Genomic DNA, 57,671 nt, shown 5'->3' with positions numbered 1-57,671 from the left:
AGGTGAGAAAGCTTACAATAAAACTGGAGAATGGCTTCCTGAGCAAACACTTGAAGACATTCGTGAATACTTAATCGCAATCAAAGGACCACTGACAACACCAATCGGCGGAGGAATCCGTTCATTAAACGTGGCACTTAGACAAGAGCTTGATCTATTCACATGCTTACGTCCAGTTCGCTGGTTCAAAGGTGTACCGTCTCCTGTGAAACGTCCAGAAGACACAGATATGGTCATCTTCCGTGAGAATACAGAAGATATCTATGCTGGTATCGAGTATGCACAAGGATCAGACGAAGTGAAGAAGTTAATTGACTTCTTGAAAAACGAATTAGGTGTAAACAAAATCCGTTTCCCAGAAACATCAGGTATCGGAATCAAGCCAGTTTCTGAAGAAGGAACTTCTCGCCTTGTCAGAGCGGCTATCCAATATGCAATCGACCAAGGCCGTAAGTCTGTGACACTTGTTCACAAAGGAAACATCATGAAATTCACAGAAGGTGCCTTCAAAAACTGGGGCTACGAAGTGGCTGAAAAAGAGTTTGGCGACAAGGTCTTTACATGGGCACAATATGATCGTATTGTAGAACAAGATGGAAAAGATGCGGCAAATAAAGCGCAAAGTGAAGCAGAAGCTGCTGGCAAAATTATTGTCAAAGACAGCATTGCAGATATTTTCCTTCAACAAATCCTAACTCGTCCAGCTGAGTTCGATGTTGTGGCAACAATGAACTTAAACGGAGATTACATCTCTGATGCTCTTGCAGCACAAGTAGGTGGAATTGGTATCGCACCAGGTGCGAACATCAACTACGAAACAGGACACGCTATTTTTGAAGCGACTCACGGAACAGCACCAAAATATGCTGGTCTTGATAAAGTGAACCCATCTTCTGTTCTTCTATCAGGCGTGCTTTTACTTGAGCACCTTGGCTGGCAGGAAGCAGCTGATCTAGTGATTCAATCTGTTGAAAATACAATTGCATCAAAAGTCGTCACTTACGATTTTGCTAGATTAATGGATGGCGCAACAGAAGTGAAATGTTCTGAGTTTGCTGACGAGCTCATCAAAAACTTGTCTTGATTCTTAAACTTTAAAGTTAAAGGGGAAAAAGGAAATGGCAAACAAGCGTAAAAAAGTATCTGTTATCGGAGCAGGCTTTACTGGAGCAACTACAGCATTTCTAACGGCTCAAAAAGAATTAGCGGACGTCGTATTAGTCGATATCCCGCAGCTTGAGAACCCAACAAAAGGGAAAGCACTTGATATGCTGGAAGCAAGTCCTGTTCAAGGCTTCGATGCAAACATTACAGGAACTTCTAACTACGAAGATACAGCCGGTTCTGATGTCGTGGTCATTACGGCGGGAATTGCAAGAAAGCCGGGAATGAGCCGTGATGATCTCGTGTCAACAAATGAAAAAATTATGCGCAGTGTGACACGCGAAATCGTTAAATATTCTCCAGAAACAATCATTGTTGTATTAACAAACCCTGTTGATGCAATGACGTATGCAGTTTATAAAGAATCAGGATTACCAAAAGAAAAAGTCATTGGACAATCGGGCATTCTTGATACAGCACGTTTCCGTACGTTCGTTGCTCAAGAATTAAACCTATCTGTTAAAGACGTGACGGGCTTTGTGCTTGGTGGACATGGCGATGACATGGTTCCTCTTGTTCGTTACTCTTATGCAGGCGGTATCCCGCTTGAAACATTGATTCCTAAAGAGCGAATTGATGCAATTGTTGAAAGAACAAGAAAAGGCGGCGGCGAAATCGTGAACCTATTAGGTAACGGTAGTGCATATTATGCTCCTGCTGCTTCACTAGTTGAAATGGTTGAGGCGATCCTTAAAGATCAGCGCCGCGTCATGCCGACGATTGCTTACCTTGAAGGTGAATATGGCTACGAAGGCATTTACCTAGGTGTACCAACAATCGTAGGTGGAAACGGCCTTGAGCAGATCATCGAGCTTGAGCTGACAGAAGAAGAAAGAAGTCAGCTTGACCGTTCTGTTGAATCTGTTAAGAATGTCATGAAAGTATTGTCTTAATATGAATAAAAAAGAAGGCTTCTCTGATGAGGAGTCTTCTTTTTGTTTACAAAACAAATCTTGTCGAAATTTTAAATTGTTCTCTTGTTAAGCTTTCGTTAAAATGAAAGAGAAAGCATGACTTCTCGCTTTTCACATAAGATACAAAAAAACGGATGCAGGGGAAATCACTAATTGGAGGCACAACATGAATAAAAAAATATTAGTTGTGGATGATGAAGAATCGATTGTAACACTTCTAAGCTATAACCTCGAAAGAGCGGGCTATGATGTCGTCACAGCAAGAGACGGGGAAGAAGCACTTGAAAAAGCAGCAAGTGAACAGCCTGATCTCATTGTATTAGATTTAATGCTTCCGAAGATGGACGGCATTGAAGTGTGCAAACAACTGAGAATTCAAAAAATGATGTTCCCTATTTTAATGCTGACAGCAAAGGACGATGAATTTGATAAGGTGCTAGGTCTTGAGCTCGGGGCCGATGATTACATGACAAAGCCATTCAGTCCTAGAGAAGTGGGTGCTCGGGTAAAAGCCATCTTGAGAAGAGCACAGCAATCTCAGCCTACCCCCACGCAAGAGGAGAAGGATGAGATCATTGCAGATCAAATCAAAATTGGTGAACTGCGTATTTTACCAGAACACTACGAAGTCTATTTCCAGGAAGAACGTCTAGAGCTGACGCCAAAAGAATTTGAACTGCTGCTTTATTTGGCGAAGCATAAAGGACGTGTCCTCACGCGTGATTTATTGCTAAGTGCCGTTTGGAATTATGACTTTGCAGGTGACACTCGTATTGTGGATGTCCATATTAGTCACTTGCGGGACAAAATTGAAAAGAACACAAAAAAACCAACATACATTAAAACGATTCGCGGCTTAGGCTACAAATTGGAGGAGCCAAAGTCAAATGAGTAAAATTAGAACCCGTCTGTTTTCGGGACTCATTTTTCTCCTTTTTATTGTGTTTGTGGCACTTGGTCTTTTCCTGGATCACATGTTCCATGTTTTCTATGAAACAAAATTAACGGAACGAATGGAAAAGGAATCGAGCTTTCTCCTGTCTTCTATGAATGGTGATGATTTAAAGGCGAAGCAAAACAAAGAGGTCCTCAATCAGGCAAAGCAGCATTTTGATATGAATGCGTCGATTGTGGATTTAAAGGGGAAGATCATACATACAACGGGTCAAGCAGAACAAAAGGCCGTCATTCAAAACACACTAAACAATGAACGTCTCCAAACAAAAGGGGTCGTTATTGACGATGAGAAGGATGCGCTTTTCCATTATGCTGTCCCGATCTTAAAACAAAACGAACCGGCGGGTTATTTATTTCTCCATGCGTCATACGAGCCTTTAAATGAAATTGACGGCCAGCTTTGGCTTGCCCTAGCCTTTTGTCTTGGCTCGGCGATTATCATTATCGTTTTCTTTGGGTACCGCATGTCGATGAAATATGTGAAACCAATTGATTATGCGACAAAGGTAGCTAAACAGCTAGAACGCGGGAACTATGATACGAATAATTATGAAGAGCTGATGATTGAAACAAGTGAACTGAATACTTCCATGAAGCGTTTGGCAGAAAGTCTTCAAGAAATGACAAGTGCTGGTGAAATGCAGAGAGACCGGCTGCAAACGGTCATTGAAAATATTGGAGCGGGGATTATATTGATTGATAAGATGGGGTATATCCACCTCGTCAATCGAACCTTCCGCAAGCAGTTTAAGGTGCAAAAGCACATTTACATGCACAAGCTTTATCATGAAGCGTTTACCCATGAAGAGATTATCGAATTAATTGACGAAATTTTCATGACAGAAACGAAGGTGCGGAAGTTTTTACGTCTAGCCGTTGACATTGAACGACGCTACTTCCAAGTGGATGGTGTACCCATTTTAAGTACAGACGATGAATGGAAAGGAATTGTCCTCGTGTTTCATGACGTGACAGAAACGAAGCAGCTGGAGCAGATGCGAAAAGACTTTGTTGCCAATGTGTCTCATGAGTTAAAAACACCGATTACGTCGATTAAAGGATTTTCTGAAACCCTTCTTGATGGCGCGATTGATGACAAAGAAGCACTGACAGAATTCCTTTCTATCATTTTAAAAGAGAGTGTCCGTCTAGAAACATTGATTCAAGACTTACTTGATCTTTCTAAAATTGAGCAGCAGCAATTCAAGCTGAATATTCAAGAAGCCAATGCGACAGAAATCATCCAAGAGATTCAAGTGCTGTTAAAACAAAAGGCTACAGAAAAAGGCATTCAATTACACGTGCGTGTCCCGAAAGAACCGGTCTATGTCATGGCAGACCCGCTAAGGTTAAAGCAAATCTTCCTCAATCTCGTTAATAATGCCCTGACCTATACACCAGAGGGAGGAAGTGTCACCATCTCAGCAAGACCGAGAAAAGGTGCCTATGAATTTGATGTAGCAGATACAGGGATCGGTATGAAGAAAAGTGAGATTCCAAGAATATTTGAGAGATTTTATCGAATTGATAAAGATAGAAGCAGGAATTCAGGCGGTACAGGTCTTGGCCTTGCCATTGTCAAACACCTTGTGGAAGCGCATGAAGGAACAATTTCTGTCCGCAGCAAACAAGGTAAAGGAACGACTTTTACAGTGAGCCTGAAATCGACATAGAGAAAAAAGGAAAGTCACGTTAAAATTTACATGATCTTTACAATGAATTCATGTTTTGTTAAACATTCATTGATAGGATGAATAGGAACCCCTTCATCCAAGGAGCCAATTTTGGAAGGACGAAAACACTTGTTGTTTTCGTCCCTTTTTTATGCAGGCTCGACTATTTTCTTTTCAAAATAAACTTTGATAAAATGAAGATACAATGTGTGAAAGAGACGGCTGAGATGGCTCAGCCGATGGAGGATTAAAACATGACAGACAAAAAGAAATTAGTGTTAGTGGATGGAAACAGCCTCGCATATCGAGCCTTTTTTGCTTTGCCGCTATTATCAAATGATAAAGGCGTACATACAAATGCTATTTATGGCTTTGCGATGATTTTAATGAAAATGCTGGAGGACGAGAAGCCAACCCATATGCTCGTCGCATTTGATGCGGGAAAAACAACCTTCCGCCACGAGACATTTAAAGAATATAAAGGCGGAAGACAAAAAACCCCGCCAGAGCTATCAGAACAAATGCCATTCATCCGTGAACTATTAGATGCCTATCAGGTGAAAAGGTACGAGCTTCCTCAATATGAGGCAGATGATATTATCGGTACGTTGGCTGTCGAGGCAGAAAAAAACGGCTTTGAAGTCAAAATCTTCTCAGGAGATAAAGACTTAACACAGCTCTCAACAGATCATACGACAGTCGCTATTACGAAAAAAGGCATCACAGAAGTAGAATACTACACACCTGCTCATATTGAAGAGAAATATGGCCTGCGACCAGATCAAATCATTGATATGAAAGGGCTGATGGGAGATTCCTCAGATAATATCCCAGGCGTCCCAGGTGTAGGTGAAAAAACAGCCATTAAATTGTTAAAGCAGTTTGAAACAGTTGAGAACCTGCTTGAACATATTGATGAAGTGAGCGGGAAAAAGCTCAAAGAAAAGCTTGAAGAATATAAAGAACAAGCAGTCATGAGTAAAGAGCTGGCGACCATTCTCGTAGAAGCACCTATTGATGTGTCGAGCAAAGATCTTGCCTACGAAGGTCCACACATGGATCAAGTGATCTCTCTTTATAAAGAACTAGGCTTTCAAACCCTGCTAGAGCGTCTAGGAGAAGCACCAGAAACAGATGAACAGGTTGAAGTAGACGCATTAGAAGTGAAAAAAATGACAGCTGCAGGAGGCGACATGCTGACAGATCATGCAGCCCTTGTGGTAGAACAGCTTGGAGATAATTATCACGAAGCAGATTTGATCGGTTTTGCGATCCATAATGAAAATGGTGCGTTCTTTATGACGAAAGAAGATGCGCTTCAATCAGATGCATTTAAAGAATGGGTACAGGATGAAACGAAGAAAAAATGGGTCTTTGATTCAAAAAGAGCAGTTGTCGCTCTCAGATGGCATGATGTGGACCTAAAAGGTGTCGACAATGATGTTCTGCTCGCTTCCTACGTCGTCAACCCGCAGAAATCATACGAAGACGTCGCAAGTGTAGCGAAGGAATATGGTCTGAATATCGCTCTTTCTGATGAAAAAGTATACGGAAAAGGAGCAAAACAGGCGATTCCACCTGAAGATGAACTGAAAGGACATCTCGGACGAAAAGCAGCGGCGATCTCAGCCTTGCATGATTTAACACTAGAAGCATTAGAAAAAAATGATCAGCATGAACTATATGAAGATTTAGAGCTGCCGCTAGCACTCATCTTAGGCGAAATGGAATCTCTTGGAGTAAAGGTAGATATAAAGCGCCTAGAGAAAATGGGTGAAGAATTAACGAAAAAGCTCAAAGAATATGAAGAAACCATTCACCGCTTAGCAGGAGAAACGTTTAACATCAATTCTCCTAAACAGCTTGGTGTCATCCTTTTTGAAAAATTGGGTCTCCCGATTATCAAGAAGACAAAAACAGGCTATTCAACGTCTGCAGATGTGCTCGAAAAGCTTGAAGATAAGCATGAAATCATTCGATCCATTCTGCACTACAGACAAATTGGAAAGCTGCAATCGACCTATGTAGAAGGGTTAATGAAAGTAACGCGCAAGGATACCCATAAAGTGCATACAAGATTTAATCAAGCACTCACCCAAACAGGAAGATTAAGCTCAACAGATCCAAACCTTCAAAACATCCCGATTCGTTTAGAAGAAGGACGGAAGATTCGTCAAGCATTCGTTCCTTCAAAAGAAGGCTGGCTCATGTTTGCAGCTGACTATTCACAAATCGAGCTGCGTGTACTCGCTCATATTTCACAAGATGAGAATTTGATCGAAGCATTTACGAGGGACATGGACATTCACACGAAAACAGCGATGGATGTGTTCCATGTCTCAGAAGAAGAAGTGACTTCCGCTATGAGAAGACAAGCCAAGGCGGTAAATTTCGGTATTGTATACGGAATCAGCGACTATGGACTTTCTCAAAACCTTGGGATCACAAGAAAAGAAGCCGCCGCATTTATCGAGCGCTATTTAACAAGCTTTAAAGGCGTGAAAACCTATATGGAAGAAATCGTTCAGGAAGCGAAACAAAAAGGCTACGTCACGACGCTTCTTAAACGCAGACGGTATATCCCAGATATCACAAGCCGAAATTTTAATATCAAAAGCTTTGCAGAACGAACAGCCATGAACACACCGATCCAAGGCAGCGCAGCCGATATTATTAAAAAAGCGATGATTGATATGGCGCGAAGGCTCAAAGAAGAAAACCTGCAGACAAATCTTTTATTACAGGTGCACGATGAATTGATCTTTGAAGCGCCGAAAGAAGAAATCGCCATTCTTGAAAAGATTGTTCCTGAAGTCATGGAAAATGCACTTCAGCTTGATGTGCCGCTAAAAGTTGATTTTGCTTCAGGTCCATCTTGGTACGATGCGAAATAAATAATAGAGAGAAAAAGGAGCGAGGAGCATGCCGGAATTACCAGAAGTTGAAACCGTCCGGCGCACTCTCAAGCGGTTAGTCGAAGGAAAGACGATTGAAACGGTCGATATCAAATGGCCAAACATCATCAAACGTCCTGGGGAGCCGGAAGAGTTCGCAAGAAGATTGGTAGGAGAAACCATACAAACCATTGAAAGAAGAGGAAAGTTCCTCCTCTTTCATTTAGACCATTATGTGATGGTCTCCCATTTAAGGATGGAAGGGAAATATCGTGTACATGAAGCGCATGAGCCTTATGATAAACACGTACACGTCGTCTTTACGTTTACAGATGGGACGGAGCTTCGGTACCATGATGTGCGTAAATTTGGCACGATGCATTTATTTCAGCCGGGTGAAGAGGAAAGGGAACTCCCGCTATCACAGCTGGGATATGAACCATTCGATGAACAGTTTACTCCTGAGTATTTATGGGAGCAATTGAAAAAAACAACCCGCGTGGTCAAAACAGCACTGCTTGATCAAAAGATTGTCGTAGGACTTGGTAACATTTACGTAGATGAGGTCCTGTTTAAATCAGGGATTCATCCAGAAACGAAAGCGAATCAGCTCAGCCTGGAATCCTGCAAAGTGCTTCACAAACAGATCATCGATACGCTTCAGGTGGCGGTAGATGCGGGAGGAAGTACAATTCGTTCTTATATCAACTCACAAGGAGATATTGGCACATTTCAATTGCAGCTTCTTGTATATGACCGGCGGGGAGAGCCTTGCCAAACATGCGGAAGCATCATTGAGAAAACAGTAGTCGGAGGGCGCGGTACACACTTTTGTGTGACCTGCCAAAAACGTCCTCAATAAAGCTTAGCCATGAGCATGCTTCCTTTTTGCGATGCATACGATAAAAAACATTCATTTTTCAGCAAGGTGTAGACTGACACACAGCCCACCTGCTCTTCATATAGTGAAGAAGAGTCTAAGAACGCCTAGAGACTCTTGATCATCGTTGCATGAACAGAAAGGAAGAGTTCAGGTATGATTTCGATTTCGCTCCTGTTTTTAGCTATTGCAGTCAGCATCGACAGCTTTTCTGTAGGCTTTACGTATGGTCTCCGCAAAATGAGGATCCCATTTAAAGCCATCGTCATTATTGCATGCTGCTCAGGGATTGTGCTGCTCATTTCTATGCTGATTGGCAGCTTGCTGACGACATTTCTCCCTATCTCAGTGACCGATAAACTGGGGGGAGGCATCTTAATTGCCATTGGTCTTTGGGTCCTGTATCAATTTTACAAACCAGCGAAAGAGCGTGATTTGCTTCTTCATGAAAAGACATTGCTTAATGTGGAAGTCCAATCGCTTGGGCTTGTCATTCACATTTTAAGAAAGCCAACAAGTGCAGATATTGACCGATCTGGGACGATTAATGGAATAGAAGCGGTACTTCTTGGAATTGCTTTATCCATTGATGCATTTGGCGCAGGGATTGGCGCAGCGATACTAGGCTTTTCTCCAATTGTCATGAGTATCACGGTCGCAGTGATGAGCTCACTTTTTGTATGTATCGGTCTGCGTGCCGGTCATTACTTGGCAAATTGGCGCTGGATCGATAAACTCGCATGCTTACCAGGGCTTCTGCTCATATTAATTGGGGTTTGGAAGCTGTAAAAGGAGGAAATCAATTGACGCTTGTCATTGGATTAACCGGCGGGATTGCTAGCGGAAAAAGCACAGTCTCGCAGATGATAAAAGAGCAGGGCATCCGGGTTGTGGACGCAGATGTGATTGCAAAAGAAGCGGTCGCCAAAGGAACACCCGCCCTTCATCATATCGTTCAAACCTTTGGTGAGGGTGTCCTCCTGCCAAATGGAGAGCTAGACCGGCAGCAGCTGGGAGCCATTATTTTTTCTAATGAAGAGAAAAGAAAGCAGCTAAATGCGATCGTTCACCCAGAAGTGCGAAAGGAAATGCTCAGGCAGCGAGATGAAGGAATCGACAGCCGAGAAACATTCGTTGTCCTGGATATCCCGCTTTTATTTGAGAGTCAGCTGGAAAGTCTCGTCGACCGCATTATTGTGGTGTATACAACACCAGAATTACAGCTATCACGACTCATGAATCGAAACGACCTTAGCGCGGAAGAAGCGCTGAATCGGATTCACTCTCAGCAGCCTCTTGAGGAAAAATGTAAGAAAGCAGACCGGGTGATAGAAAATACACAAGATCTTGCTTTTATTAGAAAGCAATTGCAGAACATATTAAATGAATGGGAACATACTGATAAGTAAGAGTACATACACGTACTCTTCTTTTTTTATGCTTTTTATATTTCTCATGAAAAGAACAGCCCTTTTTAGAAAATATACGTTTATATACTGGCAATTACAATCTAATGTGATATACTAATTTCATAAATAAATTTATTGAGTATAACACATAATAGAGGAGTGACCTGTTCATGAAGGTAAAAGCAGCGATCAATGGGTTTGGCAGAATTGGACGCATGGTCTTCAGAAAAGCAATGCTTGATGATCAAATTCAAATTGTAGCGGTGAACGCAAGCTATCCTGCCGAAACGCTAGCACATTTAATTAAATATGATACAAATCATGGACGTTACGAATGCGATGTGACAGCAGAAGATGACGCACTGATTGTAAATGGGAAAAGAGTGCTTTTGCTCAATAACAGAGACCCAAAGCAGCTTCCGTGGGGAGAGCTTGGGATTGATATCGTCATAGAAGCAACCGGAAAATTTAATTCAAAAGATCAAGCGATGGGCCATATAGATGCCGGAGCGAAAAAGGTCGTACTTACAGCTCCAGGTAAAAATGAAGACATTACAATTGTGATGGGTGTCAATGAGGATGATCTTGATCCTGAAAAGCACGTCGTTATTTCAAACGCATCTTGTACAACAAACTGTTTAGCACCAGTTGTCAAATTGTTAGATGATGAATTCGGTATCGACAACGGTTTAATGACAACGGTTCATGCGTATACAAATGATCAAAAAAATATCGATAACCCGCATAAGGATTTGCGCCGGGCAAGAGCATGTGCCCAGTCCATTATTCCAACGACGACGGGTGCCGCTAAAGCGCTTTCTTTAGTGCTGCCGCACATGAAAGGGAAATTGCATGGACTTGCACTTCGCGTGCCAGTTTCCAATGTATCGATGGTTGATCTTGTTGTCGACTTGAAAAAAGATGTCACAGCAGAAGAAGTCAATGCAGCCTTCTCAAATGCATCAAAAACTTCTCTTTCCGGTATTTTAGATTACACGGATGAGCCGCTTGTTTCTACAGACTTTAATACGAACCCTTATTCAGCTGTCGTAGATGGACTGACAACGATGGTGATGGGGGATAGAAAAGTAAAAGTTCTTGCATGGTATGACAATGAATGGGGTTATTCATGCAGAGTGGTGGATCTTGTGAAGTTTGTCGGATCGCAGATGAAAGAGCTTTCTGCTGTTTGAAATGAAGAAGACGAACGTCCCTTTTCAAGGAATGAGAGAAAATCCCAATGAAAACACAGCTTGCAAAATGGGTCTAAACAAAGTATACTATTTTTCGTGAACTTCTTGTTCGCAGACTCATTCGGGTATACTTAAAGGGTTAGGACCTCTTTGGACTAACTTTCCCCCGTGGTATATGTCCGGTCCGGCTGCTTAGAACTTCACTCTTTCATTCTTGTTTAAGGGGGGTCCATGATGGAAACAATCGGACGTCACGTTATCTCCGAGCTATGGGGATGCGACTGTGATAAACTGAACGACATGGATTTTATTGAAAAAACGTTTGTAAATGCAGCTTTGAAATCAGGAGCTGAAGTAAGAGAGGTTGCTTTTCACAAATTTGCACCTCAAGGAGTAAGTGGAGTTGTCATTATTTCTGAATCTCATCTGACAATTCACAGCTTTCCTGAACATGGTTATGCGAGCATAGATGTTTATACTTGCGGCGACCTAGATCCGAATATCGCAGCAGATCATATCGGAGATGAATTAGGTGCTGAAACAAGAGAAAACATTGAAATTCCTCGAGGCATGGGACCTGTACAAGTGAAACAGGCGCAAGCCAAAGCACTGTAAACATAAAAAAAGATCGCAATGGGAGCTGGCCAAAAGCATTGAAATGCCTTTGTGTTATGCTCCTTTTTATATTTGTTTGATAGAGAAAATCCAACATTCCCCAACTTGCCTATACTTTTGTTCTAGGAAAACAAAGGTTTTTTTTATAAAATAAAGAAGAGGCATTATGGCAAAGGGGATACGTAGATGATTTTAGGACAAAAGTTCAAACGGTTCATGTCAAACCATACAGAAACATCTGACGAGCATCCAGTGTCAGAACTGAAAAGCCATTACTACAAATCGACGAATGCGCAAGTTTTTCAAGCGGTGGAAGCCATGCTTTCTGGGCACGCTTCCTATCAAGTGACATCTGTTTCAGCAGAACGAGGTGAAATCAGCGCAAACATCAGTATGCCGAAAAAAGCCTTTCTCGTAGCGACTGTCATTTCAATTCGTCCTTTTGAAACAGCTGTCGATTTTAATGTGACAACAGAAACAGCCTTGCCAACAGATTTTGGCTATAGTGAGAAAACGGTTTTTTCCCTTTATGATGAACTAGACAAACAACTTCCAAGAATAGATCGGAGCTGATGAAATGAAATGTCCCACATGTCAGCACCTTGGCACAAGGGTGCTTGATTCAAGACCAGTAGATGAAGGGAAATCCATCCGTCGTAGAAGAGAGTGCGAAAGCTGCCAATATCGCTTTACGACGTTTGAGAAATTAGAAGAATTACCACTGATTGTGGTGAAAAAAGAAGGAATTCGAGAAGAATTCAGCCGCGAAAAGATGCTGAGAGGACTCATAAAAGCATGTGAAAAGCGACCTGTTGCTTTAAAGCAGCTGGAGGATGTCTGCTTTAATATTGAAAAAGAACTGCGTAATCAAGGTATGTCAGAAGTGAAAAGTGAGCTTGTAGGTGAAATGGTGATGGACGAGCTGGCAAAAATTGATGAAGTGTCTTACGTCAGGTTTGCCTCCGTTTACCGGCAGTTTAAAGATATCAACGTCTTTATTGATGAATTAAAAGATTTATTAAAGAAAGAACGCTAAAAAAGAGCTGAAGATACTTCATGCTCTTTTTCCTGCGTAAAGCGTAAAACGCAAAAAGGGTGTACAATAGAAACAATTGCAATTCATGGGGAGGATCAGCATATGACAGAGCATTGGAAGGAAGTGCTAGCCGTCGATCCGTATGTCGTCAAAAGCGCTTCATTGCTCGGTGACATCGATAGACAGCTCATCACTCTTTTATATCAGCCGCTTATAGGCATGTCCGCTTTCAGCTTATATATGACGCTGTGGGGAGAGCTGGAACAAAATCGTATGTGGGGGAAACCCGCACCTCATCGGCAGCTCATGGTCATGCTGCAAACGAATTTGAATGATATTTTTAAGGAACGTTTAAAGCTTGAAGCGATTGGTTTACTCCGCACATATGAACAGGAAACGGAAGAAGGCAGACTGTTTACATATGAGCTTGTGCCGCCGTTAAGACCAGATGAGTTTTTCCAAGATGGTATGCTGAATGTTCTGCTGTACCATCGTGTAGAGAAAGCGAAATATATGCAGCTTCGTGATTATTTCTCATATCCCGGTGTTCCGGCAGAGGCAAAGAACATCTCGCGGTCGTTTGAAGAAGTTTTTCACGTATTGCAGCCAGGTGAACGCAGGATGACAGAAGAAATCAATCAGGCGTCATCACTTGATCAGGGCTATGAATATGTGACCGTTGGATCGAGTCAGCCGGCTCCTCTCTCAGACGAATCCTTTGATTTCGATTTATTGTTAGCAGGCATGTCTGATATGATGATTCCAAGAAAGGCTTTGACAAAGCAGGTGAAAGAAACCATTAAGAAGTTAGCCGTTGTATACGGCATCACCCCGCTTCAAATGCAAAATATTGTAGCAGGCGCCTGTGGTTCGGATCAAATGATCTCAACAGAAGAGCTGAGAAAAGCGGCAAGAGACTGGTACCAAATTGAATACAGAGGCGAGCAGCCAAAACTCATTGATCAAAAACAGCCGAGACACTTGCGTCAAGATGCTTCAAAAGCGCCAGTGGCAGATACGCCGGATGCCAAATTGATTGAAAAGCTTGATCATATTTCGCCTAGGGAGCTGCTAAAAGATATGGCTGACGGCATTGAGCCAACATATGCCGACTTAAGAATTGTCGAAGATATTATGCTTGAGCAGCAGCTAGAGCCAGGTGTCATGAACGTTTTGATCTACTATACATTACTGAAAACAGATATGAAGCTGTCGAAAACATATATGCAAAAAATCGCCGCTCATTGGGTGAGAAAGAAAATTAAAACCGTAGCGGCGGCCATGAAAATGGCCAAAGAAGAGAACAGGCAAATGACAGAGTGGGCGCAGCAGAAAAAGCAGCGTAGCACATACGGATCAGGGAAAGTTGTCCGTGAAGAGAAGCTTCCTGACTGGATGAAAGAAACCGAAACGAAAGAACAGCCTGCAAAAGAACAAACAGACAGCCTGTCGACAGAAGACCTCGAACGAGAAAAAGAAAAACTGTTAGATCAGTTTAAAAATATGAAAAAGTACAATGCACATTAAGATGAGGTGAGATGAGGATGAAACCGATCGGTCGTTCATTTGAACAGCTAAAAGGGCGCGTAGATTTTCGTGTGAGATATAATCAGATTAAAGAGAGTGTGTTATCTGATGAAGATGTAAAAGCCTTTTTACAGGAGCACCAAGAAGACATACACGAAGACATGATCAATCGCAGCTTGAACCGGCTTTTTGAATATGTGCAGCAGTCGAAGGGCTGTTCATATTGCTTAGATGAAGAGAACGTCAATGCGATTTTAGACGGTCATCACCCGAAGCTTGTGATCAAAGGTCAGAGTATTGATATTGAATATTCCCCTTGTCCAGTCAAGCTGCGGCTCGATAGACAGAAAAAACAGCAAGAGCTCATGAAAAGCATGTACATTCCGCAAAATGTTCTTCAAGCGACGTTCGCTGATTTGAACGTTGTGGGAAGACAGGAAGTCATTCAAAAAGTAGGGCAATTCCTGCAAAGCTATGATGAGACGGGCAAAGGGAAGGGCTTATATTTACACGGAAAGTTTGGAGTAGGAAAAACGTATATTCTGGCAGCCATTGCGCAGCAGTTAGCGGAGAAGGAATACCCATCTCTCCTTGTGTACGTGCCTGAATTTGTGAGAGAGCTAAAAAATTCGTTAGCCGATCATACACTAGAATCAAAACTGAACATGGTCAAATCCACCCCTATTTTAATGCTTGATGATATTGGGGCAGAGTCGATGACAAGCTGGGTTCGAGATGAACTACTCGGAACGATTTTACAATACCGTATGGCAGAGCAGCTGCCGACTTTCTTCTCTTCTAATTTCTCACCAAGTGAACTGAAGCATCACTTTACGTACTCACAGCGCGGGGAAAAAGAAGAGGTCAAAGCCGCTCGTTTAATGGAACGGATTCTCTATTTAGCAGAGGCAGTCTTGCTCGAAGGAGAAAACCGCCGTCATTTATAAAAGCGTTTATCACTTGAAGGAGGAGCAAATGAAATGAACAAAAGAAAATGGCTGCTTTTTCTCGTGATTGCAGGTCTCGCTGTTTTACTGTGGTGGCTGAACAAACAGCATCTTCAGCTGGCGCCGATAGATGTGAAAAATTGGGTGCTTCAATTTGGGATGCTGGCACCCTTTGTTTTTCTTTTCTTATCTCTTTTTCGCCCGTTTGTTCTCGTCCCTATTACGGTTTTTTCGCTGGCAGCAGGTTTGGCATTTGGCAGTGTTCTTGGGACGATTTATGCCCTCGTTGGTGCTACCGCCGGAGCAACATGCTCCTTCCTGCTTGCCACAACCTTTCGTGCAAAAAAGAAGGAAACAGAATCAAGCAGCCGGAAGCTGAAAGCGGTGACGTCCCGCATTCAGGAGCATGGGTTTCTTTACATTTTGTTATTGCGAATTGCCCCAATCCATTTTGACTTTGTCAGCTATGCGGCAGCAGCTTCACGTGCAAATTATCGTGCATTTACGGCAGCTACCTTTTTAGGCTTAATACCGGGTACAGTTGCATTAAATGTCCTTGGCTCAAGCTTTGTCAGCGGCAATTATGCCGCTTTAGCAATCGTTTGTTTGATTTATCTAATCTTTATCTCAGTTCCGCTCATTTTAAAAAGAAAGATGCCTGATTTATTTTAGGCGTCTATTTTTTATGTTCTCCCCATATATATGTAACAGATGTCGTTAGGGGGGACAAACATGCTTGAAATAATCTTTGAAGATGAATATGATACCGCCGCTTTTTTACATCTTGCTGAACACTTGGACAGTCGGCATCACATGTCAATTCAACAAGGGAAAGACCGGCTTCTCATAGAGGCGAAGGAATCAAAGGAAGGACTTGAGTCCATTGTGCGGCCATTACTGGTTCACTTTTTTTTGGAATGCAAAGAAAATGAGCGCATGCGCAGCATTCTTGAAAACACGTATCTATTTAAAGATCCTGAAGAGCAGCACCAAATTCTTTCAATTGCCCACAGCATCATGAACGGGGATTTAGATGATATTCCCGGCATTCATCAAGAACCGTCAAGAGAAGCCCTGTTAACAAAGGAGCTCGAGACGATTTCTTTACAGCAAGGTATTTTTTCAATTGGTTCATTTATGACATTCAGACTGTCAGAGTATGACAGGAGGCTGAAGAACTATGTTGAAGTCTCCATTGAAGAATACAAAATGGAACAAGAATATCAAAACTTCATTCAATCGCTTCGAGACTATGTGATGGCAAAAGAACCGAAGCTCGAAAAAGTACATGTTGTGCATCAGGATCGCCTGATGATTTGGGAATTTCGGTACGCTTCTGAGCGTGATCAAAAACAATACATAGACAGACAGTTTGTAAGAGAGCATCCAATGTATATTGATTCGCAGCTGATTGCACCACTCGTATCCATAGCGCCCAAAAAGATTGACCTGTTTACAAATGATACAGGTCACTCGATGGTACAGACCATTCAAAATATTTTTCAAGAAAGGGTCGAGGTATTCCCGGCTCATTCATTTCAAGAACACAATGTTCAATTTGTCCATGATCATTTGGAAGAGAAAAGTGAAAAGCTTTCTTGATTTTCACGAAAAAACGTTTTATAATACGGTGTAACTTCATACAAAGACCGTATTGATAAGGACATGAACAAATGAACACCCGCTTAAAGAGAGGGAAGCCGCGGCTGAAAGCTTCCTAGCAGAGGACCATTTGCTTTACCACCTTTGAACATCAGCTGTGAACGTTTTAGTAATGGCTGACGGGAATTCCCGTTATCGAACCACAAGCCGTGTTTGCTTATGAAAAAGTAAGCTGCAAATACGGGAAAAAGGGTGGAACCACGATTCCGTTTTATTCAACCTCGTCCCTTTCCAGGGGGCGGGGTTTTTATATTGCCAAAAAAAGGAGTGACCAGAGATGTCAGAACAAATTCAACTTACATTTCCAGATGGAGCAGTCAAGGAGTTTGACAAAACAGCTACAACAGAAGACATCGCGGCATCAATTAGCCCAGGCCTAAAGAAAAAAGCGCTTGCCGGTAAATTGAACGGCAAAGAAATAGATCTGCGTACGCCGCTATTAGAAAGTGGAACAATTGAGATCATCACAGATAAAAGTGATGAAGCACTCGACATTATGCGCCACAGCACAGCTCATTTGCTAGCACAGGCAATCAAACGCCTGTATGGAAAAGAGCATCACGTTCAGTTTGGCGTAGGTCCTGTGATTGAAAATGGCTTCTACTACGATGTGGACATCGATGTTGCCATCACACCGGAAGATTTACCAAAGATTGAAAAAGAAATGAAAAAAATCATTAACAGCAATCTGCCAATCGAGCGAATTGAAGTATCAAGAGAAGAAGCGAAAAAACGCTTTGAAGCGATTGGTGATCAATTAAAGCTTGAGCTGTTAGAGGCGATTCCAGAAGGTGAAGCTGTCACGATTTATGAGCAGGGTGAATTCTTTGATCTCTGCCGCGGCATTCACTTGCCGTCAACAGGGAAAATCAAAGAGTTTAAGCTGTTAAGCCTTGCAGGTGCATACTGGAGAGGTGACAGCAACAATCAAATGCTTCAGCGTATTTACGGTACAGCTTTCTTCAGCAAAGATGATCTAAATGAGCATCTACGCCTGCTTGAAGAAGCGAAAGAACGCGATCACCGTAAACTAGGAAAAGAGCTGAAACTGTTTGCGAACTCTCAAAAGGTAGGTCAAGGTCTACCGCTTTGGCTGCCAAAAGGCGCAACGATCCGCCGCGTTATTGAGCGTTACATTGTTGATAAAGAAGTACGCCTTGGTTATGAGCATGTGTATACACCAGTTCTTGCAAATGTTGAATTGTATAAAACATCAGGGCACTGGGCGCATTATCAAGAAGACATGTTCCCTGTGATGGAAATGGACAATGAAGATCTTGTTCTTCGTCCGATGAACTGTCCTCACCATATGATGATTTACAAAAACGAGCCGCATAGCTATCGCGAATTGCCAATTCGTATTGCAGAGCTTGGTACAATGCACCGTTATGAAATGTCAGGTGCTTTATCTGGCCTTCAGCGTGTTCGCGGTATGACATTAAACGATGCCCATATCTTTGTACGTCCAGATCAAATCAAAGACGAATTCATTCGTACAGTTCGCCTAATTGAAGAAGTGTATCAAGACTTTGGCTTGAATGACTACACATTCCGCTTATCTTACCGTGATCCAGAAGATACTGAGAAGTATTTCGACGATGATGCCATGTGGAATAAAGCGCAATCGATGCTAAAGGATGCAATGGACGAGCTTGGTCATGACTATTATGAGGCAGAAGGCGAAGCGGCATTTTATGGTCCGAAGCTTGACGTTCAAGTGAAGACAGCTCTTGGAAAAGAAGAGACACTGTCTACTGTACAGCTTGATTTCTTACTTCCAGAGCGCTTCGATCTCACATATATCGGAGAAGATGGCAAGCACCATCGTCCAGTCGTGATTCATAGAGGTGTTGTTTCTACAATGGAGCGTTTTGTTGCCTTCTTAATTGAAGAATACAAAGGAGCCCTACCAACTTGGCTGGCACCTGTACAATTCCAAGTCATCCCGGTTTCACCATCTGTCCATTTAGACTATGCGAAAAAAGTACAAGAACGTTTGCAGCTTGAAGGTCTTCGTGTAGAGCTTGACAGCCGTGATGAAAAAATCGGATACAAAATTAGAGAAGCGCAAATGCAAAAGATCCCGTACATGCTAGTCGTCGGAGATCAAGAAGCAGAAAATGGCGCTGTCAATGTTAGAAAGTACGGAGAGCAAGATTCAGAAACAATGGATCTTGAAGCCTTTGTGAAACATGCAGTAGCAGAAGCGAAAAAATAATCTTTTTCAAGCGAAGCAGTCAGTGATCTTTCTCCTTAGATCACTGGCTTTTTCTTTTTGGGAAAAATTCTCCACTAGTGATCCAGTCCCTTGAATGATACGTTTAGATAGTATGAAAGTATGGGTAAGTATGTACTATTGGTTCGAGTTAAATTGGGGGTATGAAAGCGATGATGAAAACAACAAACACTTTATCATCACAAGTATTGGAGCGATCAGCAGTACTTCGTGCATTGGAACACTCACTGGCGATGATTGAATTTGATGTGACAGGTGAAGTGCTATGGGTCAATGATATTTTTGCAAAAGCCATGGGATATTCAAAGCAAGAGATGATTGGTTTAAAACATAGACAGTTTTGTCCTCCTCATATTGCAGAACACGCAAGCTATCAAATGTTTTGGAAGCGTTTGAAAGAGGGGCAAGTCTTTCAGGAAAAGGTGCAGCGGACGACGAAGAATGGTGACAGCTTATGGCTTGAAGCGACATATACACCTGTCCGCAATGAAGAGGAACGCGTAGTGGGTGTTGTGAAAGTCGCAACAGATATAACAGAAAGAGAAAGCACGATGAAACAGGTCGTAGGCGATTTAAAGGACATGTCTGCGAAATTAATGGAGCGAGCAGAAGTGGGCATCCAGCATAGTCAAAGAGTCAATGTCTCCTTTGATCATATAGCAAACGAAACAGATCAAAATATGAGCTTACTAGAAGGATTAACAGAGCAGGTAGAGTCCATCAGCTCCATCGCTAAAACGATTAACAGCATTTCCTCACAAACCCAGCTCCTTGCATTAAATGCGGCGATCGAAGCAGCCCATGCAGGTTCCTATGGAAATGGCTTTAGTGTAGTGGCGGCAGAAATTCGAAAGCTTGCAACTGATTCAAAAGAAGCGATCGTCAAAGTAGATCAATATGTAAAGGCGATTCATGCGGAAGTAGAGAAGGTCAGCAGCGGAACGAGCCGGGCCAAGACAACGGTGTTTACAAATCGCGATCTTGTAAAGCAGGCAAGTGAGGAATTTATGAATGTAGGAGAAGCAGCCCGCAGCTTAGACAAGCAAGCGCAAAGTCTAGCGGGAATTGTGTAGTTTGAGCACACAAAAAACACCCAATCTCGTTAGGAGAAGGGTGTTTTCTCGTTTGTTCTATTTTAATATATCAAACAATTCATGTAAGTCTTTGATTTCATAATCTGGCGTTACATCTGTTTCGTTCTTTTTGCCATGTCGATTGATCCAAACGGTTTGAATCCCGGCTCGAGATGCCCCAAGAATATCTGTTTTTGGATTATCTCCCACCATGATCACATCGTCTTTTGTTAGATTTAACAGCTGAAGGCAGTGCTCAAAGATGCCAGGGTCAGGTTTGCCTTTCCCGTAATCTCCTGAAATGACAATTTCATTAAAATAAGGTGCAAGCTCAGGAACACCGGCCAGTTTTTCCTTTTGAAGACTAGGATCTCCGTTTGTTAAAAGGAGCAATTCATAGCTGCCTTTCAGACGGTCTAAAACAGGGTACGTTTCTTCATAGACAAATGGGCGTTTTCTCCGCTCTGCTGCAAAGAAATCAGCCAAATATTGTCCAAATGCCTCATCGTCAATTCCTGCTTCTTTTAAGCCATTGGTCCAAGCGTTCTTGCGATACTCTGGTGCAAGGGCATTCAATTTTTGAAAGCCTTCGCTAATCGGTTCACTAAAATTGGACCACAGTCCTTCGAAAGGATTAATTCCGATCATGACAGTATAATCATATGTTTCATAGGACGAATACAGCTTTCTTGCTTCTTCACGTACAATTTGTTCAAATGTTTCTGGATTCAGTCCATATTTCTTTTCCGCTTCGCGGCATGTTTCCTGAAAAGTGGTGTGAATGCTTTTTTCATCCCAAAGCAAAGTATCATCTAAATCGAAAAATACGGCTTTCATGATCTTCTCCCTTGTTATGTATGTGTTACCTTCAATTGCAAGTGACGGCTCAAGTTCATTTTACAATAGAAGATGAGGGCAATAAAGAAAAGATTTGAGAGATATTTGAACATTGACCGCACATGATAGAATAGAAAGACAGTAAATAATACATACATCAATTGAGGTGGCAGGTTTGCTTCATTTAATTATTATGATGATCGAGCGTGTTGGGATCATCGTTATTTTAGGGTTTGTGCTTGCCCATGTGAAGGGCTTTCGCAATCTATTGCTTCATAATGAAGGGTTTCGAAAAAAGGCAGTCCTTGTCTTTATTTTTGCTTCTTTTAGTATTATCAGCAATTACACAGGAATTGAAATCCAGCAGCAGATGGTCATGAATCATGAGTTTTCCTATCATCTCGGCTCGTCAAGCTCAATTGCCAATACGAGAATCATGGGAATCGAAATGGGCGGATTAATAGGAGGGCCGTTTGTTGGCATTGGTGCAGGGCTTTTAGCTGGGATTCATCGCTATTCATTAGGAGGAAGCACGGCACTCAGTTGTGCGATTTCTTCGATTTTAGCCGGTGTGATTGCAGGCTATGTTGGCAGCAGGTTTAAGCGGAAGAATCGAATGGTGACACCTCGCCAAGCCGCACTTTTTGGTGTGGCAATGGAATCCTTGCAGATGATTATTATCCTTCTATTTGCAAAGCCATTTGCTGAAGCTTGGGGGCTTGTGAGTATTATTGCCCTGCCGATGATTTTTGTGAATGGAATTGGTAGCTTTATCTTTTTATCGATTTTACAGTCAGTCATTCGGCAAGAAGAGCAGGCAAAGGCGATGCAGACACACCGTGTATTTTCAATCGCCGATCAAACGCTGCCTTTCTTCCGCCAAGGGTTAAATGAACAGTCATGTAAAAGCGTGGCGGAGATCATTCATCGATTAACAGAAACAGATGCGGTCTCCTTAACCGATACAGAAAAGATTTTAGCGCATGTTGGAGATGGGACGGATCATCATATTCCCTCGAAAATCCTCATTACAGGACTGTCGAAACAAGTATTGATGAGCGGCAAAATTATGAAGGCACATTCGAAAGATGAAATCAATTGTTCAGTCACCCATTGCCCGCTTCAAGCGGCGATTGTGCTGCCCCTCACCTCCAATGGTCAAACGATCGGAACGTTAAAAATGTATTTCAATTCTCCGGTCGGATTAAGCAGGGTAGAGGAGGAGCTTGCAGAAGGCTTGGCAATGCTGTTTTCCACACAGCTTGAGCTTGGAGAGGCAGAAACCCAAAGCCGCCTGCTAAAAGATGCAGAGATCAAAGCACTTCAAGCGCAAGTGAATCCGCACTTTTTATTTAACGCCATTAATACCATCTCTGTCTTGTGCAGAACGAACGTAGAGATGGCTAGAAAGCTGCTGCTTCAGCTGAGTATATATTTTCGATCCAATTTGCAAGGCGCCCGCCAGCTGCTCATTCCACTTCATAAAGAAATTCAGCATGTAGAAGCCTATTTGTCACTTGAACAAGCAAGGTTTCCAAATAAATACCACGTGACCTTTCAAATTGAAAAGGAGCTAGAGCAGGTGATGATTCCGCCATTTGTGCTTCAGGTGCTTGTTGAAAATGCAGTGAGACACGCATTTCCTAAACATCAAACGAGCTGTGAAGTCATCGTATCTGCTGTGATGAAAGATGGGCATGTCAATATGAAAGTGACGGATAATGGACAGGGAATCGAGAATGACAAGATGGCTCAGTTATTAAAAGCGCCTGTTGAATCCAAAGAAGGAACAGGTACGGCTCTTTTTAATTTAGATCAGCGGTTAAGAGGGATTTTTGGCAGACAAGCCGCTCTATCTATTCATAGCGGCCAAGGCACTGACATCTCATTTCGCATTCCAATGGACTATGTAAAAGAGGATGATTTTCGTTGATAAATGTATTAATCGTAGATGATGAAGTGTTAGCAAGAGACGAATTAAAATACTTATTACGCAGAACGAAAGAGGATGTTCAAATAGAGGAAGCAGAAAATATAGAATCAGCTTTTGACCGGATGGTGGATCATAAGCCGGACCTGCTCTTTTTAGACATTGATTTATCTGGTGAAAATGGATTTGATATTGCCAAAAGGCTCAACCGGATGTCTGATCCGCCAGCAATTGTATTTGCGACAGCCTTTGATCAGTATGCGCTGAAGGCGTTTGAGGTCAGTGCGCTCGATTATTTAACAAAACCATTTGATGAAGAACGGCTTTTGCAAACGATCCAAAAGTTTAAAAAGTGGAAATCTGTTGAGACGCAAGATCACCAGCTATCAGATGAGAAAATCCCCCATCAGCAAAAGCTAGCCATCTCAGTCGATGATTCAATTGTCATTCTGCAAGTAGAAGAGATCATGTATGTAGGGCTCAGTGAGGGGAAAAAGGTTGTGAAAACAAAGGATCACATGTATGAGGTCACAGAACCGCTTGTGGTCATTGAAAAGAAACTCCCTGAGGCTTATTTTATGAGGGTTCATCGAAGCTATATCGTGAACACCTCTCATATGAAAGAAGTACAGCCGTGGTTTAATTCGACGTATAATCTGCATATGACAGACGGGTCGATTATTCCTGTCAGCCGCACTTACGCCAAAGAACTAAAGAAGTCGCTCCTGCTAGATTAGGACGGCTTTTTTTATTTGTATTTCAATACTCGTTTTCTGCATTTCATTCATTGAATCCGGCGAGTTTGATTGTAAACGCTTCATTCATTTATTTCATGCCATATACTGAGGGCAGTCGAAGAAAGAGGTGAAGGGGCATGAGTGCCACTAAAGTATATGGATTTCTATCTCAAGCATTTATCTTTGCAACCGTAATGTTCGTTTCTAATCTCATTTCAATGTATTTACCAATTCCGATGCCTGCATCTGTGATTGGTCTGGTTCTATTATTTGTTTTGCTGACAACGAAAATCGTCAAACTGGAGCAAGTGGAGCAATTAGGTACATCATTGACAGGGCTCATTAGCTTTCTATTTGTTCCCTCTGGTATCTCGGTTATTCAATCACTAGGTGTCATGCAAGAAGTAGGTGTGCAAGTCGTCGGTGTCATTATCATTGCAACGATTATGTTACTAGCAGCGACAGGGCTATTCACGCAGCTTCTCATGCAATTATCAGACAAACCACAGAAACGTAAAGAGACAAAGGAGAGCAAATCGACTCCTTCTCATTCTAATAAACCAGCTTCAAGTACGCATTAAAGGAGAGATGCAGGATGGGTACAAGTACGATGAGTCCTTATTTTGGTATAGTCGTCTCATTGGTCGCCTTTGGAATCGGTACATTCTTATTTAAAAAATCAAAAGGCTTCTTCTTATTTACACCACTTTTTGTCGCCATGGTGTTAGGTATTTTATTTTTGAAAATTGGCGGTTTTTCCTATGCAGATTATAATGAGGGCGGCAAGATTATCAAGTTTTTCTTAGAGCCTGCGACGATTGCTTTCGCTATTCCGCTTTATAAGCAGCGCGCATTGCTTAAAAAATATTGGTGGCAGATTTTATCCGCTATTTTTGTAGGATCACTTTGCTCCATTACAATTGTGTATGTCGTAGCAAAAGGCATTCATCTTGATGCGGCTGTAATGAAAAGTATGCTCCCGCAGGCAGCGACGACAGCGATTGCTCTTCCGATTGCAAAGGATATTGGCGGAATTGCAGATATCACAGCCTTTGCGGTCATATTTAATGCAGTCATTGTGTATGCACTAGGTGCTTTCTTCTTAAAATGGTTTCGAATTAAAAATCCAGTGGCAAAAGGGCTTGCACTCGGTACATCAGGACATGCACTTGGCGTCTCTGTTGGGATTGAGATGGGTGAAGTGGAAGCGGCCATGGCAAGTATTGCTGTTGTGGTCGTAGGGGTTGTGACCGTCATCGTCATCCCAATCTTTATGCAATTGATTCTTTGATGACGTCATTGTTTTGAAAAGCCTTGCCCAATTCGTTTAATCATGCTAAAATGAAAAAGTTGTTTCAAGAGTTCGGTTACTTGACGGACAAATGAAAATTGTGTAGAATAATTAACGAATTGAATAGATATCACAAGCAGAAGCACCCGCTTCTCACCTGATTGACACGTGTTTGTAGTTGACAGGTTGACCGTACATTTATTTTTTCATGCAAATGTTCGCAGTGTGGGTGTTTTATATGCCCACACTTTTTGTTTGCCTGTAAAACATACAACGAAATGGTCAAAATGAATTGTGAACTCAATTCAAAATCTCATGGAGGTGGCTCACTATTAGCAAAGATCAATTAGTTAATGAAGGTATTCGTGCGCGTGAAGTTCGTTTGATCGGACAAAATGGCGATCAGCTGGGGATTAAAACCCGCCAGGAAGCTCTGGAAATTGCTACGAAAGCCAATCTTGACCTTGTGTTAGTTGCTGCAAATGCAAAACCACCTGTTTGCCGAATCATGGACTATGGTAAGTTCCGATTCGAACAGCAGAAGAAGGATAAAGAGGCACGTAAGAATCAAAAAATCATTAGCTTAAAAGAAGTTCGGTTGAGCCCGACAATTGATGAACATGATTTTAACACGAAGCTCCGTAATGCAATCAAATTCCTTGAAAAGGGCGATAAAGTGAAAGCTTCTATCCGCTTTAAAGGGCGTGCGATTACGCATAAAGAAATCGGACAGCGCGTGTTAGACCGTTTCTCTGAAGCTTGCGCTGAAGTAGCAACAGTAGAAACAAAACCTAAGATGGACGGACGTAGCATGTTCCTCATGCTTGCACCAAAAGTCGAAAAGTAAAGTAACAGAGGGAGGAAATATCCAATGCCAAAAATGAAAACTCACCGCGGATCTGCTAAACGTTTCAAAAAAACAGGTTCTGGTAAACTTAAACGTTCTCATGCGTACACAAGTCACCTGTTCGCTAACAAATCTACAAAGCAAAAACGTAAATTGCGTAAGAGCGCAATCGTAAGTGCTGGAGATTTCAAACGTATCAAACAACAACTTGCAAACATCAAGTAATTTGGAATAGGAATCATAGGAGGGAATTACAATGCCAAGAGTAAAAGGCGGAACTGTGTCGCGTCAGCGTCGTAAAAAGGTTCTTAAATTAGCAAAAGGTTATTTCGGTTCAAAACATAGATTATACAAAGTAGCAAACCAACAGGTGATGAAATCTGGAAACTACGCTTTCCGTGACCGTCGTCAGAAAAAACGTGACTTCCGTAAACTATGGATCACTCGTATCAATGCTGCAGCTCGTATGAACGGTCTTTCTTACAGCCGTTTAATGCATGGCCTAAAGCTTTCTGGTATCGAAGTAAACCGCAAAATGCTTGCTGACCTTGCTGTGAATGACCTAAGTGCATTCAATCAGCTTGCTGATGCTGCAAAAGCACAACTAGACAAGTAAGTCATATGAAAGATCATTCCGTCGAGGGGTGATCTTTTTTGCTCATCATGTGAGGTGAAATGAATGAATATCGCGTTGATTGTGCTGCTGATATTGGTAAATGGCTATGGTTTCATTCTCATGGGAGAGGACAAACGCCGGGCAAAAGCGCATAAATGGAGAATCTCAGAGGTGCACTTATGGAGTGCTGCCGTGCTTTTTGGGGCTGCTGGATCGTATCTAGGGATGCAGTATTTCCGTCATAAAACAAAGCATCCTGCCTTTCAAATTGGCATGCCAGTGTTAATCATGGTGCAGTTGATCATATTAGGATATATCAAGTTCATCTGAAAAAGGAGCAGACGCCATCAAGACGGCGTGTCTGCTCCTTTTTTTTGTTTGATTTTTTTAATGGGCTGATCCCAATCAATTTTTGTTTGAGGATAACGTTCGATAATGTTTTCCTCCAATTTTTCAAAGTCTTCTAATGTAAATTCACTTAGCTTCTCAGGTGACTCCGTCCAAACGTAAATGGAGTGGACAAATAGAGGATGATCCTTAGAAGGAACATGCTTCTCCCCTTCAAACAAGACACCTTTATAGACGAAATTAAAATTTTTACGTGCATTTTGTTGTTCGTCCATAAAATAAAAGCCTTCTTTTAATTGTGCTTGTTTCAGCTTTCTTCTCGGATTTGAGAAGAATTTTACCGCCATGTAGAAGATGTAGACAAGCAGTGCAACAAGAGCTAGTCTAATGAGGATTACAAACATGACAGGATGCACCTCCAATACCGTTATCTGATGTACTACGAATGAAAAGGCCAAAAGGTTTCAACTTTTTTTAAAAAAATATTTCGGAAAACGAAAAAATATTCATAAAAAGATCGTATTGAACGAAAAAGGTTTTGTATAATAAGAATGCACCATGAAGATAAAGGAGGATATATGGAATGACAAAGCTAGATCAAACATTAACTATGCTGAAAGACCTAACGGATGCAAAAGGGATTCCAGGAAATGAACGTGATGTCAAAAAAGTCATGCAGACATACATAGAATCATATGCAGATGAAGTCTCTAGTGACCGCCTTGGCAGCTTAATTGCTAAGAAGGAAGGAAACGCAAACGGACCTAAAATTATGCTTGCTGGTCACTTAGATGAAGTAGGATTCATGGTGACAAAAATTGATGACAAAGGCTACATTCGCTTCCAAACTGTCGGCGGATGGTGGTCGCAGGTCATGCTCGCGCAGCGTGTGACGATTGTAACGAAAAAGGGAGACATAACAGGTGTGATTGGCTCAAAGCCGCCGCACGTCTTGTCACCTGAAGCTCGAAAAAAATCGATTGAGATTACAGATATGTTTATTGATATCGGTGCATCAAGCAAAGAACAGGCAATGGAGTGGGGCGTTCTGCCTGGAGATCAAATCGTCCCTTATTTTGAGTTTACAGTGATGAATGATGAAAAAATGCTCCTTGCAAAAGCATGGGACAACCGTATCGGCTGTGCAGTTGCGATTGATGTCATGAAGAACTTACACAATACTCAGCATGAGAATATTGCTTACAGTGTTGCAACTGTACAAGAGGAAGTTGGCCTGCGTGGTGCCAAAACAGCAGCGGCTACAATCCAGCCTGATATTGGATTTGCCATTGATGTTGGTGTAGCAGGAGACACACCGGGCATTACTGAAAAAGAAGCAACAAGCAAACTTGGCAAAGGACCAACGATTGTTGTATTTGATGCTTCTATGGTATCGCATAAAGGGCTTCGGGATTTTGTTGTCCAAACAGCGGATGAATTGAACATTCCGTACCAATATGACTCTATGCCTGGCGGCGGGACAGATGCTGGCGGTATCCATTTAACAGGTCATGGTGTGCCATCACTATCGATCGGGATACCAAGTAGATATATTCATACCCATGCAGCGATGATTCACCGAGATGATTATGAAAATGCAGTGAAGCTTTTAACAGAAGTGATCAAAAGACTTGATCAAAAAACGGTTGAGCAGATCACGTACGGTTCTTAAGTAAGAAAGCCTTTCCTCAGTATAGGGGAAGGGCTTTTTTTATTTCATTGAATTTCCCAGGAAATGAACTGTCATTTTAAGTTACGCCAAAAGAACTGTTTTTGAGAGAAGAAGAAAAAATATTCTAGTGAATAAGGCACATGTGATCTAGCTTTTATTTTTGTAAGATGAAAGCAATAAAAAGGACAGAGCCAAAAGAATGCCCTGTCAAAAGAGAGTTTATGGAAGTAGGTGAAGCTACCTTAAGAATAAACATATTATTCTTATTTGTCAACTTGGTTTTAAAGGAAAGAAATCAATCAATTTATGTTATATTTGTAACAAATTGTTTGTGCAAAGGGGATGGTTAAATGAATGCGGTTACAATTGTCATAGCATCTATGTGTATTTTAGCGATTGCCTATCGTCTTTATGGCACATTTATGATGGTCAAAGTCTTAAAGGTGACAGATGATCATCCTACACCGGCTCACACATTAGAGGACGGGAAAGATTATGTGCCAACCAATAAATGGGTCACATTTGGGCATCACTTTGCTGCGATTGCAGCTGCAGGTCCGTTAGTGGGTCCGATTTTAGCCGCACAATTTGGGTATTTACCGGGTCTTCTTTGGCTGTTAATTGGCGCAGTGATAGGCGGAGCTGTACATGATCTTGTCGTCTTATTTGCGTCAATGCGAAAAAAGGGGAAATCGTTATCAGAGGTAGCGAAGGAAGAGCTAGGACCTGTCGCAGGATTTTGTACAGGGCTTGCGATGCTGTTTATCATTACGATCACAATGGCAGGACTGTCTATGGTTGTGCTTCATGCGTTAGAACGTAACCCTTGGGGGACATTTGCAGTCGGAATCACGATTCCAATTGCGATGGGGGTTGGTCTTTATTATAAAAAGACAGGCAATTTAAAACTGGCGACAACTGCGGGATTTATTTTGCTGATGGTTGGTGTATTCCTTGGGCCGAATATTCAAGGAACGGCACTTGGCGATCTTTTAACACTTGATACAAAAACACTTGCTCTTGCCTTGCCGATCTATGCTTTTTTTGCTGCGGCATTGCCGGTTTGGCTGCTGCTCGCACCGAGGGACTATTTAAGCAGCTTTATGAAAATAGGTGTTTTTATCGCATTGATTGCTGGAATCTTTGTCGTCAATCCAACGATTCAATTCCCAGCCTTTACGGAGTTTGTGAATGGAGGAGGTCCTGTTTTAGCTGGTCCTGTCTGGCCTTTTATTTCAATAACCATTGCTTGCGGTGCCATATCTGGTTTCCACGCATTTGTTGGATCTGGGACAACGCCTAAAATGCTTGACCGCTGGAGTGATATGAAGCCTGTCGCTTTTGGCGCAATGCTAGTAGAATGTCTAGTTGGAATTATGGCGTTAATTGCCGCTACCGCTCTTCATCCAGGCGATTATTTTGCGATAAACAGTACGCCAGAAGTGTTCAGAACACTCGGGATGAGTGTCGAGAACCTTCCGCAGCTGAGTAAGGAAATTGGTCTTGATTTAGAAGGAAGAACGGGTGGAGCTGTGACATTAGCTGTAGGGATGGCGTATATCTTTACGGGAATTCCGTTCTTTGGTCATTTGGCGTCTTATTTTTTCCAATTCGTCATTATGTTTGAGGCCGTCTTTATTTTAACCGCTATTGATGCAGGGACACGTGTGGCACGATATTTGATTCAAGACTTCTTTGGCGAAGCTTATAAACCGCTTAAACGAAATGACTGGGTCCCTGGGTCGGTGTTCGCAAGTGCGCTTGCTTGTTTTATGTGGGGGTACTTGCTTTACTCTGGAGACATCGGGTCCATTTGGGCACTATTTGGGGTATCAAACCAGTTAATGGCATCGGTCGGTCTCATCATAGGAGCAACCGTTGTCTTAAAAATTGCAGATAAAAGGCGATATATGCTGACTTGTTTAATTCCACTTGCTTACTTATATGTGACAGTGAATTATGCGGGCTATTGGATGGTAGCAAATGTATACCTTAATCCCGAGGCAGCAGGTTACAGCGTGCTGAATGCTGTGCTGTCAATCATTATGCTGATCTTAGGATTTGTGATTATTGTGTTTGCGATTAAAAAATGGGTCGACATTTGGCGTGATCCAGCGCTTCGGATGGAAACACCGATCACTGGCTAAATGAAAAAGCCGGTTTGCTATGATAAGCAAACCGGCTTCTTTTATTGCTGCTGATGAGGCTTTAAGCCTTGCTCTAATGTTTCAAGAATCTCGTTTTTCTCGTTTTCTGATGCTTCTTGCCATAGCACTTCGAATAACACGCCAAGGCCTGGCAGCATTTTTTCCTCACCGCTTTGAATGGCATCTAAAATCGTATGCTCAAGCTGCTCTTGATTATGGCCAGTGATGTTTTGAATGACTGCGCCTCTTAAATTAAAATCCATTGCCCACACTCCTTTTTTGATGGTAATAGCCCTATTCTGTCTCAAAGACAGGTTTATTATGTAGTGTGCATGAGATATAATAAATTCATGATATTTAAAGGAGTTAAAGTCGCTTGAAATATATAGAATCAGCTAAAAACACAAACATTAAACAGTGGAAAAAGCTCCATACGAAAAAAGAACGAACGAAAACGGGGCTGTTTCTCGTGGAGGGAATCCACTTAGTGGAAGAAGCATTGAAGAGCGGAGTTGTGAAAGAATTAATGGTCACATCGCCTGATAAGCTTCCTTCTCATATTGATCCGGACATTGAACTTTATGAACTGAGCGAGGAAGCCTTTTTTGCCATGACCGAAACGGAAACGCCTCAGCACATCGCGGCAGTTTGTACAGTTCCTGTATTTGAAGAAAAGAAGTATGAACGACTTCTTCTATTAGATGCAGTGCAGGACCCAGGGAATCTAGGCACACTCATTCGGACAGCAGATGCTGCTGGACTTGATGCTGTGATCTTAGGCGATGGAACAGTGGATGCGTTTAACGGAAAAACGCTCCGTTCCGCACAAGGGTCACATTTCCACCTGCCCATTTTAAAGCAAAGCCTTCAGCAGACCATACCAGCATGTAAGGAGCAAGGCATTCCTGTATACGGAAGTGCTCTAAATAAGGCGAAAGCGTATAGAAGCGTAACGGCAGAAGGTTCGTTTGCATTAATTGTGGGCAATGAAGGCGCGGGTATAAACCCAGAGATTCTGCAAATGACAGACCATAATTTATATGTGCCAATGTATGGACAGGCAGAATCATTAAATGTGGCTGTTGCAGCAGCTGTTCTTGTCTATCATTTGCGTGGATAGTGTTGCAACATGCGCTTATTTTCACTATAATGAAACTAATATTTTAAAAACCATGATAGAGGAAGATTGTTTCAAGGAGCGGCCTTATAGGGAGAATGCATCGTAGACTGAAAGTGCATTTAAGGAATGCTGAAACAGGAATTCACCTCTGGAGTTGTCACCGGGACCGCAAGCTTTGCGTAAAGGTGAACCGGATTCGTTTGATTCCGTTATGTCAATGAAGCTTATTCGCACATGTATTTGTGCTTAACAAGGGTGGTACCGCGACCACAACTCGTCCCTTCTTTTCTAGAGGAGACGGGTTTTTTTATTGTCTTCAAACGATCAAACAGCCGTTTATCCAGGCGGTTTTGTATATCAAAAGGAGGATTACACTCATGCAAGAAACGTTAAAACAGCTTGAATTAGAAGCGATAGCGAAGGTTGAAGCAGCTAGCTCGCTCAAAGAAGTCAATGACATTCGTGTTCAATATTTAGGGAAAAAAGGGCCGATCACAGAGGTGCTTCGCGGAATGGGCAAGCTCTCCGCAGAAGAAAGACCAAAAATGGGCGCACTCGCAAACGAAGTGAGAGAGCAGATTGCTGGTGCTATTGCTGAAAAAAATGAACAGCTAGAAAAAGAAGAAGTGAAGAAGAAACTTGCGTCACAAACGATCGATGTTACATTGCCAGCAAGCCCAATCAAAATGGGGGCAAGACATCCATTAACGATTGTTGTCGAAGATATTGAAGATTTATTTATTGGTATGGGCTATACCGTTGAGGAAGGTCCTGAGGTAGAAACGGATTATTATAACTTTGAAGCGCTGAATCTTCCAAAGGAGCATCCGGCACGTGATATGCAGGACAGCTTCTATATTACCGAGGATACACTGCTTAGAACACAAACGTCACCAGTTCAAGCACGTACACTCGAAAAATATAAAGGACAAGGTCCTGTGAAGATCATCTGCCCTGGAAAAGTATATAGACGTGATAGTGATGACGCGACTCATTCACATCAATTTATGCAGATTGAAGGGCTTGTTGTCGATCACAATATTAGCATGAGTGATTTAAAAGGTACGCTTGAGACAGTCGCAAGAAAAATGTTTGGTGAAGATCGTGAAATTAGACTGCGTCCAAGCTTTTTCCCATTCACAGAACCATCTGTCGAAGTGGATGTGTCTTGCTTTAAATGCGGCGGGAAAGGCTGTTCTGTATGTAAAGGAACAGGCTGGATTGAGATTTTAGGAGCTGGGATGGTTCATCCAAATGTCCTGAAAATGAGCGGATTTGATCCAGAAACTTACCAAGGCTTTGCTTTTGGAATGGGTGTTGAACGGATTGCAATGCTCAAATACGGCATTGATGATATTCGCCATTTCTACACAAATGATATTAGATTCACAAAGCAATTCAAGCAGGACTAAGAGGAGGAAATCAACATGTTTGTTTCATATAAATGGTTAGAAGACTATGTCGATTTAGAAGGCATTCAGCCGGATGAATTAGCAGAGAAAATCACAAGAAGCGGAATTGAAGTGGAAGCCGTTGAATATAAAGGCGAAGGCATTAAAGGAGTTGTCGTTGGACACGTCGTGGAGCGAGAACAGCACCCAAATGCCGACAAATTAAACAAATGTCTCGTAGATATCGGAGAAGACGAACCGGTTCAAATTATTTGCGGAGCTCCGAATGTGGATAAAGGACAATATGTGGCTGTCGCAACGGTTGGCGCAGTCCTTCCTGGGAATTTTAAAATTAAAAAAGCAAAGCTGCGCGGCGAAGAGTCTCATGGCATGATTTGTTCTCTGCAAGAATTAGGTGTAGAAAGCAAACTCGTACCAAAGGAATATGCAGAAGGTATTTTTGTTTTCCCAAATGACGTCAAGCCCGGAGATGATGCCCTTCAGGCACTTCAATTAGACGATGCGGTACTTGAGCTTGGCTTAACGCCAAACCGTGCGGATGCCCTGAATATGCTAGGTGTCGCCTATGAGGTTGCAGCCATTTTAGGGAAGGATATCAAACTTCCTGATACAGCACATGACACGTCTTCAGAAAAAGCAGCAGACTATATTTCAGTGAAAATTGAGGATCAAGAAGCGAATCCACTTTATGCTGCGAAGATCATTAAACATGTAAAGATTGGACCAGCACCGCTTTGGATTCAAACAAGATTGATGAATGCAGGCATTCGCCCAATTAACAACGTCGTCGATATTACGAACTTTGTACTGCTTGAATACGGTCAGCCGCTTCATGCATTTGATTATGACCGCTTTGGTTCAAAGCAAGTGGTCGTACGTAAAGCGACTGATAGCGAAAGCATTCAAACACTTGATGAGCAAGAGCGTACACTTTCATCAAAGCATCTTGTGATCACTAATGGGACGAAAGCGCACGCTGTCGCAGGCGTCATGGGCGGTCTTGAATCAGAGGTGCGTGATGAAACGACAACAATTCTTTTAGAAGCGGCATATTTCAACGGTCAAACAGTCCGTCAAGCATCTAGAGACTTGGGGCTTCGCAGTGAATCAAGTACACGATTTGAAAAAGGACTTGATCCGCAACGTACGAAATCAGCAGCCGAAAGAGCAGCGCAACTGATCAGTCTCTATGCAGGTGGTGAAGTGCTAAGCGGGACTGTGGAGGAAAACCACCTTGAAACAAGTATGAATGTCATCCACGTATCTACTGAGCGTGTGAACAAGGTGCTTGGCATGAGCATTTCAAAAGAAGATATGATTCAAATTTTCAACAAATTGGGCTTTACAGTAGGCGAATCAAATGACGTTCTTGTTGTAACGGTTCCTTCTCGTAGAATGGATATCACGATTGAAGAAGACCTCACTGAAGAAGTTGCGAGATTATATGGCTACGATAATATCCCGTCTACACTGCCTGCGACAGCTGGTACAGTTGGCGGTCTCACGCCATATCAAGTGAAGCGCAGAAAGGTGAGACGCTTCTTAGAAGGCGCAGGTCTTTCTCAAGCGATCACGTATTCATTGACAAATCAGCATAAGTCTACAGCTTTTGCATTGAATCCAGCTTATAAAACGAGACTTTCCCTGCCAATGAGTGAAGAACGAAGTGTGCTTAGACAAAGTCTTCTGCCAAACTTACTTGATTCTGTTGCATATAACCTGGCAAGACAAGCTGATTCATTTGGTTTTTATGAAACGGGTTCTGTGTTCTTAGCGGAAGCTGAAGGAGCAAAACCGGTGGAAAAAGAGCATGTCGCTGGTGCGCTGACAGGCCTATGGCATAAAAATCTTTGGCAGGGCGAGAAAAAAGCCGTCGATTTTTATGTAGCAAAAGGAATTGCAGAAGGTCTATTTGAAAAGCTTGGTGTATCAGACCAAATCACGTATGTTCAAGCAGAGCGTGAGGGTCTTCACCCAGGTCGTACAGCAGATGTTCATTTAAATGGAAAAGTCATTGGGTTTGTTGCTGCACTTCATCCAGTCATTGAAAAGGAATTAGATTTAAAAGAAACATATGTCTTCGAGTTTGATTTAACAGATGTGATGACGTCTGAATCGAAGGATATGAAATATACAGCGATTCCGAGATTCCCTGCTGTGACAAGAGATATTGCACTTGTTGTAGATCAGCATATCTCCAGCGGACAGCTGGAGCGGGTCATCTATGAGGCAGGCGGGGATTTACTGACTGATCTATCCGTCTTTGACGTGTATGAAGGTGAACACATGGAAGAAGGCAAAAAATCTGTTGCATTCTCTCTCCAATATTTAAATCCGGAACAAACATTGACAGAGGAAGAAGTCACCGCTGTTCATACAAACGTATTGAAAGCATTAGAAAATACGTATCAAGCCGTCTTGCGCGGTTAAAGAAAAAAGAGCTAAGGCCATATGGGCCTAGCTCTTTTTTATAACCATTTTTTCGCTTTTTGTGTGTTGGCAAAATGCAGCTTTGTAAATTGACGTAAAGCCTCTTCGCCGTGCAGCTTGATGAGCTTTGCAGCCGCCTTGTCTACATGAGGACCGGCTCCTTTTGGAATGTCAAACCCTGCTGCTTTAGATAACTTATCCATTTCAATTAAAAAAGAGTACCTTGCAATAATGGATGCGGCAGCAACTGACAAATGAATGCCTTCTGCTTTTGTGCTAAAGTACGTCCGTTCCCGAATAATTTTTTTTCCAGCAAGATGCTTGAAATAAATACCCGGTTCTGCAAATTGGTCAATTAAAATAGCTTCAGGCTGTTTCCCATCTAATTTCTCCAGCACAGAGGTGATGACTTGGTTGTGAAGGAGCGCCTTCATTTTTCCTTGGCTCATGCCCTTTTCCTGCATCGCATTGTATTTTTCATTTCGGAGCACGAGAAGGCTGAATGGAATGGTTTTGATGAGATCTTTGGCAATGTTGATAATTTGCGGGTCTTTTAGACCTTTTGAGTCTTTTACGCCAAGCTCTTTCATGAGAGCAAGCTGGCTAGCATCAACATAAGCGGCACAGACCGTCATCGGTCCAAAATAATCACCTGTTCCTACTTCATCTGAACCGATGACGGACATAGAAGCAATCCCTGACGGCGGACTATATTTTGTGACAGTCGGTGCTTTTGTGTTCTTCGTTTCAGCTGCTTTTAAATGGCTGAATTGACTGGCTTCAACTTCTGCTTTTTGTCCTTGAAACAGCACTTTTCCAGATCGATAGGCTGTAATCGTACAGCCAGGAACCTTTGCTTGAAAAAGGGCGCCTGGTGGTAACGTATCAGTTAAGTGGTGCGCATACGCGCTCTTCATTTTTTTAAGGTCTTCTGATGTTGCTTTTAAGACGGATTGGGGCACAGTGGATAACTCCTTTTTACCTTGATATCATTGATTTCTAAAGTGTACCATAACAGGGAAGGGCTCGTCTTTCCATTCAATGTCTAAACATGTTATGATAGAGACTAGGATTCTCGTGGAATGGAGGAGAAACGTTGTCTGACGGCGGTAAAACGAAAACAACAAAAACAACAGTTGAGATTTACGGACAGTCCTTTACGATCATCGGTCAAGAAACGAAGATGCATATGCGACACGTTGCTTCAATTGTTGATGATAAAATGAGAGAAATAAATGAAAAAAACCCATACCTTGATATAAACAAACTAGCTGTACTGACAGCAGTCAATGTCGTCCACGACTACATGAAATTAAAAGAGCAATACGAAAAACTAGAGATTCAGCTTAAAGAAAAGGAATGAAATTACCGTGATCGATATCATCATTTTGTTTTTGCTTCTTATGGGAACGCTTGTCGGTCTAAAACGCGGGTTTATTCTTCAATTTATTAAATTGATCAGCTTTGTTGTTTCTATCTTAGTGGCTTCCATGTTTTATCAGTCACTTGCACCACAGCTTACGTGGATTCCAGCACCTAATTTTAGCGGCGGTCAAGCGCAGCTCGCTTTCTTTAGTGGGAATCTAGAAACAGCTTATTATAATACCATTGCGTTTATCATTCTGTTTATCTTGACCAAAATCCTGCTCGCCATCATTGGTGGATTGCTCACAACCATTGCAAGTATACCTGTGATTAAACAGGTCAACAAACTGCTTGGCGGTGTTTTAGGATTTCTTGAAACCTATCTATTTGTATTTATTCTCTTGTTTGTCGCTGCATTACTTCCAGTCGATGCACTGCAAACAATGTTGAGCAAATCCATATTAGCAGATGCGATCGTAAGCAACACCCCTTATCTGTCCGGTCTTGTTAAAGACTTATGGACGACGTATGGAGTTTAAAAACTTCTCCTTTCTTGGAGAAGTTTTTTCTCATTCCATGACAGAAAGTTGTAGGATGAAGGAAAAGTTTGTATATTTATAAAGGAAGATGCCAAAGCGGCTGGAGGATGAGAGATGAATAAAAAAGATATTATCAAACTTCTTGAAACAATTGCAGTATATATGGAGCTAAAAGGAGATAATCCTTTTAAGATTTCTGCCTTTCGTAAAGCAGCAGCGGCACTGGAACAAGATGACCGCAGCCTTTCTCAAATAGATGATCTACTAGCATTACCGGGCATTGGAAAAGGAACCTTTGCTGTGATCACTGAGTATATCGAAAAAGGACAATCAGAAACACTCGAACAATTAAAAAAGGAAGTGCCTGAAGGACTTGTCCCGCTTTTGAAATTGCCAGGACTCGGCGGCAAAAAGATCGCTAAGCTTTACCAAGAGCTTGGCGTCCATGATGCACAGTCTCTAAAAGAAGCATGCGAAGCGGAAAAGGTACAAGCGCTTGCTGGCTTCGGCAAAAAAACAGAAGAAAAGATTCTCGCAGCTCTTGAGGAAGCAGGAAAGCAGCCGGAACGACTGCCAATTGGCTTTGCATTAGATGTGGCAGAGCGGATTGATTATGCGCTTGAAGAGATGAAAGGTATCATCCGTTTTTCAAGAGCTGGCAGTTTAAGACGTGCACGCGAAACCGTCAAAGATTTAGATTATATCATTGCAACAGACAATCCTGAGCAAGTCAGAGAGCAGCTCGTTGCACTTGATGATGTGAAAGATGTCATCGCAAGCGGTGATACGAAGGTATCTGTTGTGCTTGCCCTTGATTTTGAGATCAGTGTCGACTTCCGGCTTGTGACAGTAGACCAATTCGCAACTACACTGCACCATTTCACTGGCTCAAAAGATCACAATATTCGAATGCGTCAGCTTGCGAAGGAACGCGGAGAGCGCATTAGCGAATATGGTGTGGAAACAATTGAAACTGGAGAAGTAAAAACGTTTGAAGACGAGAGCGCTTTTTATGCACATTTTCAACTTCCGCTCATTCCGCCAGAAATTCGTGAAACCGGAGCGGAGATTGATACGTATAAAGAAAGTATGCAGTTTGTAGAACTGAAAGATATCAAAGGCGACCTACATATGCACTCGACATGGAGTGACGGAGCCTTCTCTATTCGTGAAATGGTGGAAGCATGTATCGCAAAAGGCTATGAATACATGGCGATTACAGATCACTCGCAATATTTAAAAGTAGCCAACGGGTTAACAAAAGAACGTTTGCGTCTGCAAGCAAAAGAAATTGACAAGCTTAATCAGGAATTCGAGCATTTTCACATTTTCAAAGGGGTCGAAATGGATATCCTGCCGGATGGATCGTTAGATTATGATGATGACTTTTTAAAAGACATGGATTTTGTCATTGCGTCTATTCATTCTAGCTTCTCTCAGCCGGAAGAAGTCATTATGGAACGCCTTGAAAATGCCTTGCGTAATCAGCATGTCGATTTAATTGCACATCCAACAGGCCGTTTGATCGGCAGACGGGATGGCTATGCCTTAAATATAGATCAACTCATAGAGCTTGCGAAGAAAACGGGCACTGCACTTGAGCTCAACAGCAATCCGTCAAGACTTGATTTAAAAACAGAGCATTTAATCAAAGCAAATGAAGCGGGTGTGCACATCATGATCAATACAGATGCGCACAACATCGCCATGCTGGAACATATGGAAGTCGGTGTAACAGCTGCAAGAAAGGGCTGGACACCAAAAGCAAATGTCGTGAATACTTTTACTCTAAACGAGATCAAAAAGTTTTTAACGCGTGACAGGTAGTCGTTAGGAGGCTGGACCATGCTGCAACAAAAAGTGTTAGCATCATTAGAATTTCATAAAGTAAAAGAAAAAGTGATGTCCTATACCGCATCCACATTAGGAAAAGAAAGAGCGCAGGATTTAACACCTCTGACGGATATAGAAACCATTCAGCATTTGCTGGAAGAGGTAGCAGAAGCGCAAGATGTGATCCGCTTAAAGGGATCAGCGCCATTTGGCGGGTTAACAGATATTAGACGCGCAGTGAAACGGGCAGAAATCGGCAGTACATTAAGCCCTTCTGAGCTGATGGAAATCGCAGGGCTATTATATGCGGTGAAAAATATGAAGCACTTTCTCACGTCCATGTATGAAGATGGAGTAGATATACCGCGCCTTCATACATATGCTGAGACACTGATATTACTGCCTGAAATCAGAAAAGAAATCGAAAGCTGTATTGGTGATAATGGAGAAGTGCTTGATCATGCAACTCCTGCCCTTCGTTCATTACGCATTCAATTACGCTCACTAGAATCAAAGGTTCGTGATAAATTAGAAGCGATGATTCGTTCACAATCGGCTTCGAAAATGCTGTCAGACACAATTGTCACCATTCGTAATGACCGGTTTGTTATTCCTGTGAAACAAGAGTACCGCTCGAATTACGGCGGAATTGTTCATGACCAGTCTTCATCAGGGGCGACCCTTTTTATTGAGCCGCAAGTGGTCGTGGATGTAAATAACACCTTGCAGCAAACCCGTTTAAAAGAGAAGCAAGAGGTTGAAAAGATCCTGCAAACGCTGACAGAGAGCGTGTCAGAGCACATTGGGGAACTGCTTCACAATGTAAAGGAACTGCAGACGCTAGATTTTATTTTTGCTAAAGCTAAATATGCAAAGACAGAAAAAGCCACAAAACCTGCTGTGAATGATCAAGGAGAAATCTATTTAAAACGAGCAAGACATCCTCTATTGCCCCGGGATCAAGTTGTCGCAAATGATATTGAGCTCGGTAAAGATTTTTCAACGATCGTGATCACTGGACCAAATACAGGGGGAAAGACCGTTACTTTAAAAACGCTAGGTCTTCTGACGCTGATGACACAGGCGGGCCTCCATATTCCAGTTGAAGAAGGCTCTGAAGTGGCTGTGTTCGACCAAGTCTTTGCTGATATTGGAGACGAACAATCCATTGAACAAAGCTTGAGTACGTTCTCATCTCATATGGTCAATATTGTCGATATCTTAAAGCATTTGACTTCAAATTCTCTCGTCTTATTTGATGAATTAGGGGCAGGAACAGACCCAGCTGAAGGTGCGGCACTTGCGATGAGCATATTAGATGAAGTGCATCAAACGAATGCACGTGTCATCGCAACGACTCATTACCCCGAGCTGAAGGCATATGGGTATAACCGGGAAGGCGTCACAAATGCAAGCGTGGAGTTTGATATTGAAACCTTATCTCCAACGTACCGCCTGCTCATCGGTGTGCCTGGACGAAGTAACGCATTTGAAATTTCAAAGCGTCTTGGTTTGCCAGATCACCTTATAGACCGGGCAAAAGCAGATATGCATGCAGAGCATAATGAAGTAGACCAAATGATTGCTTCATTAGAAGATAGCAAGAAACAAGCAGAAGAAGAACTGCATGAGACAGAAGTCTATAGAAAAGAAGCAGAAAAGCTTCATAAAGAATTGCAAAGACAAATTCTTGAATGGAATGAGCAAAAGGACAAACTGCTTGAAGAAGCTGAACAGAAAGCGAAAGAGAAAATTGAACAAGCATCAAAAGAAGCAGAAGATATCATTCAAGAGCTCCGTTCAATAAAAAGTGAGCACCGCTCATTCAAAGAGCATGAACTCATCGATGCGCGAAAGCGTCTTGAAGAAGCTGTTCCTGAGTTTGACAGGAAAAAGAAGCCAGAGCCAGCGAAAAAAGCAGTAAGACAGCTGAAGTCAGGCGACGAAGTCAAAGTGCTTACCTTCGGGCAAAAAGGAACGCTGCTTGAACAAACAGGCGACAAAGAATGGAGTGTCCAAATGGGCATTCTGAAAATGAAGGTAAAAGAAAAAGACATGGAATTTATCAAATCAGCACCTGAATTTAAGCAAGAAAAAGCCATCACGGCAGTCAAAGGGAAAGATTATCATGTCTCGCTGGAACTCGATTTAAGAGGCGAGCGTTATGAAAATGCCTTAAGCAGAGTCGAAAAATATTTAGATGATGCTGTATTAGCTGGTTATCCGCGCGTGTCTATTATTCACGGTAAAGGAACTGGCGCCCTTAGAAAAGGGGTTCAGGAATTACTGAAACAGCATCGAAGTGTGAAAAATGCTCGTTTTGGCGAACAAGGTGAGGGAGGATCAGGCGTCACCATCGTCGAATTAAAGTAAAAAGGAGAAAACGCATGAAAGCCTTTTGGGAAAATGAACTTGTGGAAATTGCCGCCTATTATAGCGTGGCCGTCCTGTGTCTCGTCTTATTTCTAACCATTTTTGAACTCGTCACCTCCTATAAGAATTGGGAAGAGATTCAGCGGGGGAACTTAGCCGTTGCCATGGCAACAGGCGGGAAAATCTTTGGGATTGCGAATGTGTTTCAGCATTCAATCGCTCAGCACAATTCCCTTCTTCAAATGATTGGATGGGGCGTATACGGCTTTGTGATGCTGCTTGTCAGCTATTTCATTTTTGAATTTTTAACACCACGTTTTAAAGTAGACAAAGAGATTGAAAATGATAATAGAGCGGTCGGGTTTATTTCACTCATCATTTCAGTTGGGCTGTCTTACGTAGTAGCAGCCGGCATTTAAGGAGACGACATGGAAAAGCTAGCAAAAGTATTAATCGTAGTTGCCTGCACTTTTGCGGTCATTGGTGCCGTTTATCTGTTCCTGTGAAATGAAAAAAACAGGCGTTAGAAAGCTGTCAGGGAATCCCTTGGCAGCTTTTATCTCATCAAAGGCGGCGAATGACATGAAGCACATTCTGCAAAAAGACGAACTGATCAAGCGCATTGATACTTGTCTTCAAATGACATCCCTTCCAAGAGACATATACAAACCGTATATTGCACGTCCGTTTCAAACGTCAGGATTTTTTGATGATTTGAGTCCCTATATTCAAATCGATTCGATTGGTTATATCCTCATTCAATATGAACGAGGCATTCAAATGCTGCATAAAAGAACAAAAGTGGCGGATGAAGTCATTTACTGGATTTTAGAAGACACGATTTTTCTCACGGTTTACATCGACATGATGAGGAAGTATCAAGTCGACAACATCCAGACGCATTTACCGAATGACCCTAGTATCCATCAACAGATCGTAGAAAGAGTCAACGACTCATTTCGTGCAATCGGTGGATTATATGAACAGTGGCATCATGAAGGAAAAAGAGCCTCTATCGAAACACCGGCGAAAAAGTAAACATGTGCAATTGAACCAAGCCCTATTAGAAAAAAGCAAACTGCCCTAAGGAAAAGTTTGCTATAATATAATAGTACGAAAGTTCAGGAAGGAGGGTTTTTATGCAGTCAGATAAACGTTGGCTTCTGCATTACCCGAATCAAATTCCCCACGAACTCACCATCCCAAATGAAACATTACAATCTTACTTATTCAGCTCCGCAGAGGCTGCACCTGAGCATACAGCCATTCATTTTCTAGGAAAGAACATCACCTATGAACAGCTGCAAGAAGACGTATTGAAACTAGCCAGTCATCTGCTGAAAATTGGCGTGAAAAAAGGCGACAGAGTAGCGATCATGCTGCCGAACTGTCCTCAATCGGTCATTTCTTATTATGCTGTTTTAATAGCAGGCGGCATCGTTGTTCAAACAAACCCGCTTTATACGGAGAAAGAACTGGAATATCAAATAGAAGACAGCGGCGCCAAAGTGCTGATCACGCTAGATTTGTTGTATCCAAAGGCTTATAAAATGAAAGCGCTGACAAGTATGGAGCACTTAATCGTCACCAAACTACAAGATTATTTACCATTCCCGAAAAACATACTGTTTCCTATTGTGCAAAGAAGAAAAAATAAAATGGTCATACAAGTGGAGAAAAATGACACCATTCATCACTTCGCGCAGATTATGAAAGAATCGGAAGGTGAACAGCAGATACCCGCACTTGCCTTTGATCCGAAAGAGGATATCGCTGTTTTGCAATATACTGGCGGAACGACCGGGTTACCAAAAGGCGTCATGCTCACACATGAAAATATTTTAGCGAATACTGAAATGTGCGCTTCCTGGATGTATAAAACGACCAGGGGGAAAGAACGCATCCTCGGCATCATTCCGTTTTTTCATGTCTACGGAATGACGACCGTCTTAAATCTTGCTGTCAAAGAAGGGCATTCAATGATTCTACTTCCGCGATTTGACGCAGCTGATACCCTCAAAACGATTGAAAAACAGAAGCCGACGCTCTTTCCAGGTGCACCAACCATGTATATCGCCTTGCTGCATCATCCGAACATTGAAAAGTATGATCTATCGTCCATCACTGCATGTCTAAGCGGCTCAGCGGCACTTCCTGTTGAAGTCAAACAAAGCTTTGAAAAATTAACAGGAGGACGCTTAGTGGAGGGGTACGGACTTTCAGAAACCTCACCCGTCACTCATTCTAACTTTTTATGGGGAGCGAACAAAACAGGCAGCATTGGCTGTCCGTGGCCTAATACAGATGCCGGTATTTATTGCGAGGAAACCGGAGGCCTCAAAGAACCATATGAGCATGGAGAAATCATTGTTAAAGGGCCTCAGATCATGAAAGGATACTGGAATCAGCCAGAGGAGACAGAGGCTGTATTACGAGATGGCTGGTTTTTCACCGGAGATATAGGGTATATGGATGAGGACGGTTTTTTCTATATCGTCGACCGGAAAAAAGATGTCATCATTGCGAGCGGCTATAATATTTACCCAAGAGAAGTCGAAGAAGCCCTTTATGAGCATGAGCTTGTACAAGAAGTCGTCGTCGCAGGTATTCCAGATCCGTACAGAGGAGAAACAGTGAAAGCATTTATTGTACCGAAAAAGGATGCCTACTTAACAGAGGACGAACTTGATCGCTTTGTCAGGACGAGAATTGCCTCATTTAAAGTACCGCGCGTGTATGAATTTAAAGAGTCACTGCCTAAAACAGCCGTCGGGAAGATTTTGCGCAGAGTATTAATTGAAGAAGAAAAAAGAAAGCACGCTTCTTCATCTGAAACGCCTGCCGATCAACCGAAAACATAACGGCTTCATCATCCGGTCCACCGGCCGGATGATTTGAATGTTGACCGCCTCCTCTGGTATGCTAAAGGTGGAAAAGAAAGAGAAGATCACTTGACAAATCGCCCGTTTCTTTTTAACATAAAGTTATGAATGAATACTCATTCAATCCAGAAAGGGACGAAGCACATTGAAGCAGAAAAGACCGAAGTACATGCAAATTATTGATGCAGCAGTTGTGGTGATTGCAGAGAACGGCTATCACCAATCACAAGTTTCAAAAATTGCGAAACAAGCAGGGGTAGCAGACGGAACCATTTATCTTTATTTCAAAAATAAAGAGGATATTTTGATCTCATTGTTCAAAGAAAAAATGGGACAATTCATCGAACGAATGGAAACAGATATTCAAAAGAAACCGTCGGCGAAAGAAAAGCTTCTACTGCTTATTGAGGAGCATTTTCGTATGCTTGCGCAAAATCATCATTTGGCTCTTGTGACACAGCTTGAACTCAGGCAGTCAAACCTTGAGCTGCGGCAAAAAATCAATGAGGTGCTGAAAGGGTATTTAAATATGCTCGAGTCGATATTAGCAGAAGGAAAGAAAACAGGAGAATTCAGACAAAATCTAGATGTCCGCTTAGCGAGACAAATGGTATTTGGGACGATTGATGAAACCGCTACAACATGGGTCATGAATGATCAAAAATATGATCTTCCTGCACTCGCAGAAAACGTACGTGATCTACTCTTAAACGGAATACATCAATCTTAAAGACATTTTGAAAAAGGATGATTGACATGGAAAAGATACTCACCTTACATCATGAAGGACAGACAGCACTTATCACGATTCAGCATCCACCAGCAAACGCCTTATCTTCTCAGCTGCTCACCGAGCTTAATGACATGTTTGACCAGCTCGAACAAAATGAAGAAGTAAGAGCCATTGTGATCCACGGGGAAGGAAGATTTTTCTCAGCAGGAGCTGATATTAAGGAATTTACGACGTTACAGGAAGAGTCTGACTATTCAAGCCTTGCAGACAGAGGGCAGCAGGTCTTTGAACGGATTGAACAATGTCCAAAACCGGTCATTGCTTCAATTCACGGAGCGGCATTAGGCGGGGGCCTTGAGCTTGCCATGTCTTGTGATATCCGAATTGCCACAAAAGATGCGAAGCTTGGACTGCCGGAACTAAACCTCGGCATCATTCCGGGATTCGGCGGTACGCAGCGCCTGCCGCGCTATGTTGGTTCTGCTAAAGCGCTGGAAATGATGGGTACAGCTGAACCGATTACAGGTGAAGAAGCATTTGCCTGCGGACTTGTTTCAAAGCTGGCAGAAACAGAAGAAGAGGCGCTCGAAGCAGCCAAAACACTTGCGTCAAAATTTGCAACGAAAAGCCCAAAATCACTCGAGTATGTGCTGGATTTATTGAATGCGACAAAATTGTATTCATATGATGGCGGAATGAAGCTAGAAGCCAAAAAGTTCGGTGAGATTTTCCAATCGAATGACGCCAAAGAAGGCATCCAAGCCTTTATCGAAAAGCGCAAACCGAATTTTAAAGGGGAATAAAGGATTCAAACGAAACAAGGGGGAGAAATGGATGAATATATTTGTTTTGATGAAGCGTACGTTTGACACGGAAGAGAAGATTTCCATTCAGTCTGGTGCAATTCAAGAAGATGGAGCAGAGTTCATTATTAATCCTTATGACGAGTACGCCATAGAAGAAGCCATCCAGCTTCGCGACGAGCACGGGGGAGAAGTGACCGTTGTGACAGTTGGCAGTGAGGATGCGGAAAAGCAGCTGAGAACAGCGCTTGCTATGGGCTGCGATCAAGCCGTTTTATTAAATGTGGAAGACGACTTAGAAGAGTGGGATCAATATTCAGCTTCTACGATTCTTTACCATTATTTAAAAGACAAAGAGGCTTCCTTGATCTTAGCAGGGAATGTGGCGATTGACGGTGGCTCTGGACAGGTTGCCCCGCGTCTTGCTGAATTACTTGGGTTTTCATATGTCACAACGATTACAAGTATTCAAATTGACGGCGGCTCTGCTTCGATTGAACGAGATGCAGAAGGTGATGTGGAAGTCATTTCTGCTGAGCTCCCGCTTGTCGTCACTGCGCAGCAAGGTCTCAACGAGCCTCGCTATCCATCATTACCAGGCATTATGAAGGCAAAGAAAAAGCCTTTAGAAGAATTGGAACTGGATGATTTAGATCTGGATGAAGACGATGTGCCATATAAAATCAAAACAATTGAACGTTTCTTACCGGAGAAAAAAGAGGGTGGCAAGGTGCTGAGCGGTGAGCTTCAGGATCAAGTTAAAGAACTGACGGATTTATTAAGAAATGAAGCAAAGGTCATCTAAACATCCACTTTACGATATCACGAGAACAAGGGGGAACTTGAAAGATGAGTAAAAAAGTTGTTGTACTTGGAGAAAGTCGTGACGGTAAATTAAGAAATGTGACATTTGAAGCGATTGCTGCCGCTCATCAAGTGGCAGATGGCGGTGAAGTCATTGGCGTGTTAATAGGGGATGACGTCAAAGACCAAGCGAATGAACTGCTATACTATGGAGCGGATCATGTCATGATTGTGGAGCATCCGCACCTTTCATACTATACGTCAGATGGTTTTGCGCAGGCACTTCAAGCCATATTAGATCAGGTTGACCCAGATGCCGTCCTCTTTGGCCATACGTCTATCGGAAAAGACTTGTCGCCGAAAATAGCTGCACGCTTGCAGACTGGTTTAATTTCAGATGCGATTGATGTAAGCGTTACCGGAGAACATCTTGTTTTCACAAGACCGATTTACTCTGGAAAAGCCTTCGAAAAAGTGATTTCAACAGATCGTCTGCTTTTGGCCACCATACGCCCGAACAACGTGGCACCTCTTGAGCGGGATGCCTCACGCAGCGGTGACATTACACCGGTTTCTGTCGATATTCAGAACCTGCGAACGATCGTGAAGGAAGTCATTAAAAAAACGTCAGAAGGTGTAGATTTATCTGAAGCAAAAGTTATCGTCGCCGGGGGACGCGGGGTCAAGAGTAAGGAAGGGTTTGAACCGCTGAATGAACTCGCTGAGACGCTGGGCGCAGCAGTCGGTGCCTCGCGTGGTGCCTGTGACGCAGACTACTGTGATTATGCCCTGCAAATTGGGCAAACAGGCAAGGTCGTCACACCTGATCTCTATATTGCGTGCGGGATATCAGGAGCGATTCAGCATTTAGCCGGGATGTCTAACAGTAAAGTCATTGTGGCGATTAACAAAGATCCAGAAGCTGAGATCTTCAAAATTGCCGATTACGGAATCGTCGGTGACTTGTTTGAAGTGGTACCGCTTTTGAATGAAGAGTTAAAAAAGATGAATATCCACTCGTAACGCTCATACACTCAGAATGCCTAGGTATTCTGGGTTTTTTTGTATGTAATCAATACACAAAGGAGCGGTTGATAAGTGAAGGGAACAGTAAAAGTGAATGACGTGATCGGACGTATTTCTAAACACATCTATGGACATTTTCAAGAGCATTTAGGAAGAGGGATTTATGATGGGATTTGGGTCGGAAAAGATTCAGAGATCGATCATATTGAGGGGATTCGTACGGATGTGTTAAAAGCCCTTCAAGCATTACATATTCCGGTGCTTAGGTGGCCGGGCGGCTGCTTTGCAGACGAGTATCATTGGGCAAATGGTGTAGGTGATCTCAGCGAACGAAAGCCGATGGTGAACACTCATTGGGGTGGTACGGTTGAATCCAATGAATTTGGTACACATGAGTTTATGAAATTGTGTGAGCTGCTTGAATGTGAGCCTTATATCTGCGGAAATGTGGGAAGTGGGACTGTTCAAGAATTAGCAGACTGGGTCGAGTACATCACCTTTCCAAAGGGAACACCTATGTCTGATTGGCGCATTCAAAATGGAAAACAAGAACCTTGGGATTTGACCTATGTTGGTGTAGGAAACGAAAGCTGGGGCTGTGGCGGGAATATGACGCCTGAATACTATGCCGATTTATATAAACGATATCAAACGTATGTGAGAGAGTTTGCAGGTCAATCCATATACAAAATTGCGTGCGGAGCCAATTCAAATGATGTGAATTGGACAAAAGTATTAATGGAGCGCGCCGCACCTTGGATGGATGGACTCAGTTTGCATTACTACACTGTACCTGGTACGTGGGAGAAGAAAGGGTCAGCGACTGAATTTGATGAAGATGAATGGTTTATTACGTTGAAAAAAGCCTATGAGATGGAACGGCTTGTCGTGGATCATGGAGAGATCATGGATCGTTATGATCCAGACAAGCGAATCGGGATGATCATTGATGAATGGGGGACATGGTATGACCCAGAACCAGGAACAAATCCAGGGTTTTTGTATCAGCAAAACACACTAAGAGACGCACTTGTTTGTGCCCTTCATTTTCATATCTTTCATCGTCATTGCCAGCGGATTCATATGGCGAATATTGCCCAGACGGTCAATGTTCTGCAAGCAATGGTGTTAACGGAAGACGAAAAGATGCTTCTGACACCTACGTATCATGTGTTTCACATGTTTCAAGTGCATCAAGAGGAAGAAGCACTTGAAGTGGAATTCGTGTCAACGCCTTATGAACGCAGAGGAGAAAAAATACCTCAGGTTAGCGTGTCAGCTTCGCGTTCGTCAGATAAGATGCATATTAGCTTCTGTCACCTGAATCCGCATGAACAAAACGAAGTATCCCTTGCCATTGAAGGTGTGGATGCAGAAACGAAAGTCACGGGCCGCGTGCTGACAGCAAACCGCATGAATGCGCACAACACATTTGATGATCCTCATGCTGTCCAGCCAGCAGAGTTTCAGCAATTTGCTGTAAAACCCGGTGAGTTGAGCATAGAGCTACCGCCAATGTCTGTGGTGATGATTACGATTGATCTCGCTTGATCGCATATTTAGATGTTTGATGAGCAGGATGTTGGGGCATCATACATTGTAAACGAAGCGGAAAGGGAGTTATTTATATGCTTAGAACGATTCTCATGATTATCGGTGCAATTGTTGTCATTGGTGCGATTGTACGGTTTGTTTTTTAATTCATTTCATAAAAAATGATTCGTAAGCATTTCATTCGCAAGTCACATTGGTAGATGCTATACTAAAAAGCATAATTTACATTGGAGGAATGAATAATGGCAATCGTAAAAGCTACTGACGCAACATTTTCACAAGAAACTGCAGAAGGTGTTGTTATTGCGGACTTTTGGGCACCATGGTGCGGACCTTGTAAAATGATTGCTCCAGTTCTTGAAGAACTTGATCAAGAAATGGGCGATAAAATGAAAATTGTAAAAATTGATGTAGACGATAACCAAGAAACTGCTGGTAAATACGGCGTGATGAGTATCCCAACACTTCTTGTTTTAAAAGACGGTGAAGTGGTAGAAACTTCTGTTGGTTTCAAACCAAAAGAAGCACTTGCTGAGCTTGTTAACAAACATCTATAAACCTGTCTATGCCCAATCGGCATACTCACTAAAGCGGTTCTCGTAAAGACGAGAGCCGCTTTTCTTTCAATATGGTATAAAACAAATGTTCGTGATACACTAGAAGGAGTGAAAGAGGAAAACAAGGACGGATGAAAAGATGAACAAACTGATCAAAGAAAAGCTATCGGTCTTGCCAGATCAACCAGGCTGCTATTTAATGAAAGATCGGCAAAATACAGTCATTTATGTGGGGAAGGCAAAGGTCTTAAAAAATAGAGTACGCTCTTATTTCACTGGATCTCATGACGCCAAAACGCAGCGGCTTGTCAGTGAAATTGAGGACTTTGAATACATTGTCACCTCTTCTAATATCGAGGCACTCATTTTAGAGCTGAATTTAATCAAAAAATACGACCCAAAATACAATGTCATGCTCAAGGATGACAAAACGTATCCTTTTATTAAAATTACGAATGAACGGCATCCTAAGCTGATCGTCACACGCAATGTGAAGAAGGATAAAGGGAAATATTTCGGTCCATACCCGAACGTACAGGCAGCAAGAGAAACGAAAAAGCTGCTCGACCGTTTATATCCTCTCAGAAAATGTAGCACCCTCCCTGACCGTGTCTGTCTCTATTATCATCTTGGACAATGTCTCGCGCCATGTGTGTATGACATTTCTGAAGAAACGAATAAGCAGCTCGTGGACGAAATCATAAGATTTCTAAACGGAGGACATCAGCAAATCAAAAAAGAACTCACCGAAAAGATGCAGGAAGCCGCCGAACAATTAGAGTTCGAACGGGCAAAAGAACTGAGAGACCAAATCGCGTATATCGACTCTACGATGGAAAAGCAGAAAATGACGATGAGCGATTTATCAGATCGAGATGTTTTTGCATATGCCTATGACAAGGGCTGGATGTGTGTCCAGGTCTTCTTCATCAGGCAAGGGAAATTGATTGAACGTGATGTCAGCCTGTTTCCTATGTATCAAGACCCTGAGGAAGAGTTTCTCACATTTATGGGACAATTTTATGCAAAGAACAACCACTTTCTGCCGAAGGAAATTTTGGTGCCAGATAGCGTAGATCAAGAGATGATTGAACAATTGCTTGAGACGAACGTTCATCAGCCGAAAAAAGGAAAGAAAAAGGATTTGCTATTACTTGCCCATCAAAATGCCAAAATCGCCTTAAAAGAAAAATTTTCGCTCATTGAGCGTGATGAAGAGCGGTCCATTGGTGCAGTGAAGCAGCTTGGAGATGCACTAAATATTTATATGCCTTACCGGATTGAGGCATTTGATAACTCGAATATTCAAGGTGCAGACCCGGTTTCTGCCATGGTCGTCTTTCAGGACGGGAAGCCGTATAAAAAGGAATACCGAAAATACAAAATTAAAACCGTCACAGGTCCAGATGATTATGCATCGATGCGTGAAGTCATTAGAAGGCGATATACCCGCGTGTTAAAGGATGAGCTCCCGCTACCAGATTTGATTTTAATTGATGGAGGAATGGGACAGATCAATGCAGCGATAGATGTGCTTGAAAATGAATTGAATCTGTCTGTTCCAGTAGCAGGTCTAGTCAAAGATGAAAAGCACCGGACATCCAATTTGATGATGGGCGATACACTGGAAATTGTTGCACTAGAGCGGAATAGCCAGGCCTTCTATTTATTGCAGCGCATTCAAGATGAAGTGCACCGGTTCGCGATTAGCTTTCACCGGCAGCTGCGCGGAAAAAATGCATTTCAATCTATTTTAGACGATGTGCCAGGTATCGGAGAAAAGCGTAAAAAACAGCTTCTTAAACATTTTGGCTCTGTGAAAAAGATGAAAGAAGCCTCTATCCAAGACTTTCAGGAGGCTGGTATCCCGAAACAAACGGCCGAGCTTTTAATGGAAGCTTTAAAAAAATAGATTGTACTTTTTCCAAAAGTCTGTTAAGATTGTGACTAAATTTAATAAATGAACGTGTTGTTTGTTGAAGATAGAGGTGCGAACTTCAAGAGTAAGCCTTCAGAGATCGATGGGATCTAGGAAGAGGGCTAAAAGGGGAGCGTCGCCGAAGTGAATAAAATCCACTCATTTTATTCGCTGGCTGTACATTGAAGAAATGTAGGGCTGTCAAGAATGTATTTCTTGGAGGGCTATCTCATTGTTTGCATCGTTTGATGATGATTATAAAGCAATGGGAGATCTGTTCTCTCATTGCTTTTTTTATTTGCAGTGAGCAGGCAGTCTCCAAAGCCGCTTCTTGCCTCTTCTCTCACACGTGATCTTTTGAAAAAGGGTGGTAGACATGGGACTAATTGTACAAAAATTTGGCGGAACGTCTGTAGGGTCGACAGAAAAAATTCGCAATGCTGCAGAAAGGGTCATCGCTGAACGCGAGGCCGGACATGATGTGGTTGTGGTTGTGTCGGCAATGGGTAAATCAACGGATGTTCTAGTAGACCTAGCGGAAGAACTCACAGATCATCCGAGCAAAAGAGAAATGGATATGCTGCTCGCAACTGGAGAGCAAGTGACCATTTCCTTATTAACGATGGCGCTGCAAGCAAAAGGCTATGATGCAATTTCCTTTACAGGCTGGCAGGCTGGTATGAAAACAGAGCAAGTACATGGTAACGCAAGAATCGTGGACATCGATGAATCAAGAATAAAAGAGGAATTAAGTGCTGGGAAAGTCGTTGTTGTGGCAGGTTTCCAAGGAATTGCAGATGACCTGCATATCACAACACTTGGACGCGGTGGATCAGATACGACGGCTGTAGCACTTGCTGCCGCACTAAAAGCGGATAAATGTGATATTTACACAGATGTACCAGGAGTATTTACGACAGATCCGCGCTATGTACCGGCCGCGCGGAAGCTTGCAGGTATTTCATACGATGAGATGCTCGAACTGGCTAATTTAGGAGCTGGTGTCTTGCATCCGAGAGCTGTCGAATTTGCGAAAAATTATCAAGTCCCACTAGAAGTCCGTTCTAGTATTGAAAATGAATCGGGTACGTTAATTGAGGAGGAATCATCCATGGAACAAAATTTAGTCGTCAGAGGCATTGCATTTGAGGATCAGATTACACGCGTGACGGTGTGCGGTCTTTCAAGCGGTCTCACCACATTGTCGACCATCTTTACGACACTTGCGAAGCAAAATATCAATGTGGATATCATCATTCAGTCCGTCACAAGCACCAATCAGACGTCGATCTCTTTCTCTGTGAAAACGGATGATTTGTCTAAAACAGTTGAAGTGTTAGAAGAATATAAAGGAGCACTTGGCTACGAACAGATCGAGACAGAAAGCAAATTAGCCAAAGTATCTATCGTTGGATCTGGTATGGTCTCAAATCCAGGCGTAGCCGCTGAAATGTTCGCTGTGTTAGCGGAAAAAGACATACAAGTGAAAATGGTCAGTACGTCTGAAATCAAAGTCTCAACAGTGGTTGGCCGTGACGATATGGTCAAAGCAGTTGAAGCACTGCATGATGCGTTTGATTTATCAAAGGTAGCTGCCCATTCTTAAACAGGCAGGGAGGTGTATCTCTTAAAAGAGTGCACCTCTTTTTTATATCCGAAACCCCCATACTAGAAAGGAAAACGTACGTAAACCCATTCACTAAGTATGCTATGATAGAAGAAGGCAAACAAAAAAGGCGTGACCTAAAGTCCGCGCCTTTCATAAAGAGTGTTAGCTAGGGTCTCTTAAATCCCATTTAACGGTTAAAATGACTTTATCAGCACGCTTTTTCACTTGTTCATAAGATTCAGCCACGTGCTCGTTGAGAAGCTGGATTTGTTCAGCAATAAAACCTGCTTCCATCTGAAAGCATGGCTCCTTTTGATAGGTAAGTCGATTTGATACAAGTGGTCCTTCGAGCTCAAACTCAATTTCCTGTTTTTTCGAATGGACCATCGTGAGAGTTCCCCATCCGGCATCATGGAAAAATTCGGGGATTTTCTCCCATGACTCTTGAGGGAATTTACGAGCAAGCAGCTTACCCGCAAAATACATCATAGATGAATGATCCTGGCCCAAAATATCAGGCAGCAGAACTTCGCGTATCAGCTCGTAGGCAAATCCATTGACTTCAATTTCTTTTAGCTGTTCTAAGTTAGATTCGAATTTATTCATTGTACGGCTCCCCTCTTTCAACAATTTATTATAGCTTATGTGAGCATATGATGACAGAGTTTTCCCTGAAGTCTAAGAAATTCTTATTGTAGTAAAACGAATTTTGATTTAAAACTTTTAAATTTCGGAAAATTTTAATTTATGTACGCGGTTTCTTGACGCTTTTTTGACATAGGAGTAAAATGAAATTGTCAATAAATTTGAATAAAGTGCTTACAATTGAAAGAAGCGGGGGTAAGACAATTTTCAGCAATTGCACTTTTTACTAGGGGGTAAAGTAATGTCGGGGAACAAAGAATTTTTTTATCGGAGATTGCATTCTTTGCTTGGCGTCATTCCGGTCGGTCTATTTTTAATTCAGCACATAGTGATTAACCACTTTGCGACGAATGGACCAGAGGCGTTTAACAAAGCTGCACACTTTATGGAACAGCTTCCATTCAGATATGCACTTGAGCTGTTCGTGATTTTCTTACCACTGATCTATCATGCTGTTTATGGGGTGTACATAGCCTTTACGGCACAAAACAACACGTCTCGCTTCAGTTACTTAAGAAACTGGTTGTTCAGACTGCAAAGGATTTCAGGTATCATCACATTGATTTTTGTGACTTGGCATGTATGGGAAACACGAATTCAAGCTCAGCTTGGAGCTGAAGTGAACTATGACATGATGGCGAATATTTTAAGCTCTCCATTTATGCTAGGCTTCTATATTGTCGGCGTTTTATCTACTATTTTCCACTTTGCTAATGGCTTGTGGTCATTTGCTGTCAGCTGGGGAATTACTGTTTCACCACGCTCACAAAGAATCTCCACATATGTGACATTAGGTATATTTATAGCGCTTTCATATGTAGGGCTAAGAGCAATTTTCGCTTTTGTTTAAGAGGAAATAGATTAGTAGAAGAGGGAGAGGGGCTACAATGAGTAATTCTAGCATCATCGTTGTCGGAGGCGGCTTAGCTGGTCTCATGGCAACTATTAAAGCAGCAGAAGCGGGAACAGCTGTTAAACTATTTTCAATCGTACCTGTAAAACGTTCGCATTCTGTATGTGCACAGGGCGGAATCAACGGAGCGGTGAATACAAAAGGTGAAGGGGATTCACCTTATGAGCATTTTGACGACACGGTGTATGGCGGAGACTTCTTAGCCAACCAGCCGCCAGTTAAGGCAATGTGTGAAGCAGCGCCGTCCATTATCCATTTACTTGATCGGATGGGTGTGATGTTTAACAGAACACCAGAGGGATTATTGGACTTCCGCCGCTTCGGGGGAACACAGCACCACCGTACAGCGTTTGCTGGAGCTACAACAGGCCAGCAGCTATTATATGCACTTGATGAGCAGGTTCGCCGCTATGAAGTAGCGGGGCTTGTCACGAAATATGAAGGCTGGGAATTCCTTGGCGCTGTGTTAGATGACGAGGAAGTATGCCGAGGCATTGTCGCGCAGAACTTAACAACAATGGAAATTGAATCCTTCCGTTCAGATGCAGTGATCATGGCAACAGGCGGTCCTGGAATCGTGTTCGGAAAATCAACGAACTCCATGATTAACACTGGATCTGCTGCATCTATCGTCTATCAGCAAGGGGCTCATTACGCAAATGGAGAATTCATTCAGATTCATCCAACAGCGATCCCTGGAGATGACAAGCTTCGTCTCATGAGTGAATCGGCTCGTGGTGAAGGCGGACGTGTTTGGACATATAAAGACGGGAAGCCTTGGTACTTCCTAGAAGAAAAATATCCAGCATACGGAAACCTTGTACCGCGTGATATTGCAACACGTGAGATCTTTGACGTATGTGTCGAGCAAAAGCTTGGCATCAACGGAGAGAACATGGTATATCTCGATCTTTCTCATAAAGATCCAAAAGAACTTGATATTAAACTTGGCGGCATCATTGAAATCTATGAAAAATTCATGGGTGATGACCCGCGTAAGCTTCCAATGAAAATTTTCCCTGCTGTTCATTACTCAATGGGCGGATTATGGGTTGACTATGATCAAATGACGAATATCAAAGGTCTATTTGCTGCCGGAGAATGTGATTACTCTATGCACGGCGGAAACAGACTTGGTGCAAACTCACTGCTTTCTGCCATTTACGGCGGAATGGTCGCTGGACCAAATGCTGTGAAGTACATTAGCGGTCTTGAAAAGTCTGCGGAAGACCTATCTTCTGCAACATTTGACAGCGCCGTGAAGAAAGAGCAGGAGAAATGGGACAACATCCTCGGCATGGACGGAACAGAAAATGCGTACGTGCTTCATAAAGAGCTTGGAGAATGGATGACGGATAACGTCACAGTTGTTCGTTACAATGACAAACTCTTAAAAACAGATCAGAAAATCGAAGAACTAATGGAGCGCTACAAGCAGATCAACATCAACGATACAGCTTCATGGAGCAACCAAGGCGCTGCCTTCACACGTCAGCTTGACAACATGCTTCAGCTGGCAAGAGTCATTACGATCGGGGCTTACAACCGGAATGAGAGCCGAGGCGCACACTACAAACCGGACTTCCCAGAGAGAAACGATGAAGAGTTCCTAAAAACAACGATGGCTACGTTCAAAGGAAAAAATCAAAAGCCTGCATTCCACTATGAGGACGTCGATGTATCGTTAATTGCACCTCGTAAACGAGATTACTCGAAGAAAAAGGTGGAGAAATAAGATGAGTGAAAAAAACACGATTCAATTCATAATCACACGTCAAGATACAGCAGATGGAAAGCCTTATGATGAAGAATTCGAAATCCCTTACCGCCCAAATATGAACGTCATTTCCGCACTCATGGAAATTAGACGGAACCCGGTCAATAAACAAGGGAAAAAAACAACGGCGATCAACTGGGATATGAACTGTCTTGAAGAGGTGTGCGGAGCTTGTTCTATGGTCATTAATGGAAAGCCGCGCCAATCATGTACAGCTCTTATTGATCAATTAGACCAGCCGATTCGTCTTCAGCCGATGAAGACATTCCCGGTTGTGAGAGATTTGCAGGTTGATAGAAGCCGGATGTTCAATTCCTTGAAAAAGGTGAAAGCATGGGTACCGATCGATGGCACGTATGACCTTGGTCCTGGACCAAGAATGCCTGAGAAAAAACGTCAATGGGCTTATGAGCTTTCGAAATGTATGACATGTGGTGTCTGCCTTGAAGCTTGTCCAAACGTGAATGATAAATCTTCCTTTATGGGACCTGCACCGCTTTCGCAAGTTCGTTTATTTAACGCACATCCGACAGGTGCGATGAATAAGTCTGACCGTCTAGAAGAAATTATGGGGGACGGTGGTCTTGCGAACTGCGGGAACTCCCAAAACTGTGTGCAGTCTTGTCCGAAAGGAATCCCGCTGACAACGTCAATTGCTGCACTTAACCGAGATACAACTTTACAAGCATTCCGTAACTTCTTCGGAAGCGATCACGCAGAATAACATCACATTCAGTCCTCTTTGCCAATCATGATGAGTGTTTAAGAGGCTG

General features: G+C 42.5%; 54 protein-coding genes, 1 riboswitch and 1 other annotated feature (1 of these 56 cut by a window edge). Of the genes, 49 read left to right on the top strand and 5 right to left on the bottom strand.

What is annotated here, in order from left to right; genetic code table 11:
• From icd to MHB83_RS17820, 18 genes are all read left to right on the top strand, one after another.
• A protein-coding gene (icd, locus tag MHB83_RS17905) for an NADP-dependent isocitrate dehydrogenase (protein ID WP_003216780.1) crosses the window boundary here: on the top strand, positions 1 to 1,084 show its 3' portion. Its footprint begins 188 nt before the window's first position; only the last 1,084 of its 1,272 coding nucleotides appear in the window; its start codon lies beyond the left edge, outside the window; its stop codon occupies positions 1,082 to 1,084.
• Positions 1,085 to 1,118: 34 nt separating this feature from the next.
• On the top strand, positions 1,119 to 2,057 hold the full coding sequence (mdh, locus tag MHB83_RS17900; RefSeq protein ID WP_003216833.1) for a malate dehydrogenase: 939 nt from the start codon (positions 1,119 to 1,121) through the stop codon (positions 2,055 to 2,057).
• A 187-nt stretch (positions 2,058 to 2,244) separates the two neighbouring features.
• Positions 2,245 to 2,973: a response regulator transcription factor gene (locus tag MHB83_RS17895; protein WP_003216596.1), complete on the top strand. Its 729-nt coding sequence runs from the start codon at positions 2,245 to 2,247 to the stop codon at positions 2,971 to 2,973.
• Positions 2,966 to 4,708 (top strand): ATP-binding protein, encoded by a 1,743-nt coding sequence (locus MHB83_RS17890; protein ID WP_106029038.1) that lies wholly within the window; start codon positions 2,966 to 2,968, stop codon positions 4,706 to 4,708. Before MHB83_RS17895 ends, MHB83_RS17890 begins: the two co-directional genes overlap by 8 nt.
• A gap of 254 nt (positions 4,709 to 4,962) precedes the next feature.
• Complete coding sequence (polA, locus tag MHB83_RS17885) at positions 4,963 to 7,602, top strand: DNA polymerase I (RefSeq protein WP_050943594.1); 2,640 nt, start codon at positions 4,963 to 4,965, stop codon at positions 7,600 to 7,602.
• Between the two features lie 28 nt (positions 7,603 to 7,630).
• Positions 7,631 to 8,464, top strand: a complete 834-nt coding sequence (gene mutM / locus MHB83_RS17880; RefSeq protein ID WP_003216358.1) for a DNA-formamidopyrimidine glycosylase — start codon at positions 7,631 to 7,633, stop codon at positions 8,462 to 8,464.
• A 174-nt stretch (positions 8,465 to 8,638) separates the two neighbouring features.
• Positions 8,639 to 9,271, top strand: a complete 633-nt coding sequence (ytaF, locus tag MHB83_RS17875; protein ID WP_268459543.1) for a sporulation membrane protein YtaF — start codon at positions 8,639 to 8,641, stop codon at positions 9,269 to 9,271.
• A gap of 14 nt (positions 9,272 to 9,285) precedes the next feature.
• Positions 9,286 to 9,891, top strand: coding sequence for a dephospho-CoA kinase (coaE, locus tag MHB83_RS17870; protein ID WP_050943596.1), 606 nt, complete (start codon positions 9,286 to 9,288; stop codon positions 9,889 to 9,891).
• Between the two features lie 170 nt (positions 9,892 to 10,061).
• Positions 10,062 to 11,084, top strand: coding sequence for a glyceraldehyde-3-phosphate dehydrogenase (locus MHB83_RS17865; RefSeq protein ID WP_003216683.1), 1,023 nt, complete (start codon positions 10,062 to 10,064; stop codon positions 11,082 to 11,084).
• A 234-nt stretch (positions 11,085 to 11,318) separates the two neighbouring features.
• Entirely contained in the window at positions 11,319 to 11,699 is a 381-nt protein-coding gene (gene speD, locus MHB83_RS17860) for an adenosylmethionine decarboxylase (protein WP_003216492.1), read from the top strand.
• Positions 11,700 to 11,885: 186 nt separating this feature from the next.
• Positions 11,886 to 12,272 (top strand): hypothetical protein, encoded by a 387-nt coding sequence (locus MHB83_RS17855; RefSeq protein WP_003216254.1) that lies wholly within the window; start codon positions 11,886 to 11,888, stop codon positions 12,270 to 12,272.
• Positions 12,273 to 12,276: 4 nt separating this feature from the next.
• Positions 12,277 to 12,735, top strand: coding sequence for a transcriptional regulator NrdR (gene nrdR / locus MHB83_RS17850; protein ID WP_003216720.1), 459 nt, complete (start codon positions 12,277 to 12,279; stop codon positions 12,733 to 12,735).
• A 102-nt stretch (positions 12,736 to 12,837) separates the two neighbouring features.
• On the top strand, positions 12,838 to 14,262 hold the full coding sequence (locus tag MHB83_RS17845; RefSeq protein ID WP_342496524.1) for a replication initiation and membrane attachment family protein: 1,425 nt from the start codon (positions 12,838 to 12,840) through the stop codon (positions 14,260 to 14,262).
• 17 nt (positions 14,263 to 14,279) lie between these two features.
• On the top strand, positions 14,280 to 15,209 hold the full coding sequence (gene dnaI, locus MHB83_RS17840; RefSeq protein WP_342496523.1) for a primosomal protein DnaI: 930 nt from the start codon (positions 14,280 to 14,282) through the stop codon (positions 15,207 to 15,209).
• 33 nt (positions 15,210 to 15,242) lie between these two features.
• Positions 15,243 to 15,881, top strand: a complete 639-nt coding sequence (locus MHB83_RS17835; protein WP_253622349.1) for a TVP38/TMEM64 family protein — start codon at positions 15,243 to 15,245, stop codon at positions 15,879 to 15,881.
• 60 nt (positions 15,882 to 15,941) lie between these two features.
• A complete protein-coding gene (gene ytxC / locus MHB83_RS17830) occupies positions 15,942 to 16,811 on the top strand; it encodes a putative sporulation protein YtxC (RefSeq protein ID WP_065098570.1) in 870 nt (289 codons plus the stop codon).
• A 337-nt stretch (positions 16,812 to 17,148) separates the two neighbouring features.
• Positions 17,149 to 19,089 (top strand): threonine--tRNA ligase, encoded by a 1,941-nt coding sequence (gene thrS / locus MHB83_RS17825; RefSeq protein ID WP_065098569.1) that lies wholly within the window; start codon positions 17,149 to 17,151, stop codon positions 19,087 to 19,089.
• A gap of 170 nt (positions 19,090 to 19,259) precedes the next feature.
• Complete coding sequence (locus MHB83_RS17820) at positions 19,260 to 20,180, top strand: methyl-accepting chemotaxis protein (RefSeq protein WP_342496522.1); 921 nt, start codon at positions 19,260 to 19,262, stop codon at positions 20,178 to 20,180.
• 57 nt (positions 20,181 to 20,237) lie between these two features.
• On the opposite strand, the gene MHB83_RS17815 is transcribed toward MHB83_RS17820, so the two are convergent.
• Positions 20,238 to 21,017 (bottom strand): HAD family hydrolase, encoded by a 780-nt coding sequence (locus MHB83_RS17815; protein ID WP_061409040.1) that lies wholly within the window; start codon positions 21,015 to 21,017, stop codon positions 20,238 to 20,240.
• Between the two features lie 175 nt (positions 21,018 to 21,192).
• Here MHB83_RS17815 and MHB83_RS17810 point away from each other — a divergent pair, with 175 nt between their 5' ends.
• From MHB83_RS17810 to MHB83_RS17775, 8 genes are all read left to right on the top strand, one after another.
• Positions 21,193 to 22,950, top strand: a complete 1,758-nt coding sequence (locus tag MHB83_RS17810) for a sensor histidine kinase (protein ID WP_342496521.1) — start codon at positions 21,193 to 21,195, stop codon at positions 22,948 to 22,950.
• A complete protein-coding gene (locus MHB83_RS17805; RefSeq protein WP_253622352.1) occupies positions 22,947 to 23,684 on the top strand; it encodes a LytTR family transcriptional regulator DNA-binding domain-containing protein in 738 nt (245 codons plus the stop codon). The genes MHB83_RS17810 and MHB83_RS17805 overlap by 4 nt, the downstream gene beginning before the upstream one ends.
• Positions 23,685 to 23,821: 137 nt before the next feature.
• Positions 23,822 to 24,265 (top strand): antiholin-like murein hydrolase modulator LrgA, encoded by a 444-nt coding sequence (gene lrgA, locus MHB83_RS17800; RefSeq protein ID WP_003216712.1) that lies wholly within the window; start codon positions 23,822 to 23,824, stop codon positions 24,263 to 24,265.
• Between the two features lie 14 nt (positions 24,266 to 24,279).
• Positions 24,280 to 24,975: an antiholin-like protein LrgB gene (lrgB, locus tag MHB83_RS17795; protein ID WP_189282658.1), complete on the top strand. Its 696-nt coding sequence runs from the start codon at positions 24,280 to 24,282 to the stop codon at positions 24,973 to 24,975.
• A gap of 128 nt (positions 24,976 to 25,103) precedes the next feature.
• Positions 25,104 to 25,235, top strand: a sequence feature (ribosomal protein L20 leader region).
• Between the two features lie 71 nt (positions 25,236 to 25,306).
• Complete coding sequence (gene infC, locus MHB83_RS17790) at positions 25,307 to 25,822, top strand: translation initiation factor IF-3 (protein WP_034620611.1); 516 nt, start codon at positions 25,307 to 25,309, stop codon at positions 25,820 to 25,822.
• 24 nt (positions 25,823 to 25,846) lie between these two features.
• The gene (rpmI, locus tag MHB83_RS17785) at positions 25,847 to 26,047 is read left to right on the top strand and encodes a 50S ribosomal protein L35 (RefSeq protein ID WP_003216324.1); all 201 of its coding nucleotides are present in this window, start codon (positions 25,847 to 25,849) and stop codon (positions 26,045 to 26,047) included.
• A gap of 31 nt (positions 26,048 to 26,078) precedes the next feature.
• A complete protein-coding gene (gene rplT / locus MHB83_RS17780; protein WP_003216409.1) occupies positions 26,079 to 26,438 on the top strand; it encodes a 50S ribosomal protein L20 in 360 nt (119 codons plus the stop codon).
• A 63-nt stretch (positions 26,439 to 26,501) separates the two neighbouring features.
• Positions 26,502 to 26,768: a DUF1294 domain-containing protein gene (locus MHB83_RS17775; RefSeq protein WP_253622353.1), complete on the top strand. Its 267-nt coding sequence runs from the start codon at positions 26,502 to 26,504 to the stop codon at positions 26,766 to 26,768.
• 17 nt (positions 26,769 to 26,785) lie between these two features.
• Here the strand turns inward: MHB83_RS17775 and MHB83_RS17770 are convergent, their stop codons facing one another.
• Entirely contained in the window at positions 26,786 to 27,190 is a 405-nt protein-coding gene (locus tag MHB83_RS17770) for a hypothetical protein (protein WP_003216690.1), read from the bottom strand.
• A gap of 179 nt (positions 27,191 to 27,369) precedes the next feature.
• Between MHB83_RS17770 and MHB83_RS17765 the strand changes: the two genes are divergently transcribed.
• Together MHB83_RS17765 and cstA are read left to right on the top strand one after the other, a co-directional pair.
• Positions 27,370 to 28,458: a M42 family metallopeptidase gene (locus MHB83_RS17765; RefSeq protein ID WP_050943605.1), complete on the top strand. Its 1,089-nt coding sequence runs from the start codon at positions 27,370 to 27,372 to the stop codon at positions 28,456 to 28,458.
• A 350-nt stretch (positions 28,459 to 28,808) separates the two neighbouring features.
• On the top strand, positions 28,809 to 30,605 hold the full coding sequence (gene cstA, locus MHB83_RS17760; RefSeq protein WP_050943606.1) for a carbon starvation protein CstA: 1,797 nt from the start codon (positions 28,809 to 28,811) through the stop codon (positions 30,603 to 30,605).
• A gap of 41 nt (positions 30,606 to 30,646) precedes the next feature.
• On the opposite strand, the gene sspI is transcribed toward cstA, so the two are convergent.
• On the bottom strand, positions 30,647 to 30,868 hold the full coding sequence (gene sspI / locus MHB83_RS17755) for a small acid-soluble spore protein SspI (RefSeq protein ID WP_003216243.1): 222 nt from the start codon (positions 30,866 to 30,868) through the stop codon (positions 30,647 to 30,649).
• Between the two features lie 113 nt (positions 30,869 to 30,981).
• Between sspI and MHB83_RS17750 the strand changes: the two genes are divergently transcribed.
• The 3 genes from MHB83_RS17750 (at position 30,982) to pheT (ending at position 35,567) form a co-directional block, all read left to right on the top strand.
• Positions 30,982 to 31,725 carry an RNA methyltransferase gene (locus MHB83_RS17750; protein ID WP_137055308.1) on the top strand — a complete coding sequence of 248 codons (744 nt, stop codon included), beginning with the start codon at positions 30,982 to 30,984 and terminating at the stop codon, positions 31,723 to 31,725.
• Positions 31,726 to 32,102: 377 nt separating this feature from the next.
• Entirely contained in the window at positions 32,103 to 33,137 is a 1,035-nt protein-coding gene (gene pheS, locus MHB83_RS17745) for a phenylalanine--tRNA ligase subunit alpha (RefSeq protein ID WP_050943608.1), read from the top strand.
• A 15-nt stretch (positions 33,138 to 33,152) separates the two neighbouring features.
• Positions 33,153 to 35,567 carry a phenylalanine--tRNA ligase subunit beta gene (pheT, locus tag MHB83_RS17740; protein WP_342496520.1) on the top strand — a complete coding sequence of 805 codons (2,415 nt, stop codon included), beginning with the start codon at positions 33,153 to 33,155 and terminating at the stop codon, positions 35,565 to 35,567.
• Between the two features lie 38 nt (positions 35,568 to 35,605).
• Here the strand turns inward: pheT and rnhC are convergent, their stop codons facing one another.
• Positions 35,606 to 36,529 carry a ribonuclease HIII gene (gene rnhC / locus MHB83_RS17735; RefSeq protein ID WP_335343175.1) on the bottom strand — a complete coding sequence of 308 codons (924 nt, stop codon included), beginning with the start codon at positions 36,527 to 36,529 and terminating at the stop codon, positions 35,606 to 35,608.
• Positions 36,530 to 36,663: 134 nt separating this feature from the next.
• On the opposite strand from rnhC, the gene zapA reads away from it, so the two are divergent.
• The 15 genes from zapA (at position 36,664) to MHB83_RS17660 (ending at position 53,560) form a co-directional block, all read left to right on the top strand.
• Entirely contained in the window at positions 36,664 to 36,930 is a 267-nt protein-coding gene (gene zapA, locus MHB83_RS17730) for a cell division protein ZapA (RefSeq protein ID WP_044139945.1), read from the top strand.
• 7 nt (positions 36,931 to 36,937) lie between these two features.
• A complete protein-coding gene (locus MHB83_RS17725; protein ID WP_003216761.1) occupies positions 36,938 to 37,471 on the top strand; it encodes a CvpA family protein in 534 nt (177 codons plus the stop codon).
• Positions 37,472 to 37,585: 114 nt separating this feature from the next.
• The gene (gene polX, locus MHB83_RS17720) at positions 37,586 to 39,298 is read left to right on the top strand and encodes a DNA polymerase/3'-5' exonuclease PolX (RefSeq protein ID WP_335343176.1); all 1,713 of its coding nucleotides are present in this window, start codon (positions 37,586 to 37,588) and stop codon (positions 39,296 to 39,298) included.
• A gap of 21 nt (positions 39,299 to 39,319) precedes the next feature.
• Positions 39,320 to 41,677, top strand: a complete 2,358-nt coding sequence (locus MHB83_RS17715) for an endonuclease MutS2 (protein WP_335343184.1) — start codon at positions 39,320 to 39,322, stop codon at positions 41,675 to 41,677.
• Positions 41,678 to 41,691: 14 nt separating this feature from the next.
• Entirely contained in the window at positions 41,692 to 42,096 is a 405-nt protein-coding gene (locus tag MHB83_RS17710) for a DUF350 domain-containing protein (protein WP_008345990.1), read from the top strand.
• A gap of 163 nt (positions 42,097 to 42,259) precedes the next feature.
• Positions 42,260 to 42,715: an immunity 63 family protein gene (locus MHB83_RS17705; protein ID WP_251190232.1), complete on the top strand. Its 456-nt coding sequence runs from the start codon at positions 42,260 to 42,262 to the stop codon at positions 42,713 to 42,715.
• A 101-nt stretch (positions 42,716 to 42,816) separates the two neighbouring features.
• Complete coding sequence (locus MHB83_RS17700; protein ID WP_050943612.1) at positions 42,817 to 44,538, top strand: AMP-binding protein; 1,722 nt, start codon at positions 42,817 to 42,819, stop codon at positions 44,536 to 44,538.
• 166 nt (positions 44,539 to 44,704) lie between these two features.
• Positions 44,705 to 45,289 (top strand): TetR/AcrR family transcriptional regulator, encoded by a 585-nt coding sequence (locus tag MHB83_RS17695; RefSeq protein ID WP_003216590.1) that lies wholly within the window; start codon positions 44,705 to 44,707, stop codon positions 45,287 to 45,289.
• Between the two features lie 26 nt (positions 45,290 to 45,315).
• On the top strand, positions 45,316 to 46,095 hold the full coding sequence (locus MHB83_RS17690; RefSeq protein WP_003216795.1) for an enoyl-CoA hydratase: 780 nt from the start codon (positions 45,316 to 45,318) through the stop codon (positions 46,093 to 46,095).
• A gap of 31 nt (positions 46,096 to 46,126) precedes the next feature.
• Positions 46,127 to 46,900, top strand: a complete 774-nt coding sequence (locus tag MHB83_RS17685) for an electron transfer flavoprotein subunit beta/FixA family protein (RefSeq protein ID WP_012010823.1) — start codon at positions 46,127 to 46,129, stop codon at positions 46,898 to 46,900.
• A gap of 44 nt (positions 46,901 to 46,944) precedes the next feature.
• On the top strand, positions 46,945 to 47,922 hold the full coding sequence (locus tag MHB83_RS17680) for an electron transfer flavoprotein subunit alpha/FixB family protein (protein WP_003216494.1): 978 nt from the start codon (positions 46,945 to 46,947) through the stop codon (positions 47,920 to 47,922).
• Positions 47,923 to 47,997: 75 nt separating this feature from the next.
• Positions 47,998 to 49,476: an alpha-N-arabinofuranosidase gene (locus MHB83_RS17675; RefSeq protein WP_113387212.1), complete on the top strand. Its 1,479-nt coding sequence runs from the start codon at positions 47,998 to 48,000 to the stop codon at positions 49,474 to 49,476.
• A 245-nt stretch (positions 49,477 to 49,721) separates the two neighbouring features.
• Positions 49,722 to 50,036, top strand: a complete 315-nt coding sequence (gene trxA / locus MHB83_RS17670) for a thioredoxin (RefSeq protein ID WP_003216330.1) — start codon at positions 49,722 to 49,724, stop codon at positions 50,034 to 50,036.
• Between the two features lie 139 nt (positions 50,037 to 50,175).
• Positions 50,176 to 51,948 carry an excinuclease ABC subunit UvrC gene (gene uvrC, locus MHB83_RS17665; RefSeq protein ID WP_342496519.1) on the top strand — a complete coding sequence of 591 codons (1,773 nt, stop codon included), beginning with the start codon at positions 50,176 to 50,178 and terminating at the stop codon, positions 51,946 to 51,948.
• A gap of 63 nt (positions 51,949 to 52,011) precedes the next feature.
• Positions 52,012 to 52,189, top strand: a riboswitch (Lysine riboswitch).
• Between the two features lie 141 nt (positions 52,190 to 52,330).
• Positions 52,331 to 53,560, top strand: coding sequence for an aspartate kinase (locus MHB83_RS17660; RefSeq protein ID WP_113387211.1), 1,230 nt, complete (start codon positions 52,331 to 52,333; stop codon positions 53,558 to 53,560).
• A 165-nt stretch (positions 53,561 to 53,725) separates the two neighbouring features.
• Here the strand turns inward: MHB83_RS17660 and MHB83_RS17655 are convergent, their stop codons facing one another.
• Positions 53,726 to 54,169 carry a YslB family protein gene (locus tag MHB83_RS17655; RefSeq protein ID WP_003216293.1) on the bottom strand — a complete coding sequence of 148 codons (444 nt, stop codon included), beginning with the start codon at positions 54,167 to 54,169 and terminating at the stop codon, positions 53,726 to 53,728.
• A 280-nt stretch (positions 54,170 to 54,449) separates the two neighbouring features.
• Between MHB83_RS17655 and MHB83_RS17650 the strand changes: the two genes are divergently transcribed.
• Genes MHB83_RS17650 through sdhB form a run of 3 tightly spaced genes read left to right on the top strand, consistent with a single transcriptional unit; the run spans position 54,450 to position 57,622 of the window.
• Positions 54,450 to 55,058, top strand: coding sequence for a succinate dehydrogenase cytochrome b558 subunit (locus tag MHB83_RS17650; RefSeq protein WP_342496518.1), 609 nt, complete (start codon positions 54,450 to 54,452; stop codon positions 55,056 to 55,058).
• A 37-nt stretch (positions 55,059 to 55,095) separates the two neighbouring features.
• Positions 55,096 to 56,856, top strand: coding sequence for a succinate dehydrogenase flavoprotein subunit (gene sdhA, locus MHB83_RS17645; protein WP_003216403.1), 1,761 nt, complete (start codon positions 55,096 to 55,098; stop codon positions 56,854 to 56,856).
• A gap of 1 nt (position 56,857) precedes the next feature.
• Positions 56,858 to 57,622, top strand: coding sequence for a succinate dehydrogenase iron-sulfur subunit (sdhB, locus tag MHB83_RS17640; protein ID WP_050943616.1), 765 nt, complete (start codon positions 56,858 to 56,860; stop codon positions 57,620 to 57,622).
• Positions 57,623 to 57,671 lie beyond the last annotated feature (49 nt).

It is taken from the genome of Bacillus sp. FSL K6-3149 (assembly GCF_038630515.1).
Classification (GTDB): Bacteria; Bacillota; Bacilli; order Bacillales; family Bacillaceae; genus Bacillus; species Bacillus pumilus.
Note: the sequence above shows the minus strand (reverse complement) of the source record. Positions and strands in the feature narration are given on the sequence as shown.

What these genes read in the sequence shown, in the direction of transcription:
- MHB83_RS17895 (WP_003216596.1), top strand. Translation starts at nt 2,245, where the DNA reads ATGAATAAAAAAATATTAGTTGTGGATGATGAAGAATCGATTGTAACA.
- mutM (WP_003216358.1), top strand. Translation starts at nt 7,631, where the DNA reads ATGCCGGAATTACCAGAAGTTGAAACCGTCCGGCGCACTCTCAAGCGG.
- dnaI (WP_342496523.1), top strand. Translation starts at nt 14,280, where the DNA reads ATGAAACCGATCGGTCGTTCATTTGAACAGCTAAAAGGGCGCGTAGAT.
- MHB83_RS17700 (WP_050943612.1), top strand. Translation starts at nt 42,817, where the DNA reads ATGCAGTCAGATAAACGTTGGCTTCTGCATTACCCGAATCAAATTCCC.
- sdhB (WP_050943616.1), top strand. Translation starts at nt 56,858, where the DNA reads ATGAGTGAAAAAAACACGATTCAATTCATAATCACACGTCAAGATACA.
- MHB83_RS17655 (WP_003216293.1), bottom strand. Translation starts at nt 54,169, where the DNA reads ATGAATAAATTCGAATCTAACTTAGAACAGCTAAAAGAAATTGAAGTC.
- lrgA (WP_003216712.1), top strand. Translation starts at nt 23,822, where the DNA reads ATGAGTGCCACTAAAGTATATGGATTTCTATCTCAAGCATTTATCTTT.
- ytaF (WP_268459543.1), top strand. Translation starts at nt 8,639, where the DNA reads ATGATTTCGATTTCGCTCCTGTTTTTAGCTATTGCAGTCAGCATCGAC.
- nrdR (WP_003216720.1), top strand. Translation starts at nt 12,277, where the DNA reads ATGAAATGTCCCACATGTCAGCACCTTGGCACAAGGGTGCTTGATTCA.
- MHB83_RS17820 (WP_342496522.1), top strand. Translation starts at nt 19,260, where the DNA reads ATGATGAAAACAACAAACACTTTATCATCACAAGTATTGGAGCGATCA.
- MHB83_RS17815 (WP_061409040.1), bottom strand. Translation starts at nt 21,017, where the DNA reads ATGAAAGCCGTATTTTTCGATTTAGATGATACTTTGCTTTGGGATGAA.
- rplT (WP_003216409.1), top strand. Translation starts at nt 26,079, where the DNA reads ATGCCAAGAGTAAAAGGCGGAACTGTGTCGCGTCAGCGTCGTAAAAAG.
- ytxC (WP_065098570.1), top strand. Translation starts at nt 15,942, where the DNA reads ATGCTTGAAATAATCTTTGAAGATGAATATGATACCGCCGCTTTTTTA.
- thrS (WP_065098569.1), top strand. Translation starts at nt 17,149, where the DNA reads ATGTCAGAACAAATTCAACTTACATTTCCAGATGGAGCAGTCAAGGAG.
- mdh (WP_003216833.1), top strand. Translation starts at nt 1,119, where the DNA reads ATGGCAAACAAGCGTAAAAAAGTATCTGTTATCGGAGCAGGCTTTACT.
- MHB83_RS17705 (WP_251190232.1), top strand. Translation starts at nt 42,260, where the DNA reads ATGAAGCACATTCTGCAAAAAGACGAACTGATCAAGCGCATTGATACT.
- MHB83_RS17710 (WP_008345990.1), top strand. Translation starts at nt 41,692, where the DNA reads ATGAAAGCCTTTTGGGAAAATGAACTTGTGGAAATTGCCGCCTATTAT.
- MHB83_RS17775 (WP_253622353.1), top strand. Translation starts at nt 26,502, where the DNA reads ATGAATATCGCGTTGATTGTGCTGCTGATATTGGTAAATGGCTATGGT.
- pheT (WP_342496520.1), top strand. Translation starts at nt 33,153, where the DNA reads ATGTTTGTTTCATATAAATGGTTAGAAGACTATGTCGATTTAGAAGGC.
- MHB83_RS17765 (WP_050943605.1), top strand. Translation starts at nt 27,370, where the DNA reads ATGACAAAGCTAGATCAAACATTAACTATGCTGAAAGACCTAACGGAT.
- MHB83_RS17650 (WP_342496518.1), top strand. Translation starts at nt 54,450, where the DNA reads ATGTCGGGGAACAAAGAATTTTTTTATCGGAGATTGCATTCTTTGCTT.
- sdhA (WP_003216403.1), top strand. Translation starts at nt 55,096, where the DNA reads ATGAGTAATTCTAGCATCATCGTTGTCGGAGGCGGCTTAGCTGGTCTC.
- rpmI (WP_003216324.1), top strand. Translation starts at nt 25,847, where the DNA reads ATGCCAAAAATGAAAACTCACCGCGGATCTGCTAAACGTTTCAAAAAA.
- MHB83_RS17845 (WP_342496524.1), top strand. Translation starts at nt 12,838, where the DNA reads ATGACAGAGCATTGGAAGGAAGTGCTAGCCGTCGATCCGTATGTCGTC.
- MHB83_RS17835 (WP_253622349.1), top strand. Translation starts at nt 15,243, where the DNA reads ATGAACAAAAGAAAATGGCTGCTTTTTCTCGTGATTGCAGGTCTCGCT.
- MHB83_RS17690 (WP_003216795.1), top strand. Translation starts at nt 45,316, where the DNA reads ATGGAAAAGATACTCACCTTACATCATGAAGGACAGACAGCACTTATC.
- MHB83_RS17660 (WP_113387211.1), top strand. Translation starts at nt 52,331, where the DNA reads ATGGGACTAATTGTACAAAAATTTGGCGGAACGTCTGTAGGGTCGACA.
- MHB83_RS17685 (WP_012010823.1), top strand. Translation starts at nt 46,127, where the DNA reads ATGAATATATTTGTTTTGATGAAGCGTACGTTTGACACGGAAGAGAAG.
- polA (WP_050943594.1), top strand. Translation starts at nt 4,963, where the DNA reads ATGACAGACAAAAAGAAATTAGTGTTAGTGGATGGAAACAGCCTCGCA.
- MHB83_RS17770 (WP_003216690.1), bottom strand. Translation starts at nt 27,190, where the DNA reads ATGTTTGTAATCCTCATTAGACTAGCTCTTGTTGCACTGCTTGTCTAC.
- trxA (WP_003216330.1), top strand. Translation starts at nt 49,722, where the DNA reads ATGGCAATCGTAAAAGCTACTGACGCAACATTTTCACAAGAAACTGCA.
- cstA (WP_050943606.1), top strand. Translation starts at nt 28,809, where the DNA reads ATGAATGCGGTTACAATTGTCATAGCATCTATGTGTATTTTAGCGATT.
- uvrC (WP_342496519.1), top strand. Translation starts at nt 50,176, where the DNA reads ATGAACAAACTGATCAAAGAAAAGCTATCGGTCTTGCCAGATCAACCA.
- pheS (WP_050943608.1), top strand. Translation starts at nt 32,103, where the DNA reads ATGCAAGAAACGTTAAAACAGCTTGAATTAGAAGCGATAGCGAAGGTT.
- lrgB (WP_189282658.1), top strand. Translation starts at nt 24,280, where the DNA reads ATGGGTACAAGTACGATGAGTCCTTATTTTGGTATAGTCGTCTCATTG.
- polX (WP_335343176.1), top strand. Translation starts at nt 37,586, where the DNA reads ATGAATAAAAAAGATATTATCAAACTTCTTGAAACAATTGCAGTATAT.
- speD (WP_003216492.1), top strand. Translation starts at nt 11,319, where the DNA reads ATGGAAACAATCGGACGTCACGTTATCTCCGAGCTATGGGGATGCGAC.
- MHB83_RS17855 (WP_003216254.1), top strand. Translation starts at nt 11,886, where the DNA reads ATGATTTTAGGACAAAAGTTCAAACGGTTCATGTCAAACCATACAGAA.
- MHB83_RS17680 (WP_003216494.1), top strand. Translation starts at nt 46,945, where the DNA reads ATGAGTAAAAAAGTTGTTGTACTTGGAGAAAGTCGTGACGGTAAATTA.
- MHB83_RS17865 (WP_003216683.1), top strand. Translation starts at nt 10,062, where the DNA reads ATGAAGGTAAAAGCAGCGATCAATGGGTTTGGCAGAATTGGACGCATG.
- sspI (WP_003216243.1), bottom strand. Translation starts at nt 30,868, where the DNA reads ATGGATTTTAATTTAAGAGGCGCAGTCATTCAAAACATCACTGGCCAT.
- MHB83_RS17890 (WP_106029038.1), top strand. Translation starts at nt 2,966, where the DNA reads ATGAGTAAAATTAGAACCCGTCTGTTTTCGGGACTCATTTTTCTCCTT.